A 56,269-nucleotide genomic window follows, 5' to 3' on the forward strand; every position below is an offset into this window, starting at 1 on the left:
GGACAGATCCGCGAGATCGTGGAGGAGATCGCGCGCCGCGAACACCCGCAACTCTGGTACAACCTGCCGGTTCAGGTCCGCGAGGTGGTGCACGAGCGGGTCCGGGAACAACTGCCGGACATTCTGCGTGAACTGACCGACGAACTCGGGTCGAACATCGAACAACTGCTCGATGTGAAGCAGATGGTGATCCGGTACTTCCAGTCCCGGCCGGAATTGCTGAACACGGTATTCCAGGTACTCGGTGCCAAGGAGTTGCGGTTCATGCAGAACTTCGGCTTCTATTTCGGCGCGCCGATGGGCGTGATCCTGGTCGCGGTGCTGCATCTGACGCATTGGACGCCGCTGGCCGTGTTGCCGATCGGCGGTGTCGTCATCGGCTGGGTGGTGAACTGGATCGGCCTCAATATGATTTTCGCGCCCGCGTATCCGAAGTGGTGGTGCCCGTGGCGGCGAGGTTTGCTGATCAAACGGCAGGGCGAAATCACCGAGGGGTATGCCGAATTGGTGGCGTCGGAAATCATCACGGTGGCCAATGTCGGCGACGAACTGCTGAACGGGCCCCGCTCGGACCGCACGATGCAGGTGCTCGAAGGCACCCTGCGCCCCGCCACCGATCGCGCACTCGGCCCGTTCCGGGGCGCGTTCAGATTCATGATCGGCCGCCGCGACTACGCCAATCTGCAAACCCTGCTCACCGACGAAGCCAAATCGCTGGCACCGGCGGCCTTCGCCGACCCCGGCTTCAATGCCCGGCAGAGCAGGCAGGTCAGCCGGTACATCGCGAAGCAGATGGCAGCGCTGTCGCCGCCCGACTTCGTCGACATGCTGCGCTCGGCGATCAAGCAGGACGAATGGTTGCTGTTCGTCCATGGCGGTGTGTTGGGCCTGCTCGCCGGTTACGCTCATCTTCTGATCTTCGGAACGGAAGTGGCGAACGTATGGCTGTGAGCGGATCCGCCCCGGAAACCGGTGGTGGCGACGATTTCTCGACCGAAACGCCGACCGGCGAGGGCAGTGCCTCCGAGACCGCCGACGAGCGCACGGCGGGCCCTGCCGGCGAACTGGTGACGCGACGCCCGGCCGAACTGGTGCGCGCCGACGAGATGCGTCCGAGCTGGGCCGGGCCAGTGCGGACGACCACCGGCGTGATGCGGGTGGCGCTCTCGGCCGTCGGAGAGGTCGCCTCCTGGAGTATCGGCACCGCGGTCGGTGTCACCGCCACGGTGGTGCGCGGCAGCATGGCCGGCGATCCGCCGCCGCAGGTGCTCTCCCGCGCCGGTGATCAGGTCCGCGCCTCGGTGCGACGGGCACTCGGCATCAGTGCGCTGGACACCGCCGGCCCGGCGCCCGACGCGCCCGGTCTGCGCGAGCGCGGTGCGGAACTGCTGCGCCGCTCGGCCAGCGTGCACGGTGACGATCACGCGGACCGCGACCATCATCCGGCGTTCGCGCGCATCCTCGCCGACCTGGCCCCCGATGAGGCGCGCATCCTGCGTTTTCTGTATCTCGACGGGCCACAGCCGGCGCTCGATATCCGCACCGGTCGCTCCCTCGGATCGGGTAGCCGGCAGGTCGAGGCCGGTATGTCGCTGATCGGCGAGACCGCGGCGTTGCGGCACGCCGACCGCGCGGTCACCTATCTGACGAATCTGCGCAGGCTCGGGTTGATCACCGACCGCGGCGATCAACTCGGCAACCCCACCCGCTATCAGCTGCTGGAGTCCCAGCCGGAGGTGCGGCGCCTGCTCAAACGCGGACTCGGCACCAAGGTCGACTACCGCAGTATCGCGCTGACCGTGTTCGGCACCGAATTCACCTGTGCCTGCCTGCCGGTGCCGCCGCTGGGACAGGCGCTGTAGCAGTCGCGCTCGGTGCCCTCAGCCGACCTCTTCGGCCAGTTCCAGCCAGCGCATCTCGGTCGTTTCCTTCTCCGCCTGTACCTGTTTGAGTTCGGCGCCGAGACCGACCAGCTTGTCGGGATCGGTAGCCGCCTCCGCGAGGGCCGCGTGCAAGCGCTCCTCGCGCTCGGTCAGCTTCTCGAGGGTGCGCTCGAGCCGGCCGAACTCCTTACGCGCCGCGCGGTAGGCGGCGGAATCGGTAGCGGGTGCGGCGCTTTCGGCCGGGGTGGATGCGCCCGGCGCGCGACGCGCGGATTCCGCGAGGCCGGCACGGCGGCGTAGATACTCCTCGATCCCACCGGGCAGGTTGGTGAGCTTCCCGTCACCGAACAATGCCCAGGTGGAGTCACAGATCCGCTCGATCAGATAGCGGTCGTGACTGATCACCACGAGGGTTCCGGGCCAGCCGTCGAGCAGATCCTCGAGCTGCTGCAGCGTATCGATGTCGAGATCGTTGGTCGGCTCGTCGAGCAGGAGTACGTTCGGCTCGCTCATCAGAATGCGGGTCAGTTGCAGGCGGCGGCGTTCGCCACCGGAGAGGTCTCCGACCGGAGTGCGCTGTTTGGCGGGGCTGAAACCCAGCCGCTCGGCCAGTTGCCCGGCGCTGATCTCCTTGTCCCCCAGCATCGTCCGCTCGGCGACATCGGAGACGGCCTGCAGCACTCGCATATCGGTGGGAAGATCGTCGAGTTCCTGCCGCAGCCAGCCGATTCGCACCGTCTGACCCTGAATCCGCTTGCCGGACACCGGCTGCACCTCACCGGCCAGAGTGCGCAGCAGGGTGGTCTTACCGGAGCCGTTCACTCCGACCAGACCGTACCGCTCGCCCGGCGCGAGCCGCCAGGTCAGATCGTGCACCAGTTCGCGGCCGTCGGGGGTGGCGAGGGTGGCATCCTCGAGTTCGATCACCACGCGGCCCAGTCGTTTTCGCGCGAAGGAGGCCAGCTGCACGGTGTCGCGCGGCGCGGGCACATCGGCGATCAGCGCTTCGGCGGCCTCGACCCGGTAGCGCGGTTTGGAGGTACGCGCCTGCGGGCCGCGGCGCAGCCAGGCCAGTTCCTTGCGGGCCAGGTTGCGGCGCCGCGCCTCACTGGCATCGGCCTGGCGCGACCGTTCGGCACGGGCGAAGATCCAGTCGTTGTACCCGCCCTCGTAGGTTTCGACCTTGCCGCCCACCACTTCCCAGGTACGCGTGGCAACGGTGTCGAGGAACCAGCGATCGTGGGTCACGACCACCAGCGCGCTGCGCCGAGCCAGCAGATGTTCGGCCAGCCACTGCACACCCTCGACATCGAGATGGTTGGTCGGCTCGTCGAGCACCAGCAGATCCAGTTCGCGCACCAGCGCCGCGGCCAGCGCGACGCGGCGGCGTTCCCCACCGGACAGCTGCGCCACCGGACTGTCCATCCCGAGGTCGGCGATGCCGATGCCGTCGAGCACGGTGCGAATGCGCGGATTGGCGGCCCACTCGTGTTCGGCCACCCCGTCGGTCTGCTGATCGTCGGCCAACCCGGCCAGCACGACCTCACCGACGGTAGCGCCCTCGGGCAATACACCGCGCTGCGTAACCACCGCCATCCGCAGCCCGTTGATCCGGCTCACCCGGCCGCTGTCGGGCGGCTCGATTCCGGTCAGTACCTCGAGCAGGGTGGTCTTACCGCCTCCGTTGAGGCCGACGACCCCGATCCGTTCCCCTTCCTGGATCCCGAGCGACACCCGGTCCAGGAGCGGGGTGATTCCGAAGCTCTTGTCGACCTGCTCCAGATTGATCAGATTCGCCAACGGGTTGAGTCCTCTCCCAGATAGTGCGGGGCGGCGGAACCACCGGCTGCAGGCTCCGAGATTACGGCACGCGGCAGCGCCGCCCGGCATGCGGTTCGGCGGACCGGGGCGGTCGATGAGATGTGCCACCTACCTCTTAATTTTTACGAGTTCTTATTGTATAAATAAGTATCGGAGGTGTCGGCAAACCGCACCGCGGCCGGGCCCCGCCCCCTCGACCCGAGGATTCGAGATGACCGTTCACGAGCTCGTTCGGCAACCACCGGCACCGACAGGCCCGACACTCGTCATCGAGGTCACCCGTGGGCCGTGCACGGGCGTCAGGTTCCCGTTGCGCACCGGCACCACGGTGATCGGCTCCCACCCCGAATGCGATGTCGTACTGCCGGACACCACCGTGTCGCGACGCCACGCCGCCATCCACATCGACGGCTGCGCGAAGCTCACCGACCTGGGCAGCCTCAACGGCACCTACCTCAACCGCCGGGTCATCGACGAGGCACCGCTCACTGCCGGCGACGAACTCTGTATCGGCCGTTTCCGGACCGTCGTGCGCGCCGTCGCCGAACTCGAAGACCGTGCCGAGGAACCGATCTGCGTCGCCCGTCGCATGCCACGAACCGCCTGAACAAGCCCCCACAGAAAGGACCTACACGTGTCCGCACCAAAGGTAGTCGCCGAGCTCGATGTGCGTCAATTGCGCAAGCCCGACAAGCATCCGGCGATCTTCGCTCGCTACGACGCGCTGGCCGTCGGCGAATCTTTCACGCTGGTGAACAATCACTATCCGCGGCATCTGCGCGACGAGTTCGAGGTCGAATTCCCCGGCGGCTACAGTTGGGACGTCGAGACCGACGGTCCGACGGTGTGGCGGGTGCGGATCGGCAGAACCGCTTCGACAGCACTACCTCGGGTACTGACCGACACCACCGCGGCCGCTGCGGGCACCGAGTCCGATCCGACCGGTGCCGTCTGGACGCTCCCCATGCGGCAACGCGACCTGGACTCCAACATCATTCGCCTGGCCCCCGACGCCGGTATCGACGCGCACCGCGGGCCGGACCTCGACGTGCTGATCCATATCCTCGACGGCAGCGGCACCCTGACCACCGAGAACAGTACGGTCGAACTGGCGCCGGGCAGCCTCGTGTGGCTGCCACGCCGCTCCGAACGCGCCTTCCGAGCGGGACCGAACGGGTTGCGGTACTTGACGGTTCATCGACGCCGCCAGGCCCTGACCTTGGATCCGACGCCGAGTCGCTGAGATATTCGTTCCCCACCTGCGCGGGCCGCCCGGCGGTCACCGAGGCCGTGGTCGCTATCGGTTCGGGTCGCGGCCGGGACCCGCCGAGAGATGAGCGACGCACAGGTCGGGTTCGACGAAAGGCTCGAGCGAGTCGACGGTGACGGGTGCGTGCCGGGGGTCGAGCAGGCCCTGCATGAGACCGAGGTGGATCGGGCACACGATGGCGGTGCGGGCGGCGGTCATTTCCAGGAACGGGCAGTGGCGCAACAGGATTCGCTCCCGGTCGGCGCCCGTGTCGGTATCCGGCTCGAAACCCATCTCGTCCAGCGTGAGCACCAGCGCGTCGATCGCTCGCGTCGCCGAGTCCGGCGCCTCGCCGGACTCGGCGAGCCGCCGCCCCCAGTCGCGCCCCGCCGACAGAGCGCGCCCGGCCGGATCGGATTCGGTCGCCAACTGCGCCACCAGGATGTCGGCGAGCAGCCGGTAGTTGCGCGGACCGGCGGGGTCCATTCCGGTGTGCGCGCGAAACATCTGCGCCGGTCGGCCGCGGCCGGCACTCGGCACAGTCACCCGTTCGGCCTGGTGCGCACCGACCAGGGCATCCAGATGGAAGCGCACGGTGTTCGGGTGCAGCTCCAGCCGATCGGCCAGGTCCAGGATGCTCAGCGGTTCGTCCGCCGAGCGCAGCGCCGCCAGCACATCGCCACGGCGACCGCCGCGCCCGGAACCCGAACCGCCGGAGGGAGTATCAGTCACGACTGGGCGCTCCGGTGCGGTAATCGGCCGACCAGCGGTGCGTCCACCCGCAGCGCGCCGATCTTGGTCGCCCCACCGGGAGAGCCGAGGGGCGCTTGCGCCCCGGGCAGGGTGTCGAAGAAGAAGGCCGCGTTGTCGTCACGATATCCCTCCCACTCGGCCGGTAGATCGTCCTCGTAGTAGATCGCATCGACCGGACATGCGGGTACGCAGGCCCCGCAGTCGACGCATTCGTCGGGATGGATATAGAGGGCGCGACCACCCTCGTAGATGCAGTCGACCGGGCACTCCTCCACACATCCGCGGTCCATGACATCCACGCACGGTTCGCCGATCACATACGCCATCCTTTATTTATACAACTTCAGGTCATATAAATTAAGGCCTCACCCGCCGGACAACTCACTGACCGCGACCGTCACCCAGAATCCGGGCGCCCTGCACGGGGCCGCTCGCGGTCTTGATACTGCGACACACCCCGGCGCCCGACAGTTCGGCCGACACCTCCACCGCATCGGCCGCGCTGTTACAGAGAAAGGCACAGGTAGGACCCGAACCGGAAACGATCCCGGCCAGCGCCCCGGCTTCCACCCCGGCCCGCAGCGTACGGCGCAGTGCCGGGTTCAACGACAATGCCGCCGCCTGCAGATCATTACCGAGCAAGCGGCCGAGCTGCACGACATCACCGGAGGCCAGCGCATGCATCAACGCCTCCGGATCACCCAGCCGCGGCGGATCGCCGTTGTCACGCAAACGATCCAGCTCACCGAACACCTGCGGCGTCGGCAACCCATCCTTGGCCAGCGCCAATACCCAGTGAAAGGTGCTGCGCGACAGCACCGGAAGCAGTTCCTCCCCGCGCCCGCGACCGAGCGCGGTACCTCCGTGCAGTGAGAACGGCACATCGCTACCGAGTTCGGCGGCGACCACGGCCAACTCGTCGCGCGACATCTCGAGGTTCCACAGCTCGTTGAGCCCGACCAGCGCCGCCGCGGCGTCCGCACTGCCGCCGGCCATCCCGCCGGCAACCGGAATCCCCTTCTCGATCTCGATCTCGACCAGGGGCGCACGCCCCGCCAGATGTCCGAGGCGGACCGCAGCCTGCCACACCAGATTGGTGCGGTCGGTGGGTACCTGGGCGGCCCCTTCGCCACGCACCGTGACCGCGAGCGAGCCGGCGGGTGAGATACGCACATCGTCGGTCAGCGACAGCGCCTGAAAGACAGTGGTCAGTTCGTGGTAGCCGTCGCTACGCAGGTCACCGACCCCGAGATGGAGGTTCACTTTCGACGGTGCACGCGCAACCACCGAATTGGGCACTACAGACAGCACCGGCACAGATTATCCGGCCGGACCACGAACGGGTGCCATGCCGCTCCAACCCCTTGCAATCAATACCCATGGGGGGTATGTTCATCCTTGTCAGGAGATACCCCCTCACCGTATCGAACGAGCGAAGGACACCAGAGCATGGCTATCAGCACCTACACCGTCACCGGAATGACCTGCGGACACTGCGTGGCGTCGGTGCAGAAGGAGATCGGCAAGATCGACGGCGTCACCGGCGTCGATGTGGATCTGGCCTCCGGACGCGTCCAGGTCGAATCTGCCGCCCCCCTGACCGACGCCGCTGTCGCAGCCGCAGTCGACGAGGCGGGATATCAGGTGGCGAGCTGACATGAACGACAGACTGCGGTTCGCCGCATTCAGCGGCGGATTGGTCGTTCTGTTCGGAGCCGCGCTCGGCCTCGGCGCCCTGGTGGGCGACCCGGCCGGGCCGGCCTCCGGGCCCGGCACCTCCCAGCACAACGGGATGAGTGAAACCATGAGCAACGGACTGCACGACACCCTCGCGGGCTACACCCTCACCGAGGTGAACGCCCCGACCACGCCCCATACCCCCGGCCCCCTCCGTTTCCGGATCACCGGCCCCGACGGCGCACCGGTCACCGCCTACACCGACCTGCACGACAAGGACCTGCATCTGATCGCGGTCCGCTCCGACGCCACCGAATATCGGCACGCGCACCCGGTTCGCGACGACAACGGCACCTGGTCGATCGACTGGACCTGGGCTCGGCCCGGCAGCTACCGCATCTTCGCCGACTCCCGGCCCGCCGGCGCCCCCGAGGAACTGGTGCTGAGTCGCATCGTGACCGTGACCGGGGAATCCGACGACCGCCCCCTGCCGCCGGTCGCCCGCACGACCACCGTGGACGGGTACCAGGTACGGCTGGAGGGTGATCTGTCCACCGGTGGTAGCGAGCTCGGGTTCACTGTGACCCGGGACGGCCGGCCGGTCACCGATCTGCAACCCTATCTGGGCGCCTACGGGCATCTGGTCGCACTGCGCGGGAACGATCTGTCCTATCTGCATGTTCACCCGGAAGGAGAGGTCGGTTCGAGCCCGGCCGGACCGCGGGTGGCGTTCCATGCCCAAGCACCGAGTACCGGCGCCTACCGGCTGTATCTGGACTTCGCCCACGCGGGCGTGGTGCACACCGCGGAATTCACCGCGGTGGCCGCCGACGGCGGCGAGCCTGCCGGTCACCAGCACGAGCAGCACGAAGGAGGTCATCAATGAGTGCGCCCACGACCGAGCGCTCCATCGAATTGGATATCGGTGGGATGACCTGCGCTTCCTGCGCCGCCCGGATCGAGAAGAAGCTCAACCGGATCGATGGCGTCACCGCCACCGTCAACTACGCCACCGAGAAGGCGAAGGTGAGTTTTCCGGAGTCGGTGACCTCGGATCAGCTCATCGAACGTGTCGTCGACACCGGCTACACCGCCATGGTCCACGATCCGGCACCGGCGCGGACCGCCACCGCCAGCCCCGAGGACGCGCCCACCGACTCGCCACTACGGCAGTTGCGGCAGAAGCTCCTGATCAGCCTCGCGCTCGCCGTTCCGGTGATCGCACTGGCGATGATCCCGGCACTGCAGTTCCGTAACTGGCAGTGGTTGTCACTGACACTGGCCACCCCGGTGGTGTTCTGGGGCGGCGCCGCCTTCCACCGGGCCGCCTGGGTCAACGCCCGCCATGCCACCGCCACCATGGACACACTCATCTCACTGGGTACCCTGGCGGCCTTCTCGTGGTCGGTATACGCGTTGTTCTTCGGCGACGCCGGGATGCCGGGGATGAAGCACGGCTTCAGTTTCGCGGTCGAACGCGGCAGCTCGGCGTCCAATATCTATCTGGAAGTCGCGGCCGGCGTCATCGTTTTCATCCTTGCCGGACGGTACTTCGAGTCCCGCGCCAAGGATCGGGCCGGTTCGGCGCTGCGGGCGCTGCTGGAACTCGGCGCCAAGGATGTGGCGGTGCTGCGCGAGGGCACCGAGCATCGTATTCCCGTCGCCGAACTGAAGGTCGGGGATCTGTTCCTGGTCCGGCCGGGTGAGAAGGTCGCGACCGACGGTGAGGTCACCGAGGGCAGCTCCGCACTGGATATGAGCATGCTGACCGGTGAATCGGTGCCGGTCGAGGTCGGTCCCGGTGATTCGGTGATCGGCGCGACCGTCAACGCCGGCGGCGTGCTGACCGTGCGAGCCACACGGGTCGGTTCCGATACCCAGCTGGCACAGATGGCCACGCTGGTGGAGGACGCGCAGAACGGTAAGGCGCCCGTGCAGCGGCTCGCCGACCGGGTGGCCGGGGTGTTCGTGCCGATCGTGATCGCGATCGCGGTAGCCACCCTGGGCTTCTGGCTCGGCACCGGCTCCGCGGTGACCATCGCCTTCGGTGCCGCGGTCGCCGTGCTGATCATCGCCTGCCCGTGTGCGCTCGGTCTGGCCACCCCGACCGCACTGCTGGTCGGCACCGGCCGGGGCGCCCAGCTCGGCATCCTGATCAAGGGCCCGCAGGTACTGGAATCCACCCGGCGCATCGACACCGTCGTGCTGGACAAGACCGGAACCGTCACCACCGGCACCATGTCGCTCGCGGAGGTCGTCCCCGGCGCAGGCCAGGACCGTGACGAACTGCTGGCCGTGGCCGCATCCGTCGAACACGGCTCCGAACATCCGCTGGCCCGCGCAGTAGTCCGCGGCGCTGTCGAGAAGGGCCTGTCCGAGCAGCGCGTGGAACAGTTCGTCAGCCACGGCGGCAAGGGTGTGCAGGGCCTGGTCGGAGATCGGGCGGTCGTGGTCGGCCGGACCGAACTACTGCAGGACTGGTCGATCACGCTGCCGGAGTCGTTGGCACAGGCCAAGTCCGAGGCCGAGCACGCGGGCCGCACCGCGATCGTGGTGGCCTGGGACGGTGTGGCGCGTGGTGTGCTCGTGATCGCCGACGCGATCAAGGCGACCAGTGCCGACGCAGTCGCCGACATGCGAGCGCTGGGACTGACCCCGGTCCTGCTCACCGGTGACAACGCCGCTGCCGCCCGCACGGTGGCCGACGAGGTCGGCATCGACGAAGTGATCGCCGAGGTGCTGCCGGCCGACAAACTCGATGTGGTGAAGGGCCTGCAACAGCAGGGCAAGGTGGTCGCGATGGTGGGCGACGGCGTCAACGACGCCGCGGCGCTGGCACAGGCCGACCTCGGCCTGGCGATGGGCACCGGAACCGATGTGGCCATCGAGGCCGGCGACATCACCCTGGTCCGCGGCGACCTGCGTACCGTCGCCACCGCGATCCGGCTGTCCCGCAGGACCCTGAGCACCATCAAGGGCAACCTGTTCTGGGCCTTCGGCTACAACGTGGCGGCGATCCCGCTCGCCGCGGCCGGGCTGCTGAACCCGATGCTCGCAGGTGCCGCGATGGCACTGTCCAGTGTGTTCGTGGTCAGTAACAGCCTGCGGTTGCGCGGATTCCGCGGCTGAGAGTCGATAACGAATGCCCCGTCCGCCGGTCTCCGGCGGACGGGGCATTCGGCATTCGAGACCGGGGCCGTCACCTGTTCAGGTGACGACTCGGGCCCGGCGTTCAGCCCGCCGCGGCGACATCCTTGGCCCAGCGGTAGTCGGCCTTACCCGCCGGAGTGCGCCGGACCTCGTCGACACACACCATCGAACGCGGAATCTTGTAGCCGGCCAGGGTCTCTCGGCAATGCTTCTGCACCTCGTCCAAGCTCAGCTCCGGCGCGTCCGGGTAGATCTCGACGACCGCGGCAACACGCTGGCCCATCCGTTCGTCCGGGACCGGGACCACCAGGGCGTCGGCGATCGAGGGGTGCGCGTGCAGCGCCGCCTCGACCTCCTCGGCGAAGACCTTCTCACCACCGCTGTTGATGCACTGCGAGCCGCGCCCCAGGAAGATGATGGTGCCGTCGGCCTCCACCCGGCCCATATCGCCCAGCACCGCCAGCCGGGTGCCGTCGGCACGGGTCGGGAAGGTGCGGGCGGTCTTGTCCTCGTCGTTGTAGTAGCCGAGCGGGACGTTGCCGATTCGTGCGATGAATCCCTCCTGGTCGGAACCCGGTGCGAGCTCCTCGAGTTGTTCGTCGACCACGATCATGTTCGCCGATTTCGGCATGCGCAGGGTTCCGGCCTCGTCGACGGTGAACGCGCCGTCGTTTCCGGTCTCCGACGCACCGAAGTTGTCTCGTAGCAGCAGATCCGGTTTGACCGCGAGCATTCGGTTACGCACCCCGACCGACCAGATGCCGCCGCCGGAGGTGATCGAGAACAGTGAGCTGAAGTCGATCTCGTCCTTGCGCCGTTCCATCTCGTCGACGAGCGGCAGGCCCATGCCGTCACCGACGATCAGGATCACCGTCAGCTTCTCCTGCTCGATCCCTTCGACCACCTTGCGCGGATCGAAGTCGCGCATCAGGACCACCCGGGCACCGAGGGTGAAGAAGGTGAACAGCGAATACAGCGCCGCGCCGTGCATCAGCGGCGCCGCGATCAGGAACGCCATTTCCGGGAAGTCCGGTGCGGCAGCGGCCACTTCGTCGAGATCGCGCCGTTGCTCGGTGCCGTACGGATTACCACCGGACAACGGCTTGCGGAAGAAGTCGTCGTGGCGCCACACCACGCCCTTCGGATACCCCGTGGTGCCGCCGGTGTAGAGCACGTACCGGTCGTCGCCGGTGCGCGGGTCGAATTCCGCGGTGCGCGGCAGCGCCTCCGCGTCGGAGAACGACACCACCGCGACCGATCGCTCCGTGGCCGCGGCACGCAGTTCGTCGGCCACCGCTCCCACGACGAACACGGTGCGCAGCTTCGGGCAGGCACCGAGCAGCCCGGCCAGGGTGCGCTGATGCTCGGGAAGTTCGACGACGACCGCCACCGAATCCGAATTGGTGAAAATGTATTCGAGTTCGGCCGGGGTGTAGCGATAGTTGACGTTGATCGGCACCGCACGGACCTTGATGAGTCCGAGAATGCTCGTCACATGCTCGACACTGTTCTTCAGGAACAGCGAAACATGTTCCCCCGCAGCAATACCCGACTGCTCGAAGAGCCGGGCCACGGTGTTGGCCGTGCCGTCCAACTCCGCGTAGGTCAGGTGCCGCCCCTCGTAGGTCAATGCGATGCGATCGGGCACCGCCGCAGCCACCGACTCGAAAATATCCGCCAAATTGAACTGCACCATCGCCTCTTTCCGACGGCGGAACCGCCAACTCCACCATGGCTCTACCGCTAGCGGTGTGCCACAGAACACACTCCGAATGCAGGCAACCTACCAAATCGGCCCCGCGATATCTAGAACACGTTCTAGGATGCGGCCGCGCCGTCCTACTCATCGGGAACGCGGCCTCATCGGGAACGCGGCGTCCTACCCATCGGGAATCAGCAGGATGCGAGCCGCGGGGCCGACGCTCAGCCCTGCGCGGCCAGCCGCACGAAGGCCGCGGTGTCGAGTGTCTCCCCCCGAGCAGTGGGCGCGATACCCGCAGCCACCAGCCGTCGCTCGGCCTCCACCGGCGAGCCGGCCCAACCGGACAGTGCGGCCCGCAACGTCTTGCGGCGCTGCGCGAAGGCCGCATCGACCACGGCGTACACCCGCCGCCGGTGCGCACTGTCCAGCGACCACGGCGGATTCTCGAAGCGCTCGATCCGCACCAGACCCGATTCGACTTGCGGTACCGGCCAGAACACCTGGCGACCGACCGCCCCCGCCCGGCGGACGGTGCCGAAGAAACCCGCCTTCACACTCGGCACCCCGTAGGTCCGGGAGCCCGGATCGGCCGCGAGCCGGTCGGCCACCTCGGCCTGGACCATCACCAATGCCGTTCTGATGCTGGGTAATTCGGCCAGCAGATGCAGCAGCACCGGCACCGCGACGTTGTACGGCAGATTCGCGACCAGCGCGGTCGGCACACCGGGCAGATCCGCTGCCGAGACCCGCAGCGCATCGCCCGATACCACCGCCAGCCGATCGGCCAGTTCGGGCGCACGCTGCCGCACCGTCTCCGGCAAATGCTGCGCCAGGACCGGATCCAGCTCCACCGCGATCACCCGGTCGACCACATCGAGCAGAGCCAGGGTCAGCGACCCCAGCCCCGGGCCGACCTCGAGTGCCACATCCCCGCGCCCCACCCGGGCCGCTCCGACGATGCGCCGCACGGTGTTCGCATCGTGCACGAAGTTCTGGCCGAGCTGTTTGGTCGGCCGCACACCGAACCGTTCCGACAACACCCGAACTTCGGCGGGACCGAGCAGTTCGGCCAGGCCACGGGCTTCGTTCACAGGTTCGGACACGCCCGTCAAGGTACCAAGCGAACCGCACCGGACCAGCGTCCGATCACCCCACCGTTCCGAGCGGGACAGCACCGGCTCCGAAATCCGAGTAGACGGCGGTGCGCTGATGTAATCAGCTGATGCCGAGGCGGCTGGTACAGGAGGGCCAGGCACCCCAGCCTTGGCGTTCCCTGGTCACCTCGGCGATGGCGATCTGCTCTTCGCGGGTGGCGAGGTCGGGGCGTTCGGCGTAGCGGGTGCCGCCCTGGCGGGCCCACGTGTTCTGATCGAACTGAATTCCGCCGTAGTACCCGTTGCCGGTGTTGATGGCCCAATTGCCGCCGGATTCGCATTTGGCCAGCGCGTCCCAGGTGGCACCGTCGCGGACGGGCGGGACCTCGGTACCCGGTTTGGCACCCTTGCGGACCGTCTTGGGCTCGGCGGGGACGATGACACTGTGGTCGACGGCCTCGCGGGATGCTTCCTGGCCGTTGACGTACGACACGGAGTAGGTGACGTCCTGTTCGCCGGCCTTACCCGGGTGCTCGACGACGGTCCGGCTCATATTCAGCTCGGTGTCCTCGATGACGTTCTCGGGCGGATCCAGCGGTTCGCGCTGGGTGACCGTCTCGGTATGCCGGCGGGTGACGGTGATCTTCATACCGTCACGCAGCTTGGTATCCGCGGACGGCTCCACCGTATCCTCGCCGGCCAGCGGCGCCCCCTGCACCTTCAGCAGTTCCCCGACGGTCGGTGCGGCCAAGCGCACGTATCCGGCCGGCTCACCGTTGTCGGACAGTTCGACGGTGCGCGGGCTGGTCACCGCCATCGAGGCACCGTGTAACGGCAGCGGGGTGGGACGCGAGGGCGAGGCGAAGACATCGTCCGGGATGTGCAACTGGGTCAGCGCGTCGGCGACGGTGGACGCGGTGGTCCAGACCTTCTTCGTACGGCCGTCGAAGGTGAGCGACAGCTCGCGGGCGCGGTGGAGCTCGATGGTGGCACCGTTGGTGACGTCGGTGTCCCCGCCGGGGCTGACCTCGTCTCGGCCGGTGAGCCGGAAACCGCCGGCTTTCAGCACGTCGCGAACCTCGGAGGACATGGTGTCGACGGTGGTGCGCTGCCCATCGACGACCAGCGCCACGGTTTTGCGATTCACGATCGCCATACTCGCCCCGATGATCAGGGTGATCAGCAACGCGGCGATCGCCGCGTAGAGCAGCGGCGAGCGCGACGTGTTGATCCGCTGGAGAGCGGATATCCGAAACTCCGGCATGGTCACAATACGATAACGAGCAGGTTGGGCCTCGGCAACTTCATGCCGTGGAACAGGGGATTTCCACATCACGATTCAATCTCGGTGACGAGGAAATATCACGACCGCGCAATCGTAAGTGAACCCGAGCACACCGGCAGGGCGAAGTCCGCTTCTGTGACGTACCGCACGCGCGCAGCGGCCATCGCCCCGCACGTGAGTCAGCGCGGCAGCCGGTAGATCCGCTCCGCATTGGCGGTGGTGATCGCCGCGAGGTCGGTCGGATCCTGACCGCGCAACCCGGCCAGCGCCCGCACCGTGTACGGCAGGCAGTACGGCTCGTTGGGCGCACCACGGAACGGATGCGGGGTGAGGAAAGGCGCATCGGTTTCGACCAGAATCTGCTCGTCCGGCACCAAGGTGGCCGCATCCCGCAATTCGTGGGCGTTCTTGAAGCTCACCGTGCCGGAGAAACTGAGCACGTATCCCTCGGCCACACAGGCCTGCGCCATATTCGCGTCGGAGGAGAAGCAGTGGAAGATCACCGTTTCCGGCGCCCCCTCGTCCAGCAGCACCGCGAGTACATCGTGATCGGCCTCACGGTTGTGGATCATCAGCGGTTTGTCCAGGCGCTTGGCCAGGTCGATATGCCAACGGAACCCCTCGACCTGATCCTCGACGGCGGCACAACCGTCGAGTTTGCCGGGCCAGTAGTAGTCCAGGCCGGTCTCGCCGACCGCCACCACGCGCTCGTCGGCGGCCAGTTTCTCCAGCTCGGCCCGGGTGGCGTCGTCGAGTGCGTTCGCCCGCGTCGGATGCAGGGCGACTGCGGCGTAGACCCGCGGATCCCAGTGCGCGGCGGTGACCGCGAAGCGGGCCGCGTCCAGATCGTCGGCGATGGTCACCACCCGTCCCACCCCCACGGCGGCGGCCCGGTCGACCATGGCGGCAACCGATTCCGCGTCCTCGGCGCCACAGGCGTCGAGATGGGTGTGTGCGTCGATCAGCGGCGCCAGCGGTTCGGGTGGCTCGGGCGCGGGTCGTTTACCGGGCATCGGACCAGATTAGACAGGCCCGCCACGGCCCGTTGCCCCCGGCGCCGGGTCACCTCGATATCGGCGTGAGCCGAAATCGGCGGCGGATTACAGTGGACACACCATGAGCGCACCCGAACTCACGTCGACCCCCCAGACACCGAACGCTGCCCCGGCTTTCTACATCACCACGGCGATCGCCTATCCCAACGGCGCGCCGCATATCGGGCATGCCTACGAGTACATCTCCACCGATACGATTGCGCGTTTCAAGCGGCTCGACGGCTACGACGTGTATTTCATGACCGGAACCGACGAGCACGGCCAGAAGGTGCAGCAGGCCGCGCGCGCCGCGGGCGTCTCCGTGGAGGAGTACGCCGCGGGTAATTCGGATGTGTTCGAGCGCATGGACTCCGCGCTCGATATCTCCTACGACCGGTTCATCCGCACCACCGACGAGGATCACCTGGCCGCCAGCATCGCGATCTGGGAGCGGATGCAGGCCGAGGGCGATATCTATCTCGACACCTATTCGGGCTGGTATTCGGTGCGTGACGAGGCGTTCTACACCGAGGAGGAGACGACGGTCGGCGCGGACGGGACACGCGTCGCGACCGAGACCAACACCCCGGTGGAGTGGACCGAGGAATCGAACTACTTCTTCCGGCTGTCGAAATATCAGGACCGGCTGCTCGAACTGTACGAGACCACGCCGGATTTCATTCTGCCCGCGACCCGGCGCAACGAAATCATCAGCTATGTGAAGGCGGGCCTGAAGGATCTGTCGATTTCGCGGACCACCTTCGACTGGGGTGTTCCGGTGCCCGGCGATCCGGCCCACGTGATGTACGTGTGGGTGGACGCGCTCACCAACTATCTGACCGGTGTCGGTTTCCCGAATACGGATTCGGCTGCCTTCCAGCGTTTCTGGCCCGCCGATGTGCACATCATCGGCAAGGACATCACTCGCTTCCACACCGTCTACTGGCCGGCATTCCTGATGTCGGCCGGTGTCGAATTGCCGAAACGCGTTTTCGTGCACGGTTTCTTGTTCAACAAGGGCGAGAAGATGTCGAAATCGGTGGGCAATGTGGTGGACCCGCTGGCGCTGGTCGAGCAGTACGGCCTGGACGCGGTGCGGTTCTTCCTGCTGCGCGAGATCTCCTACGGTCAGGACGGCTCCTACAGCCACGACGCCATCGTCGGCCGGATCAACACCGACCTCGCCAACGAATACGGCAACCTGGTGCAGCGCAGCCTGAAGATGGTGGCCCGCGATTTCGATTCGACGGTTCCGACCCCGGGCGAGTTCACCGAGGCCGACCGCGCGCTGCTCGAGCGCGCGAACGCGCTGCCGGAACGCTGCCGTGCCGAATTCGACGTGCAGCAGCTGCATCTGGCATTGGAGGCGATCTGGCTCACCCTGGGCGAGACGAACAAGTACTTCTCGGCGCAGCAGCCGTGGGCGCTGGCGAAGTCCGGAACGCCGGAGGATGTCGCGCGTGAGGCCACTGTGCTGTACGTGACCCTCGAGGTGCTGCGGATCGTGTCGATCCTGGTGCAGCCGGTGATCCCGGGTTCGGCGGGACGGATTCTCGATCAGCTAGGCCAGACCGGGCGCACGTTCGCCGACCTGGCCACCCCGATCGAGGCCGGTCTGGCGCTCCCCGCTCCGGAACCGGTGTTCCCCAAATACGTCGAGCCGAAAGCGAAGTAGGCGAGGCGGCCGCATGGAACCGGACCCTCCACGCAGTACTGCCCCCGCCGTCGACTCGCAGTTCGCCCAGCGGCACCGTACCGCCCGCGCGCAGACGCTCGGTGCGGCGCCGCGCGGGCGGATCATCGATGCGATGGTCGAATGCGTCGGCGCCCGCGGCTATTCCGCGACGACGCTGACCGATATCGTCGGCTCGGCACATGTCTCCCGCAGCACCTTCTACGAGCATTTCGAGAACAAGGAACACTGTTTCGTCGAGGCGGTGCACGCCGGTGCGGATATCGTCCGCGCCCGCATCGCCGACGAGCTGGCCGAACTGCCCGCCACGGCCGACCCCAGGCAGCGGCTCGAGACCGTCATCACCACGTTCTGCGCGGTGGTGGCGACCGAACCGGATTTCTCCCGGCTCATTCTGGTGGACTCACTGCTGGTCGGCGAGGCCGCCTCGAGGTTCCGCGACCTGGCCGTGGACTATTTCGCATTCCTGTACGGCAGCTTCCACCACCAGGCCCGCCAGATCGATCCGGAGCTGCGCGAGGTCCCGGATGCGTCGATCGCGCTGGTCCCCGATGCCATCGCCGAACGCACCCGCCGGGTGTTGGTGCACCAGGGTGCGCAGCACGTGCCGGCATTGGCCCCCGGCTTCGTCGAGTTCGCGAACACGGTGCTGGGTCTGATCTGCCAGCCCGCGCCCGCATAGCGAGCAGTGCCGGGCTACCTGCCCGAGCCGCGAAGACTGCCTCGACGTTCGCGCGGGAGCACGCTGCCCACCACGGCGCACGACATGCGTCAGCGCCCCCGCGCCGCGAGCACTGCATCGTAGAGCTCGCGGCGTGAGGCTCCGCCCGCCCTGGCGGCGACCTGTGCGCAGGCGTCCTTGAGGCGGGCGCCGTCGGCGACCAGCTCCTCGACCTCGTCCACCAGATCGACCGGATCGGCGGAAACAGGTTGGGCACCTTCGACGACGACCGTGATTTCGCCGCGTGCGCCCTCGACCGCCCACTGTGCGAGTTCGCCGAGACCGCCGCGCACAACTTCCTCATAGGTCTTGGTCAGCTCCCGGCAGACAGCCGCGCGACGCTGGGCGCCGAGTACCTGCGCGGCGTCGGCCAGGCAGTCGGCCAGTCGGTGTGGTGACTCGAAGAACACCACCGCCCGGGTCTCGGTGACCAACGTGGACAGCCACTGCTTGCGCTGCCCGGACTTGCGCGGCGCGAAACCATCGAATGCGAAGCGTTCCATCGGCAGGCCGGACAGCGCGAGGGCCGTGGTCACCGCGGACGGTCCCGGCAGGCAGGTCACCGGCAGCTCGTGCTCGATGCACGCGGCGACCATCCGATACCCCGGATCGCTGACCGACGGCATCCCGGCATCGGTGACCAGCAGCACGGTCTTGCCGGCCTCGATCTCGCCGAGCAGCATCGGTATCCGTGCGGTCTCCACATGGTCGTAGAAACTCACCACCCGGCCGGTGATCTCGATATCGAGGGCCTTGGCCAGAGACTTGGTGCGGCGGGTGTCCTCCGCGGCGACCACCTCCGCGGTCGCGAGCGCATCGCGGAGCCGCGCAGACGCATCACCCACCTCCCCCATCGGCGTCGCCGCCAGCACCAGACGCCCGGTGTGCTCCATCGCCGTCCTTTCCGCAACCGTGTCCACCCATCACACCGCACTGCCGGGGCGTGCCGCTATCCAGGTCCGCTCACCGCCGCGCAACCCACCCTCACACACCGCATACGATCGGGTGCGTGACCCAGCTGACCGATACGCGACCGGCGATCGGCGCGGGCCCGGCCTCGTCCAGCCCGGCGCCGCTGCGCCCCTCGCCCGATTTCGGACCCACCGATCGAGCGCGCGGTTGGATAGTCACGATCGTCCTGACCGCGATCGCGGCGATCACCCGGTTCACGATGCTGAACTACCCGACCGACGCCGGCACTCCGGTCTTCGACGAGAAGCATTACGCACCACAGGCCTGGCAACTGCTCACCGGTGGTGGGGTCGAGGACAATCCGGCCTACGGGCTGGTGGTGCATCCCCCGGTGGGCAAGCAGATGATCGCGCTGGGCGAGGCACTGTTCGGCTACAGCAGTCTGGGCTGGCGTTTCACCGCGGCGATCTTCGGCTCGGTGCTGATATTGCTGGTCATCCGCATCACTCGGCGGATGACGCGGTCGACGCTGGTCGGTGCGATCGCGGGCATTCTGCTGATCGCCGACGGGGTGACCTTCGTATCCTCCCGGATCGGGATGCTCGATATCTTCCAGGCGGTATTCGTCGTGGGCGCCTTCGGCTGCCTGATCGTGGACCGCGATCAGGTTCGGGCGCGGCTGGCGCGCGCGGATGCGGAAGGCCGGATCGCACTGTCGGATTTCGGGCCGCGCCTGGGAGTTCGATGGTGGCGCTTCGGCGCCGGCGTGCTGCTGGGCCTGGCCTGCGGTACCAAATGGTCGGGTCTGTACTTCATCATGTTCTTCGGCCTGATGACCGTGTGTTTCGATGTGGCGGCCCGGCGCGCCTACGGCGTGAAACGCCCCTGGGTGGGGGCCGCGGTACGCGATATCGGGCCCGCTCTGTACGCGCTGGTCGTCATCCCGCTGCTGCTCTATGTGGCCAGTTACTGGGGCTGGTTCGCCAGTGAGGACGGGTACGACCGGTATTCGGTCGGCAATGCCATCGGCGCGGGTGGTACCTGGTCGTGGGTGCCCGATGTGCTGCGCTCACTGGTGCACAATCAGGGCGAATCGCTGAAATTCCATGAGAGTCTGACCAATTCCGCGGGCAATCATCACCCGTGGGAATCCAAGCCGTGGTCGTGGCCGATGGGCCTGCGCCCGATGCTGTACTACTACGCCGACAACGGCGTCACCGGCTGCGGACAGGCGGTCTGTGTGAAGGCCGTGATGCTCATCGGCACACCTGCTATGTGGTGGGTATCGCTGCCGATGCTCGGATGGGCGCTGTGGCGCAGTATCACTCGTCGCGACTGGCGCTACGGCGCGGTGCTGGTCGGCTATCTCGCCGGCATTCTGCCCTGGTTCGCCGATCTGGACCGCCAGATGTACTTCTTCTACGCGGTACCGATGGCACCGTTCCTGGTGATGGGTCTCGCGCTGGTGCTCGGCGACATCCTGGGCCCGGCACCGCTGCGGCGAACCCGGCCGGGTCGATGGTCTGCCGTGGCGAGCGAACGCCGCAGTCTGGGGCTGTTACTGGTCTGCCTGTATGTGGGGCTGGTGGTGGCGAACTTCATCTATCTCTGGCCGATCCTCACGGGCCTGCCGATCACCACCGGTAATTGGCACAACCATCTGTGGTTGCCGAGCTGGCGTTAGCCGATCACGCCGAGTGCGGCGCGCACGTAGTGCAGTGCGGTGTCGTCGTCCAGACCCAGCCGCCGGGCCACGGCCACGTATTCGGATGCGGCGCGGCCCGCGATATCGCGGGTCGGATCGCCGGAGGAGGCGATGAACGACCCCCTGCGGCCACGGGTTTCCAGTACCCCGTCCTGCTCGAGTTCCCGGTAGGCGCGCGCGACGGTGTTGGGTGCCAGCCCGAGTTCGACGGCCAGGGCGCGCACCGTCGGTATCTTCGTTCCGGCGGTGAGCTCGCCCGAACGGACCCGGGCGACGATGCCCAGGCGCAATTGCTCGAACGGCGGCACCGTCGACTCGTGGTCGACCGAAATTTCCAGCATCGGCGTTTACACCTCGTCACGCGACAGCGGGCAGGACAGGCAGCGGGGCCCGCCACGACCGGAACCGAGTTCGGATCCCGGGATGGTCAACACCTCGATGCCCGCCTCGGCCAGTCGTGTATTCGTATTCTCGTTGCGTTCGTAGGCCACGACCACTCCGGGAGCAAGCGCGAGGGTGTTGTTGCCGTCGTCCCATTGTTCGCGTTCCGCGGTGACCCCGTCCAGACCAGTGTCGATGACCCGCAACTTGTCGATGCCCATCGCCGCCGCCGCAGCGGGCAGGAACGGGTCCGGTCCGCTCATCCGAACCGAATCGCCGTCCGCCCGGATAGTGAACGCGCACAACGAATTCTGCACCCCCGGGTACATCACGACCGCATCGGTGTCGACCATCGTGCAGACCGTGTCCAGATGCATGGTGGCGCGATTCTGCGCGATCGGCACCACCAGCACGGTATGGGCGATGGCATCGTCGAACAGGCTGCGCGCCAAGGCTTCCGCACCGGCCGGCGAGGTGCGCTCCCCTACGCCGATGGCGACCACCCCGGGCGCGAGCAACAGCACGTCACCGCCTTCCATCGGCGCGGTATGCGATTCGTAGGCGCGGCGCACCCCGAGGAATCGCGGATGGAAGGCGTAGACCAGGTCGGTCAGTGAGGTCTCCCGGGCGCGCGCGGGCAGCGCCAGTGAGGTGATGGCAACCTTCGGGCCTACCCAGAACGACGAATCGCGGGTGAACAGGAGATTCGGCAGCGGGTCGATGACGAAATCGGTGCCGTGGTGCATCCGCCGAACCAGGGAGGTGGCGTCCGGCTCGAACGGCAGTTCGTCGAAGGTCATCCCCGCCATGAGGATTCGGGCCAGCTGTGGCCCCGGGACCGCGCGCAGATGCGCCTTCAGCTCCTCGGCCAACGGGAAACCGATGCGACGGGCGTCGACGGCGGCAGTGATACCCATGCTGCGTCCGGCGCCGCTGACCGCGAGGGTTTCGGCGAGCAGATCCGCCAGCAGCAACACCTCGACCCCGCGCCCGCGCAGCACGTCCGCGAAGATCTCGTGCTCCTGCTGGGCACGCTCGACCCACGGAATTCCGTCGAACAGCAGCTGATCGTTGTTGCGCGGGGTGAGCCTGCGCAACTCGTCCCCCGGACGATGCAGCAGTACCGCCCGCAACGTCCCGACCTCGGTCGTCACGGAAAACGGTCGCGCCGGCGGCACAGCATCGGTCTCCATGTTCCGACCGTATCGGGCGGTGCCCGGCTTGGCACGTAATTGTTCGCGTACCGCGCCGGAACCGCGGGGGCGAACGCAGATTTCCGGTTCCACCCCGGATCCAGCAAACCTCAAGTATGGTTAAGGAATGCAGCATACGACCTGGCATACCAAGGAGCTCACCCCGGGCCAGCTGTCCGAACGCAGTGGTGTCGCGGTGTCGGCACTGCATTTCTACGAACGCGAAGGACTCATAGCCAGCCGCCGCACCAGCGGTAACCAGCGCAGATACTCCAGGGAAACGTTGCGCAGGGTGGCCTTCATCCGGATCTCGCAGCGGGTCGGAATCCCGCTCAGCGAAATCCGCCGCGCTCTGGATACTCTACCGGAGGGACGCACTCCCAATCGCAAGGATTGGGAACGATTGTCGATAACTTGGCGTACCGACCTCGATCAGCGCATCGAGCAGCTCACCCGGCTGCGCAACAGCCTCACCGACTGCATCGGCTGCGGCTGCCTGTCCCTGGGCAGCTGCCGCATCGTGAACTTCCACGACCATCTCGGCGAGGAAGGACCCGGCGCCCGGACACTGGATGTGAGCATCGACGGCGCCCGGACCACGGGCTGCGAGGACGCGGCGGACCCGAATCCCGCGACGGCCGACTGCGGGCCCACCTGTGAGGTCACCGACGCCGGGCCGGTCAGCGAAGAAATCTGTTGAACTGATCGTTCGCGCGGCGCATCGCGAATTCGTAGGGCCAGGCGAACTTTCGCGACCACCAGTAACCGAACCGCACATCGAAGGAGGTGTAGACCAGGAAACGGTTCTTCTCGATACCCCGCAGAATCGCCCGAGCTGCCTTCTCGGGCGAGGCTGCGTGCCGCTGAAAGCCCTTCACATAGCGCCGTATTCGCGGATCCTCGCGGTCGATACCGGCGATTTCCACGGTCTCCACCAGATGCGTGTTCACCGCACCCGGTACCACCAGGTGCACCGTGATGCCGTGTCGCTCCAGATCGAAGCGCAAAACCTCCGACGCCCCGCGCAAACCGTATTTACTCGCGCTGTAGGCCGCATGCCAGGGGAAGGCCAGCAGTCCGGCCGCCGAGGACACATTCACCAGGGCGCCCCCGCACCCGGCACGCACCATTGCCGGCACGAAACTTTCGATGACGTGAATCGGGCCCATCAGATTCACATCGACCATCGACCGCCAATGCCGATGCTCGAGATTCTCCACCGTGCCCCAGGCGGACACGCCGGCGATATTCATCACCACGTCGAGGCTGCCGTGCCGATCGTGCACATCCGCGGCGAAGGCGGCGACCGCCTCGTAATCGCTGACGTCGAGTGCCCTGGACTCCAGCACCTTTCCGCCGGCCCGGCCGATCACCTCGACGGTTTCCGCCAGACCGGCGGCATCGATATCCGTCAGCACCAGCTCGGCGCCCTGTTCGGCCGTGGCGATCGCGGTCGCCCGGCCGATTCCACTGGCCGCACCGGTGACCAGAGTCTTCTTGCCACTCACGGACTTCAAGCGATCACGCACGCCGTTCCTCGAATGCTCTGCGGTGATGCCCGTCGCGGACGAACATCAGGACCGTGTTATCTCCGTTGCCCAGGAGCATACTGGCTACCCCCCGTTCCGCGCCGGTACCGGGCCGATCACCGCGCTAGTCGTCGAGCGGCCACACCCGGATCATGCCGCGTACCGGCTCCGGCCCGAGCCTGGACAATTCCACCCGCACCCCGCCCCAAGCGGCCCCGTCGAAACGGAGGCGCAGGTCGAATTCTTGTGCGGGATCATCGCGTTCACCGGCGAAGACGGTGGCGCATGCGGCACGGTAGCGCCGCAGATCGTCGGGATGCACCCGCGGCAGCTCGGTACTCCAGCGCTGCAGCGGTGCCGGCGGCGGGCTCACCCACTCGTAGACCAGCCCCAGCGACAATTCGACGAAGGCGACACCGGCATCATCGGACCGCGAGGCGATCCGGGTGATCGCCAGATCCGGATCGGGCCGGGGCGGGGCGGTATCGGTGATCTCGTGCACCAACGCCCGAGTGACCCGCGCAGTGCCCTCCGCCCCGGTGTGCCGATCCTCGTCGTGCACCCCGACGACCAGCTGGAAGGTTCGAACGACGTCGTCGTCACCGCACACCACCAGTTCGCCCTGCCAGCGCCCCGACGGGTCGGCACCCGACACCACGGCGATGTACTCCATCCGGCCGTCGAAACGCACCACCCGGCCGAAGATCTCCGGCGGCGTTCGTACCACCCGGACCTGCTGGGGATCCCGCCCGAAGACCAGCTCCTCGAGCCCCGGGCCGTGATGAGCCAATTCGGTACCGGAATCCCAGTCCCATGCGGCGACGGCACGCCGAGGCGGCGGATCCTGCCCGATCGGTCCCACCCACAGCTGCACCCCGTGCACGACACCGAACGCACACCGCACCGCAACGGCGACCGCGGTGCAGGTCCCGGCGGAGACGACGACCGGTGCGTCATCCGAGTTCGCGGTGGACGCCTCGTGCACGGCGACCACGGCCAGTGCGGCGGCGCCCGCCCCCAAGGCCCGCCCCGCACGCGACAGCGGCACCCAGTCCCGGAAGCGATGGCCGTCGGCGACGATCGACGGTGGCGTGACCAGTGTGTCGACCAACAGCCACGACGAGACCACCCCGCCCGTACCGGCCATCCCCGCGATCAGATCCGATGCGCCCCACGGGAAACCCGCGGCAGCTCGAGATCGAGCGGAATACGCCCCTCGGCGAGATGCGGTTCGGCCTCGTCGGCAGGCATCGGACGGGCGATCAGAAACCCCTGGGCCCGATAGCATCCGAGGCCGACCAGGGTGCGGGCGGCGACCGCCGTCTCCACTCCCTCACCGACCACGCCCAGGCCGAACGACCCCGCGAGGCCGACGATCGACTTCACGATCGCCAGATCGTCGGTACTGGCTCCCAGGCGCTGTACGAAACCGCGGTCGATCTTGACCGCGTCCACCGGGAGCGCCTTCAGGTGTGACAGCGAACTGTAGCCGGTGCCGAAATCGTCGATCGCGATCTGCACACCCATGCGCTTGAGCCCGCGCAACGTCACCTGGGTCCGGGTCAGATCCGACACCACCACATGCTCGGTGATCTCCAAACACACCGAACTGCCGTCGATTCCGTGCCGGCGCAGCACATCTTCCACACACTCCACGAAATCCAGGCTGACCAGCTGCACCGGGGAGACATTGATGCGGATCACCACATTCGAGGCCAGCCCGGCCCGCCGCCACTTCGCGAACTGTGCGCACGCCGTGCGCAGCACCCAGCGCCCCAGCTCACCGGCCAGGTTCGTCGCCTCGGCGACGCCCACGAACGCGCCCGGTGGCAGCAGTCCGCGCGTCGGGTGCTGCCAGCGCACCAGCGCCTCCAGCGCCACGATGCGCCCGGTCCGCAGATCGACTTCGGGCTGATAGTGCAACAACAGCGAACCGTCGGAGACCGCGCCGCGCAGATTCAGCTCCACATCGTCCTGCAGCTCGAATTGCGCACGCATCGCGTCGGTGAAGACCGCGACCCCGTTACCACCACCGGATTTCGCCGAGAGCAGCGCGTGATCGGCGCGGCGCAGCACATCGGCCACCGTGGTCTCACCGGGCATCCCCAATGCCACACCGACACTCGCGCCCCGGCTCACGGTTTCCCCACCCACCGCGACACGGCGCGTGATGAGCTGCTGAATCCGGGTCGCCTCGAGTTCGGCCGCCACCGGATCCACCGGTTTGGCCGGCACGATCACGAATTCGTCGCCACCGAGCCGAGCGATCATGTCGTTCGGGTCGAGATGCTCCCTGAGCCGCGCCGACAGCTTGCGAATGAAGTTGTCGCCGGCGGTGTGGCCCAGAAAGTCGTTGAGAGCCTTGAGCCGATCGAGGTCCAAGAAGAACGCCGCCACCGGACCAGGACTACCCGGCCGTAAGCGGTCCTCCATATGCTCGAGCAGCGCCCGGCGGTTGGCCAATCCGGTCAGATCGTCGTGCAATGCGATGTAGCGCAAACGCTCCTCGGCCACGACCCGGGCCTGCAACTGCGCCAGCAACGCGGCAATCGCCTTGAGCACATTGATTTCGCGCGTACTCCACTCCCGGTCGCCGGATTTCATGAACCCCAGCAACCCGGTGGGTTCCCCGCGCGAGATGAGCGGCACGGTCGCGGTGGTCACATCGCCGAAGCCGGAGGAACGCCGGATCGTCTCCTGATAATCGGAGAATTCCGAGGGCCGGGCGATCATCGGTTCGGTCGCGTGTTCGATAGCGCGGAATACCGAATCGGCCTGTTCGAAATAGACCACGCGCAGCGGGTCCGGCTCCGGGACTTCCGGCCGCGGTGGCCATTCCGCGATCAGGACCGTTGCCCGTCGCTCCCGGTCGGTATGGCGGACGAAACTGAAATCGACGTCGAAGTAGTCGACCAGTTTCGCCAGCACTCGTTCGGTCGCCGCCACCATCGTCGTGGCGTCGACACCCATCAACTCCGCGGCGACCTGGGTCACCAACGAGTCGAGCGTTCGCCGAGGCACCTTGTCTCCGATCGCGCTATCCACGGCATGTCGAGGCTGGGACGGCCGCACCCCGAGCGCCGCTGACTCCGCCCTGAACCGAGGTCAGTGTATCGGCGGATGGCGCCGATATCGCGGCGAGTTCGCGGACGTGTGCTGCGAAAAATTCGCCAGGCGTTGCGACGCGGCCGACATCGCGGAGGCAAATCCGGTCGTCAACGGCCATGTCGACGCAGCGCCTCGGGTACGGCTTCCAGCCCTGTCATTGTGGTTCCTACTCTGTTGCTACACGGCGCGGCGCGGCCTTTCGGCCAGTATCCGTCATTGTGCCGGAATTGACCAGACGTCCGGCAAATATGCCGGAAACTAGTCCTACACTCCGGAATTACACCCGATCATCACGTCGACACGGGATGACATCTCGCGATATAAAACCGACCGGTCCACAAACGGCTACCTTTCAGCAACCAGAAGATCACACCAGGATGGAAATGAACAACTCCAGCCGGTCGGCGCCGTGCCAGACCTCGATCTCCTCCTGATAGGCCCGGGCGATCTCGGCCGACACCGTCGCGTCGTCGACCTGCGCCCAGACGTCCTCGACCGGATCGTGGTAGTCACCGTTGGGCTCGAAGCGGGCGTAGACCCCCTTCGGCACCCGGATCATCACATCACCGACCGGCACCGTCCCCACCGACGAACACTCGTGACTCACGAGCACGTTGTAGTTGCCGGCCGGATCCGGCACGTACACGGTGTACAGCGAGCCGGCGACCCCGCGATCACGCAGCCGGTCGCGTAGGAACTCGATCAACTCACTGTTGCTGACCTTGAAGCTCGGGCGCACCCGCGGCACCACCAGGCCGCCGTAGATCGCCTCGTCGAGGACCACGATCGAATAGCTCATCGAGGATCTACCGCCAAATACAGATCGATCTTGTACGCATGTGGATAACACTCGAAATCGCCGGTGAAGGTGCGCTTGATCTGGTTGTGTTCCTCGGCGTAAGCGATCTGGGTCCACAGATCGGTCATGATCTGCGGGAAATTTCCGACCGAAGAGAACCGCGCATACGGCCCGGCGGGTAGCCGGGACACGATATGCCCGCGCGTCACCTGCTCGAACGACGAGCACTCGTAGCCGACGATCTGAGTATTGAAGGTGCCCGGATCCGGCGCGAAATCGGTGTAGGCACACGCCAGCGGACCACCCAGCTCCTGATGCAGCACGGCGGCCCAGGCCGCCTCGAGATCATGGTCGCGCAGTTCCCCGAGCGCACGCTTCGGACTGCGCACCGGTAGCCCGGCGACCCACGTCTCGTCCCGTTCGACGATTTCGAACTGCATGCAAGAACTCTCTCGATGTGATCGCGATGCGCCGCGCAACCGGGTATTGCGGCGACCGTCCGGCTGGAAACGCCCATGCTATCAACATCGAATAGGAGCGACCGGTGTGTCCGGTGGTACCAACCGCTGATCAGGCGACCAGTTGACCAGGGCGAACGCGGACTCCGACACCCGCACGGCCCCGGCCGTCACGGGCGACCGCACCGCGACCATCGCGGACCACCGCTCGGACCGACCGAATCGGTCGACCACGACGAACGGCGAGATTCGGACAGTGTGTCCGACTGTGCAAATTCCGAGCTATCGCGCCGACGATCCAGCACCCGGAGATGGCAGAAACCCACCACGGCGGCAGACTCGTACCGACGGCCAGCGAGCGGAGAGGGCAACGATGATGACGGGTGCCGGCGACGAACCACGACCCGACGCGGCCGCCTATCCCGATCTCGACCTCATGGACGCGCACCTGGTCGAATGCCGCGCCTGCCCCCGCCTGGTCGCCTGGCGCGAACAAGTAGCCCACGACAAACGCGCCGCGTTCCGCGACGAGACCTACTGGGGCCGCCCGGTGCCCGGCTTCGGCCCCGCCGACGCCTCCATGCTGATCTCCGGCCTGGCGCCCGCCGCTCACGGCGGCAACCGCACCGGCCGCATGTTCACCGGCGACCGCAGCGGCGAGGTCCTGTTCGCCGCCCTCCACGCCATCGGCGCAGCCAACCGGCCCACCGCCACCAGCCTGGACGACGGCCTGCACCTGAACGGCATCCGCATCACCTCCCCCGTGCACTGCGCCCCACCGGACAACAAACCCACCACCGGCGAACGCGACCGCTGCCGGCACTGGCTCGTCAACGAACTCGAACTCCTGGCTCCCACCCTGCGCTCGATAGTCGTCCTCGGCGCCTGGGGCTGGCAGGCCCTCCTCCCCGCCCTCGTCGAAGCCGGCTGGGATCACACCCGCCCCACCTTCGGCCACGGCGTCCACTACCGCATCGCCCCTGTCGCCCCCGGCCGCCACCACCTCGACCTGTACGGCTGCTACCACGTCAGCCAACGCAACACCTTCACCGGCCGCCTCACCCCCGCCATGCTCGAAGCGGTCCTCGCACAAGCCGCCACCAGCGCCGGCCTCCACCTCACCCCACCCCGAACCTGACCGCCACGGTGTTCGAATAGGCCTCGACCAGGCGATTCGGAATCTCCCGCCCACACCTGCTAAAGTTCTCCTCCGTTGGCTCGGAAACGAGCCACGGGGCTATGGCGCAGTTGGTAGCGCGTCTCGTTCGCATCGAGAAGGTCAGGGGTTCGATTCCCCTTAGCTCCACTTTGATTGCAGGTCAGGGCGGGTTTCTTCCGCCGAATACCTACCCCGGTTGGTCGGATCTTCCAACAAAGTCACAGCGCATCCGAACGCCGGCGGTGCCCGGGGCCGACTGTCCGCCGACGGGTGTTCACCGCCCGTACCGAATCGATAGCAGCCGTTGCGTTTTCACTCTGGGGTCAGCACGCCCTCGAGCACCCGGCGTAGCAGGTGCTCGAACAAATCTTCCGCGCCCGCGTCGCGGGTCGAAGCGGCAAGCGCTTGCGCGAGATACCGATGATGACCAGCCTCGGCGATTTTGTGAACGTAAGCCGCGTGGGTGATACGGCGTGACCGACTCGTTGCCCTCCCGTCGAGCTCGGCGCGCGCGAATTGCTGGACGAGCGCATTCAGTACCGCGACTGTCTGCAGTTTCACCGGTCCCGGCACATCCACGTCCGCCATTGCCCGCAGTGCGTACTCGAGGTAGTCGATTCCCCGGGGTCCGACACGTAGCGGCTCGATCGGGATATCGAGCAACCACCGATACCTCGTGTAGACGTTCATCGCCCGGGTTCCCAACGCAATGAGGTCGTCGATCGCCGAACCGCTCAGCGGTACGTCGACGTCGATCTCGCCGGCAGCGGCGTCGACCATGAGGTCCAGCACGTCGTCGCGGCCCGACACATAGCGGTACAGCGCCGACTGGCTCACCCCGAGCCGGCGTGCGATCCGGCGCGTGGATACAGCGGCCAAACCGCCCTGGTCGGCGAGCTCGATCGCCGCGGCGGTGAGTTCGTCCCGGCTGTGTGACGGGGCCGGACCGCGCTTACCATCGGCGCGCTCCCACACCGTCGGGTCCGCCTTCCCTGGCTGTTCCACTCGCCATACCCTCTCCTCGCCGACGCCGGATTCTGCACTATCCTAAAACTGCGTTCACTGAACGCTATTCAAGGAGGCTCGGAATGACATCGCACAACGCATGGGGACCGCGACGATGGGCGCACAACGGAGCGGTACGTCTCGCGTTCGACCAGTTCGCGCCGGGGCGAGGCAGGGAGCCGCTGCTGATCGCCACCGGATTGGGCGCGAACCGGCACTGGATCCCCGACGGCTTCTGCGAGCAACTCGTCGACCACGGTTTCGCCGTAGCGCGATACGACCAACGCGACGGCGGCGAATCGACCCACCTGCCACCGATAGCCGTGCGAAACCCGATCACCGCGCTCCTGAGCCGGCGCGGTGAGGCGTACACCGCTGAGGACATGGCAGACGACGCAGTAGCAGTTCTCGACGAGCTGGGCTGGAACTCGGCTCATGTACTCGGGGTTTCCCTCGGCGGCGCGGTCGCCCAGCGCGTCGCACTCCGGCACCCCGACCGCGTGACAACCCTCATATCGGCCGACGCGATCCCCGGAGATGTCACCGGACTGAGCACTCTGCGCTACATCCGGTTGGGTACGCTCGCGAAGTTCGCCAAGGTGAAGTTTCCCGACACCCAGGAGGGCGCGGTCGAGGCAGGCGTCGCGGTCGCGAAACTGCTTGCCTCTCCCCAGCGTGCATTCGACGAGCCCACTGTACGAGCGAGGTTGGAACACAACCCGGACAGCGGAATTCACGATCAAGAGGCGCAGAGCCGGCAGATCGGCGCCCAGTGGCACGGTCCGGCGATCACCGAGATCGCTCGGCCCACCCTGGTCATCCACGGCGAAGACGACCCGCTGATCAAACCCCGTGCCGCTCGTACTATCTCCGCACGGATTCCCGGCTCTCGCCTGCTACTACTGCCCGAAGTCGGACACGACCTACCCGAACACGCATGGAAACCCATCGCTACGGCGATCCGTGAACTCGCAGACAGGCAGGCACGGTGAAACTCGGCCGACCGACCTTCACCGCGGCGCTCACTACCATCGGCATCATCTCGGCAGCCGCGACCGCATACGCCGCCCCGAACCGGTCGGCGCCCATCGTGTCCTATCGCGCGGCGCTGGTCACCGCGTAGCGCTTGAAGAGCGGTTCGTCCAGCGGCCCCGGCAGGTAGCCGAGTCGGAGGCCCGAAACGCGGCATCGCGTAACCTCGGCGCTGGTCGAGTTGCCCGGAACCTGCCCCCGATCCGAATACCTGCCCGGTATGAAAAACAGGGCTGGGCTCGCGTGCTGAACCTCGCCAGCGACTCCGCCGTCGTGATCCCCGCGGAGATGATCCACTACGGGATGACGAAGACGTCGCTGCTCGCCGTCACCGTGGCTTCGCCAAGGACGCCGCCGGCACCGGCGTCACCGTCAACTCCGTCGTCGCCGGACCCACCCACACCGGCGGTGCCGTACGCGTGGACGGCGGGTATATCGACTCCATCCTGCCCTGACGCACTGCTGATCCGAGGGGTCGGCAGCGATGCGGCACGTCGAGCCGAGCGGGTCCGAAACGTCCCGGCGGCGATCTCGGTGCGGGCTGTTACCTCCGGTCGGGTTGCTACCAGCGGTAGGATAGGCACCATGAGCGGTAGTAAGAAGTACTCTGTGAGTCTGCCGGAAGACCTGGCAGATGCCGTGCGCGAGCACGTAGGCTCTGGCAGCTTCTCCGCATACATCGCCGAAGCGCTCCAACAACGGGTCGCCATGGACAAGCTCGGCGAAATCGTCGCCGACTACGCCAAGGACAACGAGCCGATCAGCCAGGAAGAAATCGATGCCGCCCGCGCGGCACTGCGCCACGACAAGAACGCACCCGGGGCAGCAGCCTGATGCCAGGCACTCTCCTGCTCGACTGCGAGGGCTTGTCCAAGCTCTACCACCGTGACCGACAGGTCGTCATACACGTCGAAGCCGCTCGGCAGGAAGGCATCCGAGTAGGCACCACCGCCATGACCCGATTGGAAGCAGAGGACCGTCGACTCAACAAAGCACGGATCGCCTGGGTCCTCTCTCGTCTCGACTTCCACGAAATCACTAGAGCAGCAAGCGATTCTGCGGCCGACCTACTCAGGACTCACCAACTGCACGGGCACAAATACGCCATCGACGCAGTCCTCGCCGCCGTAGCCCGCGGCGCTGCACCCCCCGTTACCATCCTCACCTCTGATCCCGAAGACCTGTCGATGCTGTGCGGGGCAGGAATCGAGATCATCAAAGTTTGACGGTTACCCGGCGAGGGCGGTGAGCGCAGCCGTGTGGTCCACCTGCGGTCCGACAACTCCCCTGCACAGCACCGCATTATGAGTTCCACAACCCGACACAGAGGGCGGTAGACACCGACTTTTTACGAGCTGTCGAATACTGATCGCATGTCGACCGGCAACGTCGGCCACGTAGTCAGCTTCCGGCCGGTTCCGTGAAGACCTCGTCGAGTTCGGTAACAGTAGTGGCATTTTCAATCCAACAGTCGAGTTGTGTAATCGTCGCGGACTCGATGCGATCGGTCATATTCTTCGAGACGCCGAACCGTGCCTCGAGCATTCCCCGCAGGTGCTCAGCTCTACTCTTGGTATAACCCCGCGCAAACAAGCGTTCGGCCGTCGTCGCTTCGACCTCTCTCGTGTCGTATCCGAGTCGTTCGAGCTGTGGGTTCAGCTCGACCCAGAAACATCCCATCCACGCACCGGGCCGGTCGCTGAATATTTCGTTGGTGTGAATCGCCCTGAGTGCCTGCAGATGCCAGGCTCTGAGCTGGTGGAGGTCCGTGCAGCCGATCAGCTGGTTCTCCTGGTTGTGACTCAACTCCATCCCCCGGGCACGGAGGACGGTCTGCACGGCCCGGCCGGCTTCTTCGATCCGGCCAGCCGTAAGGAACTCCTCGGCGGCGCCGACCGATGCCTTTCCTTGCGTGGTCGCGGTCATGGATAGAAAGCTACGCTGAGCTACCGACAGATGGAGAGGTCGCGCACCGGTGAATCCGGGGACTGCGATCCGTCAGGTCAGGGCCACAATGCTGGCGCACGGGCGCGCGCTGAGCACCGACGCGTGCACACAGTGGATCGAGGCCGATTTCACCGACCCCAATCTCCTGCTGACCCGCGCGTCGGCCGAATTCGCCCCTGTGGCTCTCGGCAGGTCTCGGGACTGATCGGCCGTCCGTCCAGGACATCTAGCTTTCCATGTGCAGAACCGTATCTATCCAATACGTTAGAGCACACGTCCATCTGGGACGATCTGGTCGAACGGGCAGCTGACCACAGTGACACGGACTAGCCATGCCTGCCTGGCCGATGGCACCGATCCTCACCAACTACGGCTCCCGATCGACCGTGCAGAAACTGAAGCACTGCTACGACGAGCGGTCGCCGATCCACTGCGAGATGAGCTGACTTCTAGCCCGGCCCGGTGATCACCCCCCCTGGTGGTCAGGCGTAGTCAGGACGTAGTTTCGGCGGGATGGGCGGCCGGCTCGGGAGCCGGTACGGCCAGTGCTGCCAGCAGTTGCAGGGCAGTAGCGGTGTCGGATCCCTGAGGGGCGCTGTAGATCATCATGGTCATGTCCGGGTCGTCGGGCGCACGCATGGCGACGTAGTCGAGGGCGAGTTCCCCGATCCGGGGGTGGCGGAACCGCTTTCGGCCGCGCGTCTTGGCGTGCACGTTGTGGGCTGCCCACAGGCGCCGGAAGTCGCTGTCGGCCAAGGAGAGTTCGCCGACGAGACTTGCCAGTTGCGGGTCGTCGGGGTGGCGGCCGGCGTCGTAGCGCAGATTGGCGACGGTGTCGCGAGCTTTGGTTTCCCAGTCGGGGTAGAGATCTCGTGACGCTTCGTCCAGAAACACCAGCCGAGCCATATTCCGTTCCGTGGCGGGAAGTGCGGGGAAGTCGGCGATGAGCAGTCGAGCCTGGTCGTTCCAGGCAAGGATGTCCAGGCGCCGGCCGATGATATAGGCAGGGACTCCGGCGAGAGCCTCGAGAGCTTGGCGCATTTCGAGGCCGACCTGCTGGGGCCGACTCGGACGCTTGCGAGGTGGGGCGGGTTTGGCGAGGTTGTGCAGGTGCGTGCGTTCGTCAGCGTCGAGCTGTAGGGCGCGGGCCACCGCATCGAGCACGTCCGGAGAGACGTTTCGGGCACGCCCTTGCTCGAGCCGCGTGTAGTAGTCGACGCTGACCCCCGCCAGCAGTGCCAGTTCCTCGCGGCGCAGGCCGGGCACTCGGCGCCGGCCACCGAAATCGGCAGCACCGGCATCGTCCGGTCGCAGGCGAGCGCGGCGGGTCTTGAGGAACTCGCTGAGCTGTCGGGCACGATCCATGTTCTCCAGTCTCCATCACGTCCCGTCCGTTCTGCCTGGTCCTGCCGGACCCAGGCTGGACCGATCCCGGTTGATCAGAGCACTGGGTGCAACCGTTGCACGGCGACACGATGGACACCGTTCGCTCAGCGAGCACCACAATCGCACCGACTCATGAGGAGAGACCCATGTCGAACACCCTGTCCATCATCGCCGCCTTCGTCGCCAAGCCAGGACAGGAACAGCGGCTGCTTGACGAGTTGACCGCGATGATCGCCCCCTCGCTGGCAGAGGAGGGCTGCCTGGGCTACCACCCGTACACCGACCCGACCCGCGCGGACCGAATGATCATCGTGGAGGAGTGGACCGACGCCGAAGCGTTGGACCACCACTTCGGCCTGCCGCATTTCACCCAGGTGGCCGCGGCATTGGAAGAGATTCTCGCCGAACCGTTCAGCTTGCGCCGGCTGACCGACGCCCCGGCCTGAATCAACGAATCCACCTCGACCTCAACTTAAGTCTGGGCCACCCCACCTCGGCTGGGTACCGACTCGCCGACGGTGTCGCACCAGCCCTGGCCCCGCGAGCCCGGATCGGCGGTCAGTGGATCACCTGCTCCGGAATCGGGTCGATAGCGTGCGGCGGCGCCTGGGGCGACAGTTCATACCGCACGTCGGCTCGGCCGGTCGGGTTCGCGTTCGGGTCGCCGGGGTTCAGCCACCGGAAGGACACCGTGATCTGACCGGGCGCTTCACTGCCTACGACGCTGGTGAAGGCGGTCGGTTTCTCGGTTGCCGTGCCCCCGTACTTGGCGTGGTCGAACAGCAGGATGTGCGTGGGTGAGCTGCCTGTTGCGCCCTCCGGGTCGACTCGCACCCAGTTGAGCGCGCAGTCGATAGACGATCCATTGCCGGTCACCTGCCACGGTACGTCCGGGAACGCTTGGGGTAGCTGCCCGACGGCCTCGTTCACCCGGTCAGTGGGGAGGGCGGGGCAGGATTCGGGCGAGCCGGGAGCATCCGGGGCGGCCAGGGCGGTACCGGCGCCGAGCGTGCCAGCGGCGAATGTGAGCGCCAGTGCGACAACGGTCCTACGCATACAGGTCCTACGCATACAAAGGGATCCCTTCGTTCGACAGCAGGTACTCGGTACGTCGCCCGAGCACGCCGAGGTGTTAACCGATGGCTACCCGCCGATGGGGCCCGCCACACCGATACAGGCGTACCGGTGTGCCCGGTAGGCAACTGTCGTACCCGGGGCCGGGACAGGCAATTCCCCTGTCACGCCCTACTTTCCGGAGAATCGCCGCAATCGCTCGGAAACCACCTGCACCGAGAGGACGCTCAGATGATCTCTGCCGGCACTCGAGGACAGAAGTTCCACCTCCGATCGGTGCCGAAAATTCGACTCGATCGACATGGAGTCCGAAATACGACGCCGCGTAGACGACATATGCCGGGCGCAGAGAGAATTAATCTCCTTGGCGCGCCGACGATTTCACCGCAGTTACGGCAAATGACGGACTGATCCCAAAAGTGGATTCATTGTGAGTTCATACAGAGTTATATAACGTTAAGAGCAACAATTAATCACGTTCAGATAACACCACTACCAATAGTTATGGCGGCGCGAGGGTCGTCGCACAGTTGGAGCACACGAACAGGAGTGACAAATGGGTTCAGTTGATTTCGGTAGCCTCGGTGACCTGCTGGGTGCCTTCGGGGATATCTTCAGCGGCTTCGGTGGGCTGTCGAGCTTTTCCGCCGAATAGCCCATAGGCCACCCCGATGAACGGCCCGCTGGATGGCGTCCAGTGGGCCGTTCGTCGTCTGCGATGGCCGCGCCACTTTCCGTCCACGCCTTATTTCGCGGCCGACGGAGCGGTGGTCGGCGGCTCGGCGATCGACGGCGTGGTCGAACCGGCGGAGGTCGTCGAGGGGTGAGCGCTCGCCGATGCTTCCGGCGCGGCGGAGGTCGTGGTCGAGCCGTCCGGGACCGTGGTGGTTGTAGCCGGCGCCGCTGTCGCACTGGTCGGGGCGGTCGTCGTGGTCGGATCGGGCGTCACGGTGACCGTCGGGGTATCCGTCCGGGTCGGGGGCACGGTGGCGCCCGGTGGGCCGATGAAGATCCCGAAGTACGGCACACCCAGTTCGACCGACAGGCTCGCCGTGGCAGAGAAACTCGCCCCCATCGATGCGTCCGGCGAGCCCGGCTGCGGCGGAACTGTGGGCGTGACCGGTTGCGACTGCGTGGTCGTGACCGGCACGGATTCCGTGGTGGTGACGGTGACCGGCGCCGTTGTGGTGACCGTGCCGGTGTCGGCGGAGTCCGCGATCGGCCGGTCGGCCTCGGGGTCGGCAGTCGCCCCCGCCCTCGACAGACCTACCGACACCGGTTCCGCGTTGGGGGCTCCCGACGCGGGTTCGAAGGCCTCACCCCTGCTCAGGAGAGCGTTCCCGTCGAATATTCGCACCGTGGGCTCCCCCGCGACGGCCGCCGTACTCGCACCGGCCGGCGAGTCCGAATCCGCCTGCACCGTGAGCGTCACCCCGATCGCGGTACTGATCAACGCGGCTACCGCGCCCGCCCGGGTGACTTGCCGTTGCCACCGACCGCCCGAGTGTCCCGCGGTGCGCGGCACGATGTGTGTCGGCGAATCGGCCGCGTGATCCGGTCCTGCTGATTGTTCTGCGTTGTTGTCGACAGAGTGCATTCAACTACTGCTTTCTTCTTGCCCGAAAAGCGCCGACACCGGGTGGTGAATTCGCCACTTCTGCCGAATACCGATACGCGCAGGGCTATTCACCGAAACCGAGCAGCACACAGCGCCTCGCCCGGAGGCCGACTGGTGGGTCCGGGTACCTGCCGCCGAGGCGACGGTTTTATCCGAGTTACGAGACTTTCGGTGCGTCGGGATTCGAGTAGGGCGTCAGATCACGCAATCGCTGCCAATGCGCTCGCTGCAGTTCGCCTGCGCGCGTGAGGAAGTCGGCTATGGTTTCCAGTTCGGCCGAGTCGTACCAACTCAGCAACATCTTGTAGGTCTCGACGATCATCGGAACGACGATTTCTTGTACGCGACGGGCCGCGAGTTCGGTGGCCATCACGATCACGCGGCGGCGATCGGTCGGGTGCAACGATCGGACGATGTACCCCTGCTTCTCCAGACGGTTGAGCATGATGGTGACACCTGCCGCGGTGAGGCCGAGCCGTTCGGCCAGCATGCCCGGGGTCGTGGACTTCTCCTCTTCGAGCAGGACGATCTCCAGTGCGCGCCGGTCGGTTTCGTTCACACCCAACACTCTGATCAGCTCGCGGATCAGGTCCTCGGCGGTGCCGTGGTAGAACTCCAGCGCCTCCTTGAGCTCCACCGAGATACGGGCAGGTTCGGTTGTTCTCGGGCACACAGACTTTCCCCTCGATCACTTGAATCAGGATGGCGCTCAGCGAAAGTCACCGATCGGGGCGCGCTGGGTGGCGGTGGGGGTCCCTGCCGGGCGTTCGAAGCGGGCATGTGGGCTCCTGTCAATCGATTGCCCTCTCGCCCGAACCAGGCTGGAGGACATCACGAAAGGACACCGCTCCGGTCGTCGCAGCGACCGTGGCCGTGCCGGACATGCACTGTACGACACAACTATCGGGAACTGTGGTCACTCGATCCCGGTCGGTGAGACCCGGGCCGGATTGCCGAGACAGCCCGGCCCGGGTCCACCAGCGGCCGCCGGTCACCACACCGTTACACCTTTCCGCTGCCTCAGCTGACCGTCGTGGTGGTGAGGGTCGGAGACGACGGATCCGGGAAGCACGAGGTCGCGACGTTGCCGACCAGATTCACATTGGTCGTCATCGTCATGCCGGGATCGCTGAAGCTGGTCCCCGCGTACTTGCTCGTGATCGGTGTTCCGGCACTGCCGGCGGTGACATTGATGGTCACCGCCGGTGGCGTGAAGGTGGTGCCACCGGCGATCGGACCCGGCACGGTCAAAACGACGTTCCCACCCGACGTGGCGACGGTACCGGGCACGGTGCCTCCGGAAACGGTGGCCGAAACCAATGTCGAATTCTCCGGAGTGGGGACGATCATCTTCAGGTCGCTGATATTGTTCACGGTGAAGCCGGAGGCCGAACTGGGAACCGACGACTCACCCGGCGTGAGGGTAATCGCCACTGCGGAACCCGAGGCCGCCGAACTCGGCGCATCGCCGGTGACGGACGTGGCCATACTGGAGGTTTGGCCGATACCGAGAACGGTGCCCTTACAGCTCCAGTTCACGTCGACAGGAGCGGCGTTTGCCGGTGCCGCCAAACAAAAGACGGTGGCGACGGCCATCGGGGCAAGAACACCGGCACGCAGCAAGGATGTCATGGATCGCATGGGTATCTCCAGGAAATGTAGAGTAATACTGGGATTTAAAATATAGCGTGTTCTCATCATTTCCGGGCCGAAATCGCAAATCGAATCCTCACCATGTAATTTATTTATCTGCTATTAAATATTCACTATGGAAAGTTAATTCTCGGCAAGATTTTCCTACCCGAATGAATGGGTTCGAAACACATCACCTCAGGTGCGCCCCGGAAAGAAACGCCCTGCAATTCGATATGATTCGGGTCTCGATATGAGATTACATATGTTCTTGCCGATTACCGGCTTCCGTGCGGTTACCGTTACCGGCACCCTCGCGCCGACCACCACAATCCGATGCCGGGACTGCTCGGCCGACGGCCTGCCGGTACGCAGGTATCGGCCCGGTGGCGCTCCTGCGCGCCTATCGTTGTCCACACCGGAACTGATGAGCCGACCCGGACGGAGATCGCGTCATGGATGAAGGCGAGAAGCGGACAGCGCATCGTGCTCTGGTGGACAGCGTCCTGCGCGGTAAGGGGGCAGCCGCCACGGATCTGCGTGCTCGCGCTTTCCACAACGAGAAGCTGCCGGCACCGTTGTTCACGGTGATCGACAAGGTGGCCTCCCGGCCGACAGAGATCTCCGATCAGGACTTCGAGACGGCGAAGTCCGCGGGATTCAGCGAGGATCAGCTGTTCGAGCTGGTGATATCGGCGGCGGTCGGGCAGTCGTCGCGGATGTACGAGCGCGGCCTGGCCGCCTTGGCCGAGGCCGGCGGCGAGGAGGTCCGATGATGCGACTCGACATCCTCGAGCACGGGTATCGGCCGACGACGAAGCTGCTGTTTCAGCTGGTACGGACGTTCACCGGGCAGCCACTACCGGATGCCGCACGCCTGACCTTCTACCGGCCGGACTTCTACGGGAAGCGGGCGAAGGAGTTCACCCAGGCCGCGATGCGCGGGCCGTCGCCGTGGTCGGTGGCCGACCGTGAACTCATGGCAGCCTACGTCTCCGTAGTCAACGACACCGCGTTCTGCATCGGCGCCCACACCGCGACCGCCGCGCTGGCGTACGGCGACGAGGCGAAAGTCCGGGCAATCCTGCAGGATCCGGAATCCGCCGCGATCGGCGAGCCCCTGCGAGCGACGCTGCGGATGCTCGACATCCTCACGCGCACCGGCACAGTGAGTGCCGCGCAGATGCGTGCGGTCCTGTCCGCCGGCGCCACCCGCGAACAGGTCGAGGACGCCCTGGCGGTCTGCGCCGCCTTCAACATCACCGATCGTCTCGCCGACGCCTTCGGGTTCGCGGTGCTCAGCCCCGCGGGGTTCGAATCCGGGGCGAAGTACCTCCTGAAACGCGGCTACCGCTGAAGCGCATCCGGCGCTCGGCCGGGTGGGATGCGGGGCGAACGGCCTCGTAAAGGTCGTCGACGAGCGGTGGCGGAGCTGTAGTGCGGCGGTCGTCGTGCGCGACGATTTCCGGTCAGCCGGTGCTTTTCGGCCGGTCGGAGATTCCCAGGCGCAGGTGTTCACTGTGATAGATCGCTTCGTCCAGCAACTGGGCGACATGCGCGTCGTAGAGGCTGTAGACGATCGAGCGGCCGGTGCGGGTTCCGACTACCAAACCGAGGTTGCGCAGCAGACGTAGCTGATGTGAGACGGCCGATTGCCCCATCCCGACGGCCTCGGCCAGCACACCCACCGACTGGGGTCCGTGCCGCAACTCGGTCAGGATCAACAGACGGCTCGGCGTGGCCAATGCCTGCAGTGTTGTCGCGACATGCGCCGCCGATTCGGGATCCAGGCGGCCGATCGCGCGATCGCGACCTTCGACCCCATGTCCCATGGCAGGAAGCGTACCGTACGAGTACAGATGAACATCTCTTCATATGTACTGTTATAGTTTCCACCTCGACCCCCTGGAGGTGATTCGTGGCCGCACCGGCTCACACCCCGGCCCGTCCGGCCGCGACCGCACCGGCAGTGACCGGGCATCGAACCGAGTTGTTCGCGCTCCCCGAAATGCGCTGGGCAGCAGCGGCTCTGGCCTTGTTTCTGCTCGGCCTCGCCGCACAGCTCACCGGACTGCCCTCATGGTTGTGGTGGGCGCTGTATCTGAGCTGCTACTGCGCCGGCGGCTGGGAGCCCGGCCTGGCAGGCCTGCGGGCCCTACGCGACCGAACCCTCGATGTGGATCTCCTGATGGTGGTGGCCGCCATCGGCGCGGCGGCGATCGGCCAGATCACCGACGGCGCGCTGCTGATCGTCATCTTCGCCACCTCCGGCGCGCTGGAGGCTCTCGCCACCGCCCGCACCGAGGATTCCGTCCGCGGCCTGCTCGACCTCGCGCCCGACACCGCTACCCGCATCCACGCCGACCGCGAACAGACCGTGCCGGTCACCGATCTCGAGGTCGCCGATGTGCTGATCGTCCGACCCGGTGAGCGAATCCCCGCCGACGCCACCGTCACAGCAGGGGGCAGCGAGGTCGATCAGGCCACCATCACCGGCGAACCGCTCCCCGTCGACAAGGGCGTCGGCGACGAGGTTTTCGCCGGAACACTCAACGGCACCGGAACATTGCGTATTCGGGTGGACCGGCGCGCCACCGAATCGGTTGTCGCCCGGATCGCCGTCCTCGTCGACGAAGCCGGCCGCACGAAGGCCCGGACCCAGCTGTTCATCGAGAAGGTCGAGCAGCGGTACTCGATCGCCATGGTCGCGGCGACCGTCGCGGTATTCGTGATCCCGCTGCTGTTGGGCGATACTTTGGACCGGGCGCTGCTGCGGGCGATGACGTTCATGATCGTCGCCTCCCCCTGTGCGGTCGTGCTGGCAACCATGCCGCCGCTGCTGGCCGCCATCGCCACTGCCGGACGTCACGGTGTACTGGTCAGATCAGCGGTCGCGATGGAACAACTCGGCACTGTCACCCACATCGCATTCGACAAGACCGGCACGCTGACTCGTGGCACACCCGAAGTGGTCGAAGTCCATTCCCGTACCGCGGCGGTGGACGACGCCACCGTGATCCGGCTCGCCGCGACCGCCGAACACCCCAGTGAGCATCCACTGGCCGCCGCCATCGTCCGCGCCGCCCACGACCGCGGTCTGCGGCCGCCATACCCCGAGGAGTTCACAGCCCATCCCGGACGCGGTGTCACCGCGCGCGTCGACGGTCACGTCATCGGAGTCGGCGCACCGGCAACACGGTCCCGCCGCGGACACGAGGCGACCTTCGCCGCGATCGACGCCGTTCAGCAGCGCGGCCACACCGCGGTCGTCGTGACCCGCGACGACGACCCGATCGGGGTACTGGCCCTCGCCGACCAGCTCCGGCCGGAAGCAGCCGCGGCGGTGCGCGCCGCCCGCACGGTCACCGGCACCACACCCGCGCTCCTCACCGGCGACAACGAGTCCACCGCAGACCGGATCGGCGAGCGCCTGGGCATCACCGACATCCACGCGGAGCTACTCCCCGCCGACAAGGTCGATACCGTCCGTGCCCTGCAAGCAGGCGGCGCCAAGGTGGCCATGGTGGGCGATGGCATCAACGACGCGCCGGCGCTCGCCGCCGCCCATGCTGGAATCGCGATGGGCCGCAGCGGATCCGACCTCGCCGTGCAGACCGCGGACGCCATCGTGGTCCGCGACGACCTCACCACCGTCGCGACCGTCATCGCGCTGTCGCGCCGCGCCCGCCGCGTGATCACCGCAAACCTGGCCATCGCCGCCACCTTCATCGCGGCACTGACGCTCTGGGACCTCATCGGTACTCTCCCGCTGCCCTTGGGCGTAGCAGGGCACGAGGGTTCCACAATCCTGGTCGGCCTCAACGGATTACGGCTGCTGCGAGCAGCCGCCTGGCGCCGCGCCGCAACCACACCGCGCTGACCTACGGGTCGTCGGCCATTCGATACTCCCCCGCTTCGAGCATGCTCGCGCCCTGGCCATGCTGATCGACATCCACACGGCCGCCGACGACAGCGAGCGCGCGACGCACCGACGCCGCGAGCTCGAGACGCTACAGCCGACCGACGCCGATCGCGGGCTGCTCCGTGCGGAGTTCCCCGGCCTGCTGGACTGACTACTTCCCGCCCTGACCTCTTCTCGCGTTTCAATCCGCGGCCCGGGTCTGTGCGAAGTCCATGGGTGCCGTTCGAATTCGGTACATCCGACACGAACGAGAGGGGCCCGAGTAGTGGGGAAACGGCGATCGATACGCAGGACGAGTACGCGGTGGCTGCTGGCCACCGCACTCGCCACGGGATGTCTGGCCGGCATTTCCGGTACCGCCGCCGCGGCGCCGCCGGACGCCCGGGTGGTCTCGGCGGAGCACACCGGCGACCGGCAGGAAACGGTCATGGTGTATTCGCCGGCCATGGATCGCCCCATCCCCGTACTGGTTGTGCATGCCGCGGATACGACGAGGCCACGCCCTACCCTGTACCTGCTCAACGGTTCCCAGGGCGGCCCGGGGGAAAGCGGTTGGGACGCCCAGACCGATGCGCTGCGGTTCCTGCACGATCAGGACGTCAACGTGGTGAATCCGTTCGGGGGCGCCAGCTCGTACTACACCGACTGGATCCACGACGATCCGGTGCTTGGCCGCAACAAGTGGCAGACCTTCCTGAACGAGGAGCTGCCGCCGGTCATCGAGAAGTTCCTGGGAGCCGACGGGAATCGCGCGCTGGCGGGTGTGTCGATGAGTGGCACCTCGGTGCTGAACCTGGCCATTGCCAAACCCGGATTCTGGAAAAGTGTTGCCTCCTACAGCGGTTGCGCGCAGACCTCCGATCCGATCGGACACGAATTCGTCCGGCTGACGGTGGAGAACTGGGGTGGCGGTCGCAGTGTCGAGAACATGTGGGGCCCGGCCGGTGGTCCGCTGTGGCGGGCCAACGATCCGTTGCTCAATGCCGAGCGTTTGCGTGGCACCGCCGTCTATCTGAGTGCGGGCAGCGGCCTCCCCGCGGCACCACACGACACTCCAACGGATCGGCGGGTGGCCGAGGGCCGGATCCCATTGCCGGTGCAGATCGCCTTCGGCGGTCCCATCGAGGCGGCGGTGCATTACTGCACGGTCAATCTCACCCGGCGCCTACACGAGCTGAATATCCCGGTGACAGTGGATGATCGCCCGGTAGGCACCCATTCCTGGGGCTATTGGGAGGACGATCTGCACGAGTCCTGGCCGTTCCTGGCCGGAACGATCGGGAGCCGCGCCGACTGATCGGGAACCAGCGGCCGGACGCTGCGGAGTCAGCGGCCGGACGCGGTGACCGCGAACCCGGCATCGAATGCGGCGGCACTCACCGCGTCCAGGCCGAATGCGTCGATCGGTCCCAACGCGCCGGTGCCGCGCAGGCCGCCGTCCAGTGCGGTCTGCGCGCCCCACGCGAGGGTCGCGGCGGTGAAATCATAGGGATCGCCACCGGCGAGGGTGATCGAGGACAGCACCCGGCCGGCATTGTCGCGTGCCTCCGCGACCGCCCAGGTTCGGTTCCTCGACCGCGCCGAGGTACTGGGACCGCCCGTGGAGCCTTTGACAAGACTGTGCAATGCCTTCTCCGCCAGCTGTTCCACCGGTGCCACGCGTGCGGTGGCGTCGGTGATCAGGGAGGTGAGCTGGAAACCCCGAGCCACCACGGCCGCCGGCAGGCCGAGGTAGACGTCGGCTTCGCGCAAGTTCGGATAGGAGCGACGCAGAGCGAAATGCTCCGAGCCGGGGATCGACGCACCGGTGCGGGCGTGGCCTTCGACGTCGAAAGTGTGGATCCGTTCACCGGTTCGCACCGGCACGACGTCCCCACCGCGCAAGGCGAATCCACGCTCGAACAGCATTCCGGCCACCGACGCGCGGGTGCCGCCGCTGGTTCCCGGAGTGTCGATGAAGTAGCCGATATCGACGCGGACCGCATCCGGGGCGTCGCGCAACGCCAGGGCACCGGCGAGATTGCCGGGCACATAGTCGAATCCGAACCCGCTCAACAGCCCGACACCGGCCTGGCGCGCCTGCTCGTCGTGCTCGAAGACCGTACGGATGAACGGTCCTTCCCCGGTCGAATCGAAATAGTGCGCACCCGCGTCCAGCGCCGCGGCGAGGGCCGGACCCCCGTAGCGCAGGAACGGGCCGACCGTCGTGATCAACACATCGCCGCGGTCCAGGAGGGCGCGCACCGAGGCAGGATCGGAGACATCGGCGACCGCGGTGTCGGCGCCACCGAGTTCATCGGCCAGTGTCCGCAGCGCGGTCGGGTTGCGGGCGGCCAGGAGCGGAGACATTCCCAGCGACAGCAGGACCTCCGCGGTCAACCGGCCGGTGTACCCGGTGGCCCCGAAAACAACAATCTTCGGCAATGTGATCACCCGTTTCCGGTCGTATCCGTCCGCATCGTTTATTCGGCCCCGTCGAGCCAGTCCGCCAGTTGCGGGATATCGGTCCGGGCCACGCCGACGAACTTCGGGTCACGTTTCTCCAGGAAGGCGGCCACTCCCTCGCCGATATCCTTGCCGCGCAAGGCATGTGGGATGGTCTTGCGGTCCAGCCGGAACGCGGCCTCGGGGCTGCCGTGCGCGGTCATCGCGGTCAGCCCGCGCCGGATCACGGCCGCCGAGGTGGGGGCCATCTGTGTGGCCAGTTCGCGGGCCAGGGTGTAGGCGGCCTCGCTCAATTCCGCACGCGGGTGCAGGCTGGTGACGAGGCCGGCCGACAGGCCCTCGGACGCATCGACGAGACGGCCGGTGAGCATCCATTCCTTGGCCTTGGCCAGGCCGACCAACTGCGGCAGGTACCAGAGCGACCCGGCTTCGGGGGCCAGGCCGCGGCGGCCGAAAACGAATCCGAAGCGCGCATCGTCGGCGGCGAGCCGGAAGTCGGCGGGCAGTGTCATGGTGATGCCGACACCGACCGCCGCACCCGGGATCGCGACGATGATCGGCTTGTTCGAGTTCGTCATCGGCCGTGCGACGCGGGTGGCCCACTCCACCCATTCCGGGTCCTCCATATCCTCCGGCTCGCCCTGTACGGACATGTCCATACCGACACAGAAGTAGTCGCCGGAGGCGGTGAAGACGACCACCTTCACCGCATCATCGGCGTCGGCGCGGGTGAACGCGTCGGACAGTTCGTTCGACATGGCCGCGGTGAAACCGTTGCGTGCCTCGGGCCGGTGCAGGGTTATGGTCGCGATCGCATCGGTGACGTCGTACTTGATGGTCTCGTAGGTCATCGCTGCACCTTTGTTGTCGAGCGGTCGATAGCCCGATACTACGACGGCCGGGACGGCACGGACAGCTCCCGCCGCCGCACCGTACCGGCCGTCCCCTCACTCGATGCGCCGCACCAGCTCGGCAGCCGGATTGAGGCGGGCACCGAAGGATTCCCACACCGAGCCGTCGGCGACCCGCTCCAGGGTGTAGCGCCGTTTGCCGTAGCACGCACGGGATTTCGTCGACAGTGGCGCTGCCCCGAGCAGCCGGTAGAGATGGCCGTCGATGCGCAGTGTCTGTTCCATGAGCCTGCTCTCCTCTCGATACCGGATCTCGATCGAGACCAAGATCGCAGGCAGAGGCTGAGGGCAGGCTGAAGTGAGCTGAAGACCGCTTCAGGTGAGCACCGAGCGCTGGTCGGCGCCGACGTATTCGCTCAGCGGGCGGATCAGCGAGTTGGACGCACCCTGCTCGATGATGTGCGCCGTCCAGCCGGTGATGCGACTCATCACGAAGATCGGTGTGAACACCTCGATATCGAATCCGAGCAGGTAATACGCCGGGCCGGTGGGGAAATCGAGATTCGGTTCGATCCCCGTGACCTCGACCATGGTGCGCTCCAGGATGTCGTACATCTCGACCCACCGCTGCCCGTCGGTCCTGGCGGCAATGTCGAGTAGCGCCTTCTTCATCGTCGGCACCCGGGAATCCCCGTTCTTGTAGACGCGGTGCCCGAAACCCATCACCTTGTCCTTGTTCGCCAGCTTGCTACGCAACCACTGCTCGGCGCGCGCCGGATCACCGATCTCGAGCATGTCGTGCATCACCGCCTCGTTGGCACCGCCGTGCAGCGGGCCCTTGAGTGCACCGATGGCAGCGGTGACGGCACTGTAGATATCCGACTGCGTCGAGGTGACCACTCGCGCGGCGAAAGTGGAGGCATTGAAGCTGTGCTCGGCATACAGAATCAGCGATACCTCGAAGGCCTTCACCAATTCCGGCGCGGGCGCCTGCTCGAAGCACATGGTCAGGAAGTTCTCGGCGAAACCCAGCTGCGGGTCCGGCGCGACCGGATCCAGGCCACGCCTGCGGCGGTGGTCGGCAGCCACGATGGTGGGCAGCACGGCGAGCATCCGTAATGCCTTGTCCCGGTTGGCCATCGGGGAGTTGTCGTCCTCGGCCGGGTCCTCGGCACCCAGATAGCTGATCGCGGTGCGGACCACATCCATGGGATGGCAGTTCTCGGGCAGTTTCGCCACCAGCGACAGCAGTGAGCGGTCCGCGCGCCGATACGCCCGTTCCCGCCGGCAGAACCGGTCGAGCTGCGGTGCGTCGGGGAGCTCGCCACGCCACAGCAGATAGGCAACCTGCTCGAAGCTGCAGTGTGCGGCCAGGTCCTGCACCGCGTAACCGCGGTAGATGAGCGAGTTTGTTTCCGGTACCACCTTGGAGATCGCGGTGGTGTCGGCGACGACCCCCGCCAGGCCCTTGGAGATGGTGGGGGTTGCGTGCTTCGCCGTCACTGGTGCCTCCCCAGGCTGAAATTGTAGATATCGGAATCGAATTCGTTGTAGCGCTCGTACTGCAGCAATTCGTAGAGGCGGCTGCGGTGCTGCATCCGGTCGAGCAGGCCCGATTGGGTACCCGTCTCGTAGATCTCGCGCAGCCCGGTCTCGGCCGCCCACATCGCCAGGCGCAGCGTGGACACCGGATAGATGACCGCGTTGTAGCCGATCGACTCCAGCGTCTGCGCCGGCAGCAGCTCGGTCTTGCCGAACTCGGTCATATTGGCCAGCAGTGGAATCGACACCCCCGACCGGAATTTCTCGAATTCGGCGACGGTGTGCAGCGCCTCGGTGAAGATCAGGTCCGCACCCACCTCGGCATACGCCTGCGCTCGCTCGATCGCGGCATCGATCCCTTCGATTCCGGCGGCGTCGGTGCGGGCGCAGATCACGAAGTTCGGGTCGCGACGCGCGGCGACCGCGGCACCGAGACGGCGCACCATCTCGTCGGTGGGTACGACCTCTTTGCCGTCGAGATGGCCGCAGCGCTTGGGGTTGACCTGGTCTTCCAGGTGCAGTCCCGCGATACCGGCGTCCTCGAGCAGGGTGACGGTGCGGGCAGCGCTCATCGGCTCACCGAAGCCGGTATCAGCATCGATCAGGACTGGTAGATCGGTTACCCGGGCGATCTGGCGACCACGTTCGGTGACCTCGGTCAGGGTGGTCAACCCGATATCCGGCAGCGCCAGCTCGGCCGAGACCACCGCACCGGAAACATAGACACCCTCGAAGCCGATTTCCTGAATCAGCTTGGCCACCAACGGGTTGAAGGCGCCCGGAACGCGCTGGAGGCGGCCAGAATTCAGCCCGTCGCGGAACGCGGCGCGCTTATCGGGGGCGGAGGTATTCGCGGCAAGTAGTCCGGTCATCAGAACAGTCCCTTCGGCGACCGAGGCGCGCGGGCGAGTACGTCCGCCGACACGGTGCAGGTGAGCTCCGGCAGCTCGGCAGCCGACAGCTCACCCGCGCGCTGGACCACTTCGAGGAAGCGGTCCTGTTCGGCGGGGTCGACCACTCCCTCGGCGAGAGTGCGGAATTTCGCGATGTACTGGTCACGGGCGAACGGGCGCGCGCCCAGGGGGTGGGCATCGGCGACGGCCAGTTCGTCCACGATCACCTCACCGCTTTTCAGGGTGACCTCGGCCCGCGCACCGAATGCCTTCTCGTTCGGGTCGGTCGAGTGGTAGCGCCGGGTCCATTCCGGATCCTCCGCGGTGGAGATCTTGTTCCACAGCTCGATGGTGTCCGGGCGCTGCGCCCGCTCGGGGGCATAGGAACGCTCGTGATGCCAGGTGCCGTCCTGCAGCGCGACCGCGAAGATGTACGTGACCGAGTGGTCGAGGGTTTCACGGGAGGCCCGCGGGTCGAACTTCTGCGGATCGCCTGAACCGGTGCCGATCACGTAGTGGGTGTGATGGCTGGTGTGCAGCACGATCGACGCGATCTGGTCCAGCTCGCCGATCCGGTCCCGCATGCGCCGCGCCAGGTCGATGGGCGCCTGGCTCTGATACTCGGCGGAGTGTTCCTTCGTATAGGAGTCGAGGATGGCGCGCTTGGCCTCGCCCGGACCGGGCAGCGGTACCGAGTACTCGGCCTTCGGGCCGCCGAGCATCCAGGCGATGACCCCGTCCTCCCCCTCCCAGATCGGTGCGGGCGCGCCCTCGCCGCGCATCGCCCGGTCGACGGCCTCGACGGCCATCTTCCCCGCGAAGGCCGGGGCGTAGGCCTTCCAGCTCGAGATCTCCCCCTTGCGGGACTGCCGGGTCGCGGTCGTGGTGTGCAGGGCCTGCCCGACCGCCTGATACACGGTATCGGTGTCGAGACCGAGCAGGGTGCCGATCCCGGCCGCCGCCGACGGGCCCAGGTGCGCGACGTGATCGATCTTGTGTTCGTGCAGGCAGATGGCGCGCACGAGGTCGATCTGGATCTCGTAACCGGTGGCCAATCCACGGATCAGGTCGCGGCCGGTGCGGCCGGCGTGCTGGGCCACCGCGAGGATCGGCGGAATGTTGTCACCGGGATGGGAGTACTCCGCGGCCAGGAACGTGTCGTGGAAGTCGAGCTCACGCACGGCGACACCGTTGGCCCAGGCCGCCCACTCGGGCGAGTAGCGGCCGTCCACGCCGAAGACCGTCGAACCCTGCCGGTACGGGTGCGCGAGTGCCTGCGCGCGGGCATTGGACACCGGCCGCCTGGTGAGCGAGGCGGCGGCGACCGCGGCGTTGTCGATGATCCGGTTGACGATCATCTCCTCGGTGTCCGCAGCGACCTCCACCGGATCGGTAGCGACCTCGGCCACCTTCCAGGCGAGGTGTTCCGCGCGCGGGAATTCCGCAGCGGAACGGTGGGTACGGACGAGATGATTCTTCACGGTCACAGGCCTCCGAGAACTCGGTCGATTCGCTCTCTTCCCACGCTAACGACGGTGCTCTGTACTCGAAATGCCTCGCAACTGCCGATTTATGTGTCGCCGATCCAGCAAAGTTGCGACAGTTGCGTAGTAGTCGGGAGCCGGGCGCGGCCCGGGCGAACGCAAAACGCCCGGCGGCGAAGCCGTGTCGTCGCACGGGTTCGCCGCCGGGCGGCGGTCTGCTTCGGGGGTGGTGGCCTACAGCTGAGCCCACACGGACTTGGTTTGCAGGTACGCCTCCACACCTTCGCGCCCGAATTCGTGTCCCCAGCCGGACTGTTTGTACCCGCCGAACGGCACCGCGTGGTCGAAGACCAGCTGGCTGTTCAACGTGACCGTTCCGGCCTGCAACCGCTTGGCGATGCGATGGGCCCGGCTCAGGTTGGTGGTCCAGGCGGTGGCCGCGAGGCCGTAGCTGGTGTCGTTGGCGAGTGCGACGGCCTCGTCGTCGTCTTCGAAGGGCAGCACGGTGACGACGGGGCCGAAGATCTCCTCGCGGTACAGCCGCGCACTGCGGTCGACATTCGTCAGCACCGTGGGATGCACGAAGTAGCCGCGCCGGTCGAGCCGGTGCCCGCCGGTCACCACCTCGACGCCGTCGCGTTTACCCTCGTCGATGTAGCCCATCACGCGGGTGAGCTGCTTCTGGCTGATCAGCGGGCCGATATTGCTGCCTTCCTCCTTCGGCCCGCCCAGTTTCAGCGAATTCGCGATCGTGGCAATACCTTCGACGACCTGGTCGTAGACGCCGCGTTGCACGAAGATGCGGGAGCCGCAGACACAGCCCTGGCCGGAATGCACGAAGATGCCCATCGAGGCCATCATGATCGCCATGTTCAGATCGGCATCGTCGTAGATCAGCACCGGGGACTTGCCGCCGAGTTCCAGCATGACCTTCTTGAGATTGCCGGCCGACGCCTCGACGATCTTCTTACCCACTTCGGTGGAACCGGTGAACGCGATCTTTTCCACGTCCGGATGCGCCACGAGCGCCGCGCCCGCGGTGTGACCGTAACCGTTCAGCAGGTTCACCACCCCGTCCGGTACGCCGGCTTCGGTGATCAGCCGGTCCAGCAGCAGCGCCGAAAGCGGTGTCTCCTCAGCAGGTTTGACGACACTGCTGCATCCGGCGGCCAGTGCGGGGGCGATCTTGGCGCAGGCGTTGAAGATCGGGCCGTTCCACGGGAAGATCAGCCCCACCACACCGTAGGGCTCCTTCAGTGTGTAGGCGTGCATCTCGGCGAACTCACCGGAGACGCCGCCCTCCATCTGCACCTCGTGCGCCGTGCCGTTCACCTTGGTGCACCAGCCGGCGTAGTAGCGGAAGAATTCGGCACAGGTGGGGACGATCATCCGCGCTTGCTCGATCGGCATACCGGTATTGAGCGAATCGAGCTGGGCGAACTCCTCGGCGTGCTGATCCATCAGGTCCGCGATGCGCCACATGATCCTGGCTCGCTGCCGGTCCGGCAGACCGTGCCAGACGCCCGCCTCGAATGCGGCACGCGCCCGGGCCACCGCATCGTCCACGGCCTCCGGACCGCAATCGGTGAACTCGGTGATCTGCTCCTCGGTGACCGGATCGATGACCGGGATCACCTCACCTTTACCGGGCCGTTGACGGAGTTCGTCCAGTACCGACTGCAGTGTCATATGCATTCCTTCCGTGCTGCCCGCCCACGCAGATCGCGCCCGTCCGGCCCTCGCGAGGCGCGCCCGCCGCACTGAAATCGCTTTATTCAGAAACAGATCTTCTATTCTCGAATAACGAGAATAGCATTACCCTCGACGTACGGGTACGACCGTCACGGTTTCATCGGCGCCTGCGGGGAACTCTCCTGGTGGATGAGCCGGTTGCCGAGCAGCTCGGCATACGGTGACTGCGACCGATCGACCGATGGGAGCCGGACCAGTGAACATTCGCCACGCCGCGGCCGGTGCCGCACTGATCGCCGCCGCCGTATGCGCCGTCCCGGCCACGGCCACCGCCGACGACCCGGAATTTCCCCGCAGCGGAGTGATCCCGGCCGGGAATTACCACATCACCCGGCATCCGGCCAATGTGCTCGGTACGCCGATGGAGAACTGCGATCTCCAGGTGTTCCCCGACGGCGCGACCGTCACCCTGCGCTGCGCCGACTGGTCCAAGACCGGGCGGCAGAACATCGTCGGACCGGATCAGGCGTACATCACCCTCGAGGGCGTGCCGATCGGCATGGATATCCGCGATATCGACCCCCGGCAGGGACACTGGATCGGCACCCTGAACATCGCGAGCACACCCATCGCAGCCCCCTACCCGGTCGCGGGAGTCACACTGCAGCGCACCTGACCTCGAGTCCGCGGCCATGTCACAGTGCGGCACCCGGCGTCGTCTCCCCGGTATGGATATCGCGTACTACATCGTCGGCACCGTCACCGCACTGTGGGTCGGCTTCTCGGGCTATTCGCTGTTCAACAAGAGCGAATTCGTCGTCGAACCACTCGATCGATACGGCGTCCCGCAGAGCTGGTGGAACTGGCTCGCCCTGGCCAAATCCGCTGGAGCAGTGGGACTGCTCGTAGGTTTCCTGCTTCCGCCGATCGGTATCGCTGCCGCTGTCGGGCTGATCCTGTACTTCGCCGGTGCGGTCGCCACGGCGCTGCGCGCCCGCTCGTACGGGACCGCGATCTTCCCGGTGCTGTACCTGGCGCCTGCGGCCGCGACGCTTGTCCTCCAGGTGGCTCGCTGACCCCCGGAAACGAAACAACTGTATCGCTGAACGAGACGGACTCGACAGGCCAGAGCGGTACCACGTTACATTCCTGCTCCCGAACCTGTTGTGCCACAACATGGCCGGTTCGGGCCGGGTGTCATGAGCGCCCGGGAGGCCAGGGTGAAGGGCGCGCCCCATGAAGTTACGAGTCCCGACGATCACGATGATATGCGCGGCGGCGATGGTCACCGCCGCGGGAACGGCCACGGCCGAACCCACGCCGGAGCCGGTCGGCTATCACGCCACCGCTGACGAATCCGGGGTGGTGACAGTCGAACTGACGCATGGAACGTTCGCCGCCGACCCGGCCGGCACCGTCGTCGCCGTGCGCGACCGAGCGGGCCGGGTCCTCGACACCCTCCCGTTGGCCTACGAGGTCGGCAGCCGGCGGATGCCGATCCGGGAACGGATCGGCACCGAGGGCACCACTCTCACCCTGACACCGGAGACCGCGGGCCTGGACCGCAACGCGCTCGGCCCGGTCGCCTCACCGCTGGAGAATCAACTCGCACTCAACGATCTGGTCAGCACGGTCAGCATCGGCACCTCGGTGGGAGCGCTGGTCGGTACGGCGGTCGGCGCGGCGCTCGGCATCGGCGTCGGTATCGCGCTGGCGGGCGCCACCTGCGTGGTGATCAGTGTCGCCTGTGTGCTCGCGGTGCTGCCGATCGTGAGCCTGGCCGGCGGTGTGGGCGGCATCGGCGGGCTGGTGCTGGGCGGCGGACCGAGCGCGGCCTACGGCGTGTACCGATACATTCGAACGATCACCGCGCCTCCTGGCGCCAGCGAATACGCTCCCGACCTGCGTGGCCGGCCGGGCGTACCGGACGCCGGGCGCTGATCGGGGGACCCCACCATGCTCACACGTATCGTTGCGGCGGCCGCCGTGACACTCACCTGCAGTACCGCGTTCGCGGGCCCCGCTGCTGCCGACCCGTCGCCGCGGATCGACACCACCGCAACCGCTGTCGTTCTCAGCGGCTTCGGGCCCGGCGGCTTCAGCCGAGCCGAGGACGGCTCGATTCGGGTCACCATGGACGGAGAGTCGGTGGCCCGGCTCCCCGCCCACTACACCCTCGACGGTGTCACCCACCGCATCGACGCCGGAATTACCGAGGACGGCGGAACCCTCACGCTCACACCGGAGCTCGCCACCAGGCCGGTCGCCTCCACGCTGGAGAACCAGATGGCCCTCAGCGATTTCGCCACCACCATGAAACGCGGCCCCTTGATCGGGTCGATCGTGGGCGCCGTCGTCGGTGCGGTGATCGGCATCGCGGTCGGCGCGAGTACCTGCCTCGTGGTCGGCCCCGCCTGTCTGGCAACGATTCCGGTGGCACTCGCCGCCTTCGCCGGGGCAGGCGGTATCGCGGGCACCGTGCTGGTCGGTGGTGGTGCTCTGGCGGTCGGGTTGTGGGACTACCTCACCGTGCTCGGGGCGCCACCCGGACACAGCCGGTACGCCGGCACACCCGAACTGGCAGATCCGCACGGGGCCGGTGTGCCTAACCCGCCGCTGCAACTGCCCAGCGGCTCGGCGAAGGGACTGAACAGCGGGTCGTCCTCGGGTACCGGAAACTGAAAGTCGGTCGTACCAAATAGCTCGAGTGGCCCGCATGCGATGATCGCGGCTTCTACCATCGGTACATGTCCGAGGTAGCAGCCGCAGATCAGCTGCCACTCACCATGCTCGAACGCGCCACCGCGGTGATGGAACTGTTCCACTCGCCCGATCGGCATCTGACTCTCGGCCAGATCGCGGTGCACACCCACCTACCGCGCGCGACCGTGCACCGGATCGTGCGCCAATTGATGCGCTTGGAATGGCTCACCCACGGTGCGGGCGGCTACACGCTGGGCCGACGTGTCCGCACCTGGGCTCCCGACACCGCGCGGCTGTCCCGGCTCCGCACTTGTGCGGCGCCGGTGCTGCACGAACTGTTACTGGCCACCACTGCAGTGGTCCACCTCGGCGCATTGCAAGGAGGTGAGGTGCTCTACCTGGACAAACTCGGTGGGCGGGCGGCGAGTGCGGTACCGACCGGCGTCGGCACCCGGACCACAGCGCACCGCAGCACCCTCGGTCGCGTCTGCCTGGCACAGCTGTCCCCGGAAGATATCGAGCACCGGACCACGGCGGTCGCCCCCGATGTCGACCTCGCGGCCCTGCATCGCCGGCTGCGCCGAATCGACCATCGAGCCACCGATTACGACGACAACGAATTCGCCGACCGGCTCGGTTCCGTCGCGGTCGCCGTCGACGCGTCCGCAGCCATCGCGGTGGTCTGCGATCGTCCTTCGGCGCTGCGCCGGATTGCGCCGCGGGTCCGGGCGGCGGCAGCGGAGATCCGGGCGGAGCTGACGCCCGGGCCACGGCAGATCATCGACCACCACCCGCCCCTACCGAAACGGTGAGCGCTCGACGGAGGCACCCCCGCGGGTAACGCCGAGCGGCCGGATCCGATCGAACAGACAACGGCACCTACCGCACCAGGAGGACGCCCATGCGCTCCCACACTCGGCCGTCGAACGAGCCACATCGACATCGGACGACTGCACGGCTCCGCCGGCTCGTGATTCCGGTCGCCGCCGGTGCCGCCGTCGCCGCAGTCACCGCCTGCACCTCCGGTTCACCTGCCTCGGAAGGGCCGGACACAGTGGGGCGGCGACCGATCAGCGCACCGATGCCGGCCGGGCCGATCCCGTCGGATACCGCCTCCGCGGCACTCACCGCCCGGGTTCCGGCCCCACTCACTGCCACGGTCACCAGCGGACTGTCACCGGTGGTGACGACCGCAGCGGGCACGCCGTTCGACGGCGAACACGTCAGCGGACCGGCCGCGGAACGATTGCAACAGGCAGTCGACGCCGGCCGTCAGCCATGGCGGCTGGACGAGGACGCCGTGGCCCGCGCCTTCGTCTCCGCACGTTTCGGCTGGTCACAAGCCACAGTTACCGGCAACAGCGAGAGTGTGCGGGTAGCCACCGGACCGGACGGCCGCGGCGTCACCCTGGCGCTGGTCCAACCGGCCCGCGTGGGCGACGGCGGTATCTGGGTGGTGGAATCCGGCCACTGGAACTAGCGGCTCGTACTCTGGATTCATGTCCGCTGTCGCCACCCCCACTACCAGCCCCGAGCTCGACCGTGCGGTCGAACTGCTCGCGGGTCGCCGGGTGGCGGTGCTGACGGGCGCGGGCCTGTCGACCGACAGTGGGATTCCCGATTACCGCGGCCCGGACTCGCCGCCCCGCAACCCGATGACCTATCAGCAGTTCGTCGGCGATCCGGTCTTCCGGCAGCGCTACTGGGCCCGCAATCACATCGGCTGGCGTCGGATGG

The 56,269-nt window shown here is 66.7% G+C and carries 60 protein-coding genes, 1 tRNA gene and 1 pseudogene (2 of these 62 running past the window's edge); 31 read left to right on the forward strand and 31 right to left on the reverse strand.

Translation table 11 applies throughout. The annotated features are described in order from the left end of the window. Together NV2_RS04990 and NV2_RS04995 are read left to right on the forward strand one after the other, a co-directional pair. Positions 1–951 carry the 3' portion of a DUF445 domain-containing protein gene (locus NV2_RS04990; RefSeq protein WP_084473975.1) on the forward strand. 372 nt of this gene lie to the left of the window's left edge, so the window shows 951 of its 1,323 coding nt (coding positions 373–1,323); its start codon lies off the left edge, out of view; its stop codon occupies positions 949–951. Further along, on the forward strand, positions 948–1,862 hold the full coding sequence (locus NV2_RS04995) for an Abi-alpha family protein (protein ID WP_245662449.1): 915 nt from the start codon (positions 948–950) through the stop codon (positions 1,860–1,862). The genes NV2_RS04990 and NV2_RS04995 overlap by 4 nt, the downstream gene beginning before the upstream one ends. Before the next feature lie 18 nt (positions 1,863–1,880). Here the strand turns inward: NV2_RS04995 and NV2_RS05000 are convergent, their stop codons facing one another. Then, on the reverse strand, positions 1,881–3,683 hold the full coding sequence (locus NV2_RS05000) for an ABC-F family ATP-binding cassette domain-containing protein (RefSeq protein ID WP_067869965.1): 1,803 nt from the start codon (positions 3,681–3,683) through the stop codon (positions 1,881–1,883). A gap of 232 nt (positions 3,684–3,915) precedes the next feature. Here NV2_RS05000 and NV2_RS05005 point away from each other — a divergent pair, with 232 nt between their 5' ends. Together NV2_RS05005 and NV2_RS05010 are read left to right on the forward strand one after the other, a co-directional pair. Further along, a complete protein-coding gene (locus NV2_RS05005; RefSeq protein WP_067869967.1) occupies positions 3,916–4,311 on the forward strand; it encodes an FHA domain-containing protein in 396 nt (131 codons plus the stop codon). Positions 4,312–4,338: 27 nt separating this feature from the next. Next, complete coding sequence (locus tag NV2_RS05010; protein ID WP_067869970.1) at positions 4,339–4,947, forward strand: DUF2249 domain-containing protein; 609 nt, start codon at positions 4,339–4,341, stop codon at positions 4,945–4,947. Positions 4,948–5,001: 54 nt separating this feature from the next. Here NV2_RS05010 and NV2_RS05015 read toward each other — a convergent pair whose 3' ends face one another. Genes NV2_RS05015 through NV2_RS05025 form a run of 3 tightly spaced genes read right to left on the reverse strand, consistent with a single transcriptional unit; the run spans position 5,002 to position 7,017 of the window. After that, positions 5,002–5,685, reverse strand: coding sequence for a helix-turn-helix transcriptional regulator (locus tag NV2_RS05015; protein WP_067869972.1), 684 nt, complete (start codon positions 5,683–5,685; stop codon positions 5,002–5,004). Next, a complete protein-coding gene (fdxA, locus tag NV2_RS05020) occupies positions 5,682–6,032 on the reverse strand; it encodes a ferredoxin (RefSeq protein WP_067869975.1) in 351 nt (116 codons plus the stop codon). Before fdxA ends, NV2_RS05015 begins: the two co-directional genes overlap by 4 nt. A 55-nt stretch (positions 6,033–6,087) precedes the next feature. After that, on the reverse strand, positions 6,088–7,017 hold the full coding sequence (locus tag NV2_RS05025; protein ID WP_067870367.1) for a 4-(cytidine 5'-diphospho)-2-C-methyl-D-erythritol kinase: 930 nt from the start codon (positions 7,015–7,017) through the stop codon (positions 6,088–6,090). 138 nt (positions 7,018–7,155) lie between these two features. On the opposite strand from NV2_RS05025, the gene NV2_RS05030 reads away from it, so the two are divergent. The 3 genes from NV2_RS05030 to NV2_RS05040 are packed head-to-tail and all read left to right on the forward strand — an operon-like array spanning position 7,156 to position 10,512. Next, positions 7,156–7,362, forward strand: a complete 207-nt coding sequence (locus tag NV2_RS05030) for a heavy-metal-associated domain-containing protein (protein WP_067869977.1) — start codon at positions 7,156–7,158, stop codon at positions 7,360–7,362. 1 nt (position 7,363) lies between these two features. Then, positions 7,364–8,269: a DUF8832 domain-containing protein gene (locus NV2_RS05035; protein WP_067869980.1), complete on the forward strand. Its 906-nt coding sequence runs from the start codon at positions 7,364–7,366 to the stop codon at positions 8,267–8,269. Beyond that, on the forward strand, positions 8,266–10,512 hold the full coding sequence (locus tag NV2_RS05040; protein WP_067869983.1) for a heavy metal translocating P-type ATPase: 2,247 nt from the start codon (positions 8,266–8,268) through the stop codon (positions 10,510–10,512). Before NV2_RS05035 ends, NV2_RS05040 begins: the two co-directional genes overlap by 4 nt. 103 nt (positions 10,513–10,615) lie before the next feature. On the opposite strand, the gene NV2_RS05045 is transcribed toward NV2_RS05040, so the two are convergent. The 4 genes from NV2_RS05045 to NV2_RS05060 form a co-directional block, all read right to left on the reverse strand. Further along, positions 10,616–12,226, reverse strand: coding sequence for an AMP-binding protein (locus NV2_RS05045; protein WP_067870369.1), 1,611 nt, complete (start codon positions 12,224–12,226; stop codon positions 10,616–10,618). Positions 12,227–12,456: 230 nt separating this feature from the next. Further along, the gene (gene rsmA, locus NV2_RS05050) at positions 12,457–13,338 is read right to left on the reverse strand and encodes a 16S rRNA (adenine(1518)-N(6)/adenine(1519)-N(6))-dimethyltransferase RsmA (RefSeq protein ID WP_067869986.1); all 882 of its coding nucleotides are present in this window, start codon (positions 13,336–13,338) and stop codon (positions 12,457–12,459) included. A gap of 112 nt (positions 13,339–13,450) precedes the next feature. Beyond that, a complete protein-coding gene (locus NV2_RS05055) occupies positions 13,451–14,578 on the reverse strand; it encodes a resuscitation-promoting factor (protein WP_067870371.1) in 1,128 nt (375 codons plus the stop codon). 215 nt (positions 14,579–14,793) lie between these two features. Beyond that, positions 14,794–15,627 carry a TatD family hydrolase gene (locus NV2_RS05060; RefSeq protein ID WP_067869989.1) on the reverse strand — a complete coding sequence of 278 codons (834 nt, stop codon included), beginning with the start codon at positions 15,625–15,627 and terminating at the stop codon, positions 14,794–14,796. Between the two features lie 103 nt (positions 15,628–15,730). On the opposite strand from NV2_RS05060, the gene metG reads away from it, so the two are divergent. Next, positions 15,731–17,323, forward strand: coding sequence for a methionine--tRNA ligase (gene metG, locus NV2_RS05065; RefSeq protein WP_067869992.1), 1,593 nt, complete (start codon positions 15,731–15,733; stop codon positions 17,321–17,323). Between the two features lie 13 nt (positions 17,324–17,336). Further along, a complete protein-coding gene (locus tag NV2_RS05070; RefSeq protein ID WP_067869995.1) occupies positions 17,337–18,023 on the forward strand; it encodes a TetR/AcrR family transcriptional regulator in 687 nt (228 codons plus the stop codon). Positions 18,024–18,112: 89 nt separating this feature from the next. On the opposite strand, the gene rsmI is transcribed toward NV2_RS05070, so the two are convergent. Beyond that, positions 18,113–18,955, reverse strand: coding sequence for a 16S rRNA (cytidine(1402)-2'-O)-methyltransferase (gene rsmI, locus NV2_RS05075; protein ID WP_067869997.1), 843 nt, complete (start codon positions 18,953–18,955; stop codon positions 18,113–18,115). 116 nt (positions 18,956–19,071) lie between these two features. On the opposite strand from rsmI, the gene NV2_RS05080 reads away from it, so the two are divergent. Beyond that, complete coding sequence (locus NV2_RS05080; RefSeq protein ID WP_067870000.1) at positions 19,072–20,658, forward strand: dolichyl-phosphate-mannose--protein mannosyltransferase; 1,587 nt, start codon at positions 19,072–19,074, stop codon at positions 20,656–20,658. On the opposite strand, the gene NV2_RS05085 is transcribed toward NV2_RS05080, so the two are convergent. Together NV2_RS05085 and NV2_RS05090 are read right to left on the reverse strand one after the other, a co-directional pair. Next, positions 20,655–21,020 (reverse strand): GntR family transcriptional regulator, encoded by a 366-nt coding sequence (locus tag NV2_RS05085; protein ID WP_067870003.1) that lies wholly within the window; start codon positions 21,018–21,020, stop codon positions 20,655–20,657. The two genes, NV2_RS05080 and NV2_RS05085, sit on opposite strands and share 4 nt — an antisense overlap. A 6-nt stretch (positions 21,021–21,026) precedes the next feature. Then, the gene (locus tag NV2_RS05090) at positions 21,027–22,253 is read right to left on the reverse strand and encodes an arginine deiminase (RefSeq protein ID WP_067870373.1); all 1,227 of its coding nucleotides are present in this window, start codon (positions 22,251–22,253) and stop codon (positions 21,027–21,029) included. Between the two features lie 127 nt (positions 22,254–22,380). On the opposite strand from NV2_RS05090, the gene soxR reads away from it, so the two are divergent. After that, entirely contained in the window at positions 22,381–22,953 is a 573-nt protein-coding gene (soxR, locus tag NV2_RS05095) for a redox-sensitive transcriptional activator SoxR (RefSeq protein ID WP_084473896.1), read from the forward strand. On the opposite strand, the gene NV2_RS05100 is transcribed toward soxR, so the two are convergent. From NV2_RS05100 to NV2_RS05120, 5 genes are all read right to left on the reverse strand, one after another. After that, on the reverse strand, positions 22,934–23,782 hold the full coding sequence (locus NV2_RS05100) for an SDR family oxidoreductase (RefSeq protein WP_067870006.1): 849 nt from the start codon (positions 23,780–23,782) through the stop codon (positions 22,934–22,936). The genes soxR and NV2_RS05100 overlap by 20 nt on opposite strands. Positions 23,783–23,906: 124 nt before the next feature. Then, positions 23,907–24,929: a GAF domain-containing protein gene (locus NV2_RS05105; protein WP_067870009.1), complete on the reverse strand. Its 1,023-nt coding sequence runs from the start codon at positions 24,927–24,929 to the stop codon at positions 23,907–23,909. An 8-nt stretch (positions 24,930–24,937) separates the two neighbouring features. After that, on the reverse strand, positions 24,938–26,752 hold the full coding sequence (locus tag NV2_RS05110; RefSeq protein ID WP_067870375.1) for a bifunctional diguanylate cyclase/phosphodiesterase: 1,815 nt from the start codon (positions 26,750–26,752) through the stop codon (positions 24,938–24,940). A 505-nt stretch (positions 26,753–27,257) separates the two neighbouring features. Beyond that, entirely contained in the window at positions 27,258–27,689 is a 432-nt protein-coding gene (locus tag NV2_RS05115) for an effector binding domain-containing protein (RefSeq protein WP_067870012.1), read from the reverse strand. Next, entirely contained in the window at positions 27,686–28,129 is a 444-nt protein-coding gene (locus NV2_RS05120; RefSeq protein ID WP_067870014.1) for a GyrI-like domain-containing protein, read from the reverse strand. Before NV2_RS05120 ends, NV2_RS05115 begins: the two co-directional genes overlap by 4 nt. A 391-nt stretch (positions 28,130–28,520) precedes the next feature. On the opposite strand from NV2_RS05120, the gene NV2_RS05125 reads away from it, so the two are divergent. Both NV2_RS05125 and NV2_RS05130 read left to right on the forward strand, forming a co-directional pair. Continuing rightward, on the forward strand, positions 28,521–29,285 hold the full coding sequence (locus tag NV2_RS05125; protein WP_373863534.1) for a uracil-DNA glycosylase: 765 nt from the start codon (positions 28,521–28,523) through the stop codon (positions 29,283–29,285). Positions 29,286–29,380: 95 nt separating this feature from the next. Beyond that, positions 29,381–29,453: transfer RNA gene (locus NV2_RS05130), tRNA-Ala, on the forward strand. Between the two features lie 165 nt (positions 29,454–29,618). Here NV2_RS05130 and NV2_RS05135 read toward each other — a convergent pair. Then, positions 29,619–30,311 carry a TetR/AcrR family transcriptional regulator gene (locus tag NV2_RS05135; RefSeq protein ID WP_067870017.1) on the reverse strand — a complete coding sequence of 231 codons (693 nt, stop codon included), beginning with the start codon at positions 30,309–30,311 and terminating at the stop codon, positions 29,619–29,621. A gap of 83 nt (positions 30,312–30,394) precedes the next feature. On the opposite strand from NV2_RS05135, the gene NV2_RS05140 reads away from it, so the two are divergent. The 5 genes and pseudogenes from NV2_RS05140 to NV2_RS05150 all read left to right on the forward strand — a co-directional run bounded on the left by NV2_RS05140 (position 30,395) and on the right by NV2_RS05150 (position 32,569). Beyond that, positions 30,395–31,303, forward strand: coding sequence for an alpha/beta fold hydrolase (locus tag NV2_RS05140; protein ID WP_067870020.1), 909 nt, complete (start codon positions 30,395–30,397; stop codon positions 31,301–31,303). Continuing rightward, on the forward strand, positions 31,300–31,434 hold the full coding sequence (locus NV2_RS32620; RefSeq protein ID WP_281198523.1) for a hypothetical protein: 135 nt from the start codon (positions 31,300–31,302) through the stop codon (positions 31,432–31,434). Before NV2_RS05140 ends, NV2_RS32620 begins: the two co-directional genes overlap by 4 nt. Positions 31,435–31,526: 92 nt before the next feature. Further along, positions 31,527–31,798, forward strand: a pseudogene (locus tag NV2_RS30660) (SDR family oxidoreductase); the annotation flags it as partial. Positions 31,799–31,928: 130 nt separating this feature from the next. Continuing rightward, a complete protein-coding gene (locus NV2_RS05145) occupies positions 31,929–32,177 on the forward strand; it encodes a ribbon-helix-helix domain-containing protein (RefSeq protein WP_067870023.1) in 249 nt (82 codons plus the stop codon). Beyond that, positions 32,177–32,569: a DNA-binding protein gene (locus NV2_RS05150; protein WP_067870026.1), complete on the forward strand. Its 393-nt coding sequence runs from the start codon at positions 32,177–32,179 to the stop codon at positions 32,567–32,569. Before NV2_RS05145 ends, NV2_RS05150 begins: the two co-directional genes overlap by 1 nt. Before the next feature lie 175 nt (positions 32,570–32,744). Here NV2_RS05150 and NV2_RS05155 read toward each other — a convergent pair whose 3' ends face one another. Both NV2_RS05155 and NV2_RS05160 read right to left on the reverse strand, forming a co-directional pair. Then, the gene (locus NV2_RS05155) at positions 32,745–33,269 is read right to left on the reverse strand and encodes an RpnC/YadD family protein (protein ID WP_067870029.1); all 525 of its coding nucleotides are present in this window, start codon (positions 33,267–33,269) and stop codon (positions 32,745–32,747) included. A gap of 513 nt (positions 33,270–33,782) precedes the next feature. Then, entirely contained in the window at positions 33,783–34,655 is an 873-nt protein-coding gene (locus NV2_RS05160; RefSeq protein ID WP_067870032.1) for a helix-turn-helix domain-containing protein, read from the reverse strand. Between the two features lie 167 nt (positions 34,656–34,822). Here NV2_RS05160 and NV2_RS05165 point away from each other — a divergent pair, with 167 nt between their 5' ends. Continuing rightward, positions 34,823–35,122 (forward strand): putative quinol monooxygenase, encoded by a 300-nt coding sequence (locus tag NV2_RS05165; RefSeq protein WP_067870035.1) that lies wholly within the window; start codon positions 34,823–34,825, stop codon positions 35,120–35,122. Positions 35,123–35,234: 112 nt separating this feature from the next. Here the strand turns inward: NV2_RS05165 and NV2_RS05170 are convergent, their stop codons facing one another. The 4 genes from NV2_RS05170 to NV2_RS32135 form a co-directional block, all read right to left on the reverse strand. After that, positions 35,235–35,732: an LppP/LprE family lipoprotein gene (locus tag NV2_RS05170; RefSeq protein ID WP_067870038.1), complete on the reverse strand. Its 498-nt coding sequence runs from the start codon at positions 35,730–35,732 to the stop codon at positions 35,235–35,237. A 763-nt stretch (positions 35,733–36,495) separates the two neighbouring features. Then, the gene (locus NV2_RS05175) at positions 36,496–37,347 is read right to left on the reverse strand and encodes a hypothetical protein (RefSeq protein ID WP_067870039.1); all 852 of its coding nucleotides are present in this window, start codon (positions 37,345–37,347) and stop codon (positions 36,496–36,498) included. A gap of 178 nt (positions 37,348–37,525) precedes the next feature. Beyond that, positions 37,526–38,005: a MarR family winged helix-turn-helix transcriptional regulator gene (locus NV2_RS05180; protein ID WP_245662450.1), complete on the reverse strand. Its 480-nt coding sequence runs from the start codon at positions 38,003–38,005 to the stop codon at positions 37,526–37,528. Between the two features lie 383 nt (positions 38,006–38,388). Continuing rightward, the gene (locus NV2_RS32135; RefSeq protein WP_245662451.1) at positions 38,389–39,009 is read right to left on the reverse strand and encodes a hypothetical protein; all 621 of its coding nucleotides are present in this window, start codon (positions 39,007–39,009) and stop codon (positions 38,389–38,391) included. Positions 39,010–39,455: 446 nt separating this feature from the next. Here NV2_RS32135 and NV2_RS05190 point away from each other — a divergent pair, with 446 nt between their 5' ends. Together NV2_RS05190 and NV2_RS05195 are read left to right on the forward strand one after the other, a co-directional pair. After that, positions 39,456–39,776 carry a carboxymuconolactone decarboxylase family protein gene (locus tag NV2_RS05190; RefSeq protein ID WP_067870043.1) on the forward strand — a complete coding sequence of 107 codons (321 nt, stop codon included), beginning with the start codon at positions 39,456–39,458 and terminating at the stop codon, positions 39,774–39,776. Then, entirely contained in the window at positions 39,773–40,357 is a 585-nt protein-coding gene (locus tag NV2_RS05195; RefSeq protein WP_245662452.1) for a carboxymuconolactone decarboxylase family protein, read from the forward strand. Before NV2_RS05190 ends, NV2_RS05195 begins: the two co-directional genes overlap by 4 nt. 112 nt (positions 40,358–40,469) lie before the next feature. On the opposite strand, the gene NV2_RS05200 is transcribed toward NV2_RS05195, so the two are convergent. Further along, positions 40,470–40,832: an ArsR/SmtB family transcription factor gene (locus NV2_RS05200; RefSeq protein ID WP_067870047.1), complete on the reverse strand. Its 363-nt coding sequence runs from the start codon at positions 40,830–40,832 to the stop codon at positions 40,470–40,472. A gap of 86 nt (positions 40,833–40,918) precedes the next feature. On the opposite strand from NV2_RS05200, the gene NV2_RS05205 reads away from it, so the two are divergent. From NV2_RS05205 to NV2_RS05210, 3 genes are all read left to right on the forward strand, one after another. Then, on the forward strand, positions 40,919–42,880 hold the full coding sequence (locus tag NV2_RS05205; protein WP_067870049.1) for a heavy metal translocating P-type ATPase: 1,962 nt from the start codon (positions 40,919–40,921) through the stop codon (positions 42,878–42,880). A gap of 58 nt (positions 42,881–42,938) precedes the next feature. Continuing rightward, positions 42,939–43,073: a hypothetical protein gene (locus tag NV2_RS32625; protein ID WP_281198520.1), complete on the forward strand. Its 135-nt coding sequence runs from the start codon at positions 42,939–42,941 to the stop codon at positions 43,071–43,073. Positions 43,074–43,187: 114 nt separating this feature from the next. Continuing rightward, complete coding sequence (locus tag NV2_RS05210) at positions 43,188–44,219, forward strand: alpha/beta hydrolase (RefSeq protein WP_084473900.1); 1,032 nt, start codon at positions 43,188–43,190, stop codon at positions 44,217–44,219. A 29-nt stretch (positions 44,220–44,248) separates the two neighbouring features. On the opposite strand, the gene NV2_RS05215 is transcribed toward NV2_RS05210, so the two are convergent. The 7 genes from NV2_RS05215 to NV2_RS05245 all read right to left on the reverse strand — a co-directional run bounded on the left by NV2_RS05215 (position 44,249) and on the right by NV2_RS05245 (position 51,826). After that, the gene (locus NV2_RS05215; protein WP_067870382.1) at positions 44,249–45,346 is read right to left on the reverse strand and encodes a saccharopine dehydrogenase family protein; all 1,098 of its coding nucleotides are present in this window, start codon (positions 45,344–45,346) and stop codon (positions 44,249–44,251) included. A gap of 38 nt (positions 45,347–45,384) precedes the next feature. Beyond that, entirely contained in the window at positions 45,385–46,218 is an 834-nt protein-coding gene (locus tag NV2_RS05220) for an enoyl-CoA hydratase-related protein (protein WP_067870050.1), read from the reverse strand. A gap of 96 nt (positions 46,219–46,314) precedes the next feature. After that, positions 46,315–46,503 carry a hypothetical protein gene (locus tag NV2_RS05225; protein ID WP_067870053.1) on the reverse strand — a complete coding sequence of 63 codons (189 nt, stop codon included), beginning with the start codon at positions 46,501–46,503 and terminating at the stop codon, positions 46,315–46,317. 90 nt (positions 46,504–46,593) lie between these two features. Then, positions 46,594–47,721: a bifunctional 2-methylcitrate synthase/citrate synthase gene (locus NV2_RS05230; protein WP_067870055.1), complete on the reverse strand. Its 1,128-nt coding sequence runs from the start codon at positions 47,719–47,721 to the stop codon at positions 46,594–46,596. Then, complete coding sequence (prpB, locus tag NV2_RS05235) at positions 47,718–48,632, reverse strand: methylisocitrate lyase (protein ID WP_067870057.1); 915 nt, start codon at positions 48,630–48,632, stop codon at positions 47,718–47,720. Before prpB ends, NV2_RS05230 begins: the two co-directional genes overlap by 4 nt. Continuing rightward, the gene (gene prpD, locus NV2_RS05240; RefSeq protein ID WP_067870384.1) at positions 48,632–50,134 is read right to left on the reverse strand and encodes a 2-methylcitrate dehydratase PrpD; all 1,503 of its coding nucleotides are present in this window, start codon (positions 50,132–50,134) and stop codon (positions 48,632–48,634) included. Before prpD ends, prpB begins: the two co-directional genes overlap by 1 nt. Positions 50,135–50,371: 237 nt before the next feature. Next, the gene (locus NV2_RS05245; protein ID WP_067870059.1) at positions 50,372–51,826 is read right to left on the reverse strand and encodes an aldehyde dehydrogenase family protein; all 1,455 of its coding nucleotides are present in this window, start codon (positions 51,824–51,826) and stop codon (positions 50,372–50,374) included. A gap of 259 nt (positions 51,827–52,085) precedes the next feature. Between NV2_RS05245 and NV2_RS05250 the strand changes: the two genes are divergently transcribed. From NV2_RS05250 to NV2_RS05280, 7 genes are all read left to right on the forward strand, one after another. Next, positions 52,086–52,505, forward strand: coding sequence for a hypothetical protein (locus tag NV2_RS05250; RefSeq protein ID WP_157102764.1), 420 nt, complete (start codon positions 52,086–52,088; stop codon positions 52,503–52,505). Between the two features lie 52 nt (positions 52,506–52,557). Continuing rightward, positions 52,558–52,905, forward strand: a complete 348-nt coding sequence (locus NV2_RS05255; RefSeq protein ID WP_067870063.1) for a DoxX family protein — start codon at positions 52,558–52,560, stop codon at positions 52,903–52,905. Between the two features lie 160 nt (positions 52,906–53,065). Next, positions 53,066–53,770 carry a DUF8020 domain-containing protein gene (locus NV2_RS05260; protein WP_157102748.1) on the forward strand — a complete coding sequence of 235 codons (705 nt, stop codon included), beginning with the start codon at positions 53,066–53,068 and terminating at the stop codon, positions 53,768–53,770. Between the two features lie 15 nt (positions 53,771–53,785). After that, positions 53,786–54,511, forward strand: coding sequence for a DUF8020 domain-containing protein (locus NV2_RS05265; RefSeq protein ID WP_067870067.1), 726 nt, complete (start codon positions 53,786–53,788; stop codon positions 54,509–54,511). 65 nt (positions 54,512–54,576) lie between these two features. After that, complete coding sequence (locus tag NV2_RS05270) at positions 54,577–55,344, forward strand: IclR family transcriptional regulator (protein WP_067870069.1); 768 nt, start codon at positions 54,577–54,579, stop codon at positions 55,342–55,344. Positions 55,345–55,613: 269 nt separating this feature from the next. Next, the gene (locus NV2_RS05275; protein ID WP_157102749.1) at positions 55,614–56,012 is read left to right on the forward strand and encodes an acyl transferase; all 399 of its coding nucleotides are present in this window, start codon (positions 55,614–55,616) and stop codon (positions 56,010–56,012) included. Positions 56,013–56,031: 19 nt separating this feature from the next. Next, positions 56,032–56,269, forward strand: the beginning of a protein-coding gene (locus NV2_RS05280) for an NAD-dependent protein deacetylase (protein WP_067870073.1). 611 nt of this gene lie beyond the right edge of the window; only the first 238 of its 849 coding nucleotides appear in the window; it begins with the start codon at positions 56,032–56,034; its stop codon lies off the right edge, out of view.

Source organism: Nocardia vermiculata NBRC 100427 (genome assembly GCF_001613265.1).
GTDB classification, from domain to species: Bacteria; Actinomycetota; Actinomycetes; order Mycobacteriales; family Mycobacteriaceae; genus Nocardia; species Nocardia vermiculata.

Bases quoted from the DNA above. Each gene is read 5' to 3' on its own strand.
- NV2_RS05005 (WP_067869967.1), top strand. From the start codon at position 3,916: ATGACCGTTCACGAGCTCGTTCGGCAACCACCGGCACCGACAGGCCCG.
- fdxA (WP_067869975.1), bottom strand. From the start codon at position 6,032: ATGGCGTATGTGATCGGCGAACCGTGCGTGGATGTCATGGACCGCGGA.
- NV2_RS05030 (WP_067869977.1), top strand. From the start codon at position 7,156: ATGGCTATCAGCACCTACACCGTCACCGGAATGACCTGCGGACACTGC.
- NV2_RS05035 (WP_067869980.1), top strand. From the start codon at position 7,364: ATGAACGACAGACTGCGGTTCGCCGCATTCAGCGGCGGATTGGTCGTT.
- NV2_RS05040 (WP_067869983.1), top strand. From the start codon at position 8,266: ATGAGTGCGCCCACGACCGAGCGCTCCATCGAATTGGATATCGGTGGG.
- NV2_RS05060 (WP_067869989.1), bottom strand. From the start codon at position 15,627: ATGCCCGGTAAACGACCCGCGCCCGAGCCACCCGAACCGCTGGCGCCG.
- metG (WP_067869992.1), top strand. From the start codon at position 15,731: ATGAGCGCACCCGAACTCACGTCGACCCCCCAGACACCGAACGCTGCC.
- NV2_RS05070 (WP_067869995.1), top strand. From the start codon at position 17,337: ATGGAACCGGACCCTCCACGCAGTACTGCCCCCGCCGTCGACTCGCAG.
- rsmI (WP_067869997.1), bottom strand. From the start codon at position 18,955: ATGGAGCACACCGGGCGTCTGGTGCTGGCGGCGACGCCGATGGGGGAG.
- NV2_RS05085 (WP_067870003.1), bottom strand. From the start codon at position 21,020: ATGCTGGAAATTTCGGTCGACCACGAGTCGACGGTGCCGCCGTTCGAG.
- NV2_RS05090 (WP_067870373.1), bottom strand. From the start codon at position 22,253: ATGGAGACCGATGCTGTGCCGCCGGCGCGACCGTTTTCCGTGACGACC.
- soxR (WP_084473896.1), top strand. From the start codon at position 22,381: ATGCAGCATACGACCTGGCATACCAAGGAGCTCACCCCGGGCCAGCTG.
- NV2_RS05105 (WP_067870009.1), bottom strand. From the start codon at position 24,929: ATGGCCGGTACGGGCGGGGTGGTCTCGTCGTGGCTGTTGGTCGACACA.
- NV2_RS05110 (WP_067870375.1), bottom strand. From the start codon at position 26,752: ATGGGTGTCGACGCCACGACGATGGTGGCGGCGACCGAACGAGTGCTG.
- NV2_RS05115 (WP_067870012.1), bottom strand. From the start codon at position 27,689: ATGAGCTATTCGATCGTGGTCCTCGACGAGGCGATCTACGGCGGCCTG.
- NV2_RS05120 (WP_067870014.1), bottom strand. From the start codon at position 28,129: ATGCAGTTCGAAATCGTCGAACGGGACGAGACGTGGGTCGCCGGGCTA.
- NV2_RS05125 (WP_373863534.1), top strand. From the start codon at position 28,521: ATGATGACGGGTGCCGGCGACGAACCACGACCCGACGCGGCCGCCTAT.
- NV2_RS05140 (WP_067870020.1), top strand. From the start codon at position 30,395: ATGACATCGCACAACGCATGGGGACCGCGACGATGGGCGCACAACGGA.
- NV2_RS05145 (WP_067870023.1), top strand. From the start codon at position 31,929: ATGAGCGGTAGTAAGAAGTACTCTGTGAGTCTGCCGGAAGACCTGGCA.
- NV2_RS05150 (WP_067870026.1), top strand. From the start codon at position 32,177: ATGCCAGGCACTCTCCTGCTCGACTGCGAGGGCTTGTCCAAGCTCTAC.
- NV2_RS05155 (WP_067870029.1), bottom strand. From the start codon at position 33,269: ATGACCGCGACCACGCAAGGAAAGGCATCGGTCGGCGCCGCCGAGGAG.
- NV2_RS05160 (WP_067870032.1), bottom strand. From the start codon at position 34,655: ATGGATCGTGCCCGACAGCTCAGCGAGTTCCTCAAGACCCGCCGCGCT.
- NV2_RS05165 (WP_067870035.1), top strand. From the start codon at position 34,823: ATGTCGAACACCCTGTCCATCATCGCCGCCTTCGTCGCCAAGCCAGGA.
- NV2_RS05170 (WP_067870038.1), bottom strand. From the start codon at position 35,732: ATGCGTAGGACCGTTGTCGCACTGGCGCTCACATTCGCCGCTGGCACG.
- NV2_RS05175 (WP_067870039.1), bottom strand. From the start codon at position 37,347: ATGCACTCTGTCGACAACAACGCAGAACAATCAGCAGGACCGGATCAC.
- NV2_RS32135 (WP_245662451.1), bottom strand. From the start codon at position 39,009: ATGCGATCCATGACATCCTTGCTGCGTGCCGGTGTTCTTGCCCCGATG.
- NV2_RS05190 (WP_067870043.1), top strand. From the start codon at position 39,456: ATGGATGAAGGCGAGAAGCGGACAGCGCATCGTGCTCTGGTGGACAGC.
- NV2_RS05195 (WP_245662452.1), top strand. From the start codon at position 39,773: ATGATGCGACTCGACATCCTCGAGCACGGGTATCGGCCGACGACGAAG.
- NV2_RS05200 (WP_067870047.1), bottom strand. From the start codon at position 40,832: ATGGGACATGGGGTCGAAGGTCGCGATCGCGCGATCGGCCGCCTGGAT.
- NV2_RS32625 (WP_281198520.1), top strand. From the start codon at position 42,939: ATGCTGATCGACATCCACACGGCCGCCGACGACAGCGAGCGCGCGACG.
- NV2_RS05220 (WP_067870050.1), bottom strand. From the start codon at position 46,218: ATGACCTACGAGACCATCAAGTACGACGTCACCGATGCGATCGCGACC.
- NV2_RS05225 (WP_067870053.1), bottom strand. From the start codon at position 46,503: ATGGAACAGACACTGCGCATCGACGGCCATCTCTACCGGCTGCTCGGG.
- prpB (WP_067870057.1), bottom strand. From the start codon at position 48,632: ATGACCGGACTACTTGCCGCGAATACCTCCGCCCCCGATAAGCGCGCC.
- NV2_RS05245 (WP_067870059.1), bottom strand. From the start codon at position 51,826: ATGACACTGCAGTCGGTACTGGACGAACTCCGTCAACGGCCCGGTAAA.
- NV2_RS05255 (WP_067870063.1), top strand. From the start codon at position 52,558: ATGGATATCGCGTACTACATCGTCGGCACCGTCACCGCACTGTGGGTC.
- NV2_RS05260 (WP_157102748.1), top strand. From the start codon at position 53,066: ATGAAGTTACGAGTCCCGACGATCACGATGATATGCGCGGCGGCGATG.
- NV2_RS05265 (WP_067870067.1), top strand. From the start codon at position 53,786: ATGCTCACACGTATCGTTGCGGCGGCCGCCGTGACACTCACCTGCAGT.
- NV2_RS05270 (WP_067870069.1), top strand. From the start codon at position 54,577: ATGTCCGAGGTAGCAGCCGCAGATCAGCTGCCACTCACCATGCTCGAA.
- NV2_RS05275 (WP_157102749.1), top strand. From the start codon at position 55,614: ATGCCGGCCGGGCCGATCCCGTCGGATACCGCCTCCGCGGCACTCACC.